This window comes from Chromobacterium sphagni (assembly GCF_001855575.1).
GTDB lineage: Bacteria > Pseudomonadota > Gammaproteobacteria > Burkholderiales > Chromobacteriaceae > Chromobacterium > Chromobacterium sphagni.
Map to the genome: position 1 here is coordinate 944,814 of NZ_MKCS01000001.1, position 55,890 is coordinate 1,000,703.

Annotated in this window: 54 protein-coding genes (1 of these 54 cut by a window edge); 41 read left to right on the forward strand and 13 right to left on the reverse strand. The window is 64.1% G+C overall.

Annotation, left to right across the window (positions count from 1 at the left end):
* The 4 genes from BI347_RS04490 to ffh form a co-directional block, all read right to left on the reverse strand.
* Window positions 1-352: the start of an efflux RND transporter permease subunit gene (locus tag BI347_RS04490; RefSeq protein WP_071115394.1), read on the reverse strand. The gene continues 2,840 nt to the left of window position 1, outside the view; only the first 352 of its 3,192 coding nucleotides appear in the window; its start codon is at window positions 350-352; its stop codon lies beyond the left edge, outside the window.
* Window positions 353-750: 398 nt separating this feature from the next.
* Entirely contained in the window at window positions 751-2,922 is a 2,172-nt protein-coding gene (locus tag BI347_RS04495; RefSeq protein ID WP_101686117.1) for a hypothetical protein, read from the reverse strand.
* Between the two features lie 286 nt (window positions 2,923-3,208).
* The gene (purB, locus tag BI347_RS04500) at window positions 3,209-4,579 is read right to left on the reverse strand and encodes an adenylosuccinate lyase (RefSeq protein ID WP_071113089.1); all 1,371 of its coding nucleotides are present in this window, start codon (window positions 4,577-4,579) and stop codon (window positions 3,209-3,211) included.
* A 188-nt stretch (window positions 4,580-4,767) separates the two neighbouring features.
* Window positions 4,768-6,123, reverse strand: coding sequence for a signal recognition particle protein (ffh, locus tag BI347_RS04505; protein WP_071115395.1), 1,356 nt, complete (start codon window positions 6,121-6,123; stop codon window positions 4,768-4,770).
* A 111-nt stretch (window positions 6,124-6,234) separates the two neighbouring features.
* Between ffh and BI347_RS04510 the strand changes: the two genes are divergently transcribed.
* The 9 genes from BI347_RS04510 (at window position 6,235) to yacG (ending at window position 14,777) form a co-directional block, all read left to right on the forward strand.
* Window positions 6,235-7,056, forward strand: coding sequence for a cytochrome C assembly family protein (locus BI347_RS04510; protein WP_071115396.1), 822 nt, complete (start codon window positions 6,235-6,237; stop codon window positions 7,054-7,056).
* A gap of 56 nt (window positions 7,057-7,112) precedes the next feature.
* Window positions 7,113-7,412 carry a ComEA family DNA-binding protein gene (locus tag BI347_RS04515; protein ID WP_071113087.1) on the forward strand — a complete coding sequence of 100 codons (300 nt, stop codon included), beginning with the start codon at window positions 7,113-7,115 and terminating at the stop codon, window positions 7,410-7,412.
* A 414-nt stretch (window positions 7,413-7,826) separates the two neighbouring features.
* A complete protein-coding gene (locus tag BI347_RS04520) occupies window positions 7,827-9,056 on the forward strand; it encodes a porin (RefSeq protein ID WP_071113086.1) in 1,230 nt (409 codons plus the stop codon).
* 208 nt (window positions 9,057-9,264) lie between these two features.
* Window positions 9,265-10,971 (forward strand): type IV-A pilus assembly ATPase PilB, encoded by a 1,707-nt coding sequence (gene pilB / locus BI347_RS04525; RefSeq protein ID WP_071113085.1) that lies wholly within the window; start codon window positions 9,265-9,267, stop codon window positions 10,969-10,971.
* Between the two features lie 70 nt (window positions 10,972-11,041).
* Window positions 11,042-12,265 carry a type II secretion system F family protein gene (locus BI347_RS04530; RefSeq protein ID WP_071113084.1) on the forward strand — a complete coding sequence of 408 codons (1,224 nt, stop codon included), beginning with the start codon at window positions 11,042-11,044 and terminating at the stop codon, window positions 12,263-12,265.
* Window positions 12,265-13,185 carry a prepilin peptidase gene (locus BI347_RS04535; protein WP_071115397.1) on the forward strand — a complete coding sequence of 307 codons (921 nt, stop codon included), beginning with the start codon at window positions 12,265-12,267 and terminating at the stop codon, window positions 13,183-13,185. Before BI347_RS04530 ends, BI347_RS04535 begins: the two co-directional genes overlap by 1 nt.
* A complete protein-coding gene (coaE, locus tag BI347_RS04540; RefSeq protein ID WP_071115398.1) occupies window positions 13,170-13,823 on the forward strand; it encodes a dephospho-CoA kinase in 654 nt (217 codons plus the stop codon). The genes BI347_RS04535 and coaE overlap by 16 nt, the downstream gene beginning before the upstream one ends.
* Complete coding sequence (gene zapD, locus BI347_RS04545) at window positions 13,820-14,578, forward strand: cell division protein ZapD (protein WP_071113081.1); 759 nt, start codon at window positions 13,820-13,822, stop codon at window positions 14,576-14,578. The genes coaE and zapD overlap by 4 nt, the downstream gene beginning before the upstream one ends.
* A gap of 4 nt (window positions 14,579-14,582) precedes the next feature.
* Entirely contained in the window at window positions 14,583-14,777 is a 195-nt protein-coding gene (yacG, locus tag BI347_RS04550) for a DNA gyrase inhibitor YacG (RefSeq protein WP_071113080.1), read from the forward strand.
* Window positions 14,778-14,844: 67 nt separating this feature from the next.
* On the opposite strand, the gene BI347_RS04555 is transcribed toward yacG, so the two are convergent.
* Window positions 14,845-16,086, reverse strand: a complete 1,242-nt coding sequence (locus tag BI347_RS04555) for an N-acetylmuramoyl-L-alanine amidase (RefSeq protein WP_071115399.1) — start codon at window positions 16,084-16,086, stop codon at window positions 14,845-14,847.
* On the reverse strand, window positions 16,044-16,532 hold the full coding sequence (gene tsaE / locus BI347_RS04560; RefSeq protein WP_420837173.1) for a tRNA (adenosine(37)-N6)-threonylcarbamoyltransferase complex ATPase subunit type 1 TsaE: 489 nt from the start codon (window positions 16,530-16,532) through the stop codon (window positions 16,044-16,046). The genes BI347_RS04555 and tsaE overlap by 43 nt, the downstream gene beginning before the upstream one ends.
* 43 nt (window positions 16,533-16,575) lie before the next feature.
* Between tsaE and queG the strand changes: the two genes are divergently transcribed.
* Window positions 16,576-17,613: a tRNA epoxyqueuosine(34) reductase QueG gene (gene queG / locus BI347_RS04565; protein WP_239690820.1), complete on the forward strand. Its 1,038-nt coding sequence runs from the start codon at window positions 16,576-16,578 to the stop codon at window positions 17,611-17,613.
* Window position 17,614: 1 nt separating this feature from the next.
* Here queG and BI347_RS04570 read toward each other — a convergent pair whose 3' ends face one another.
* Complete coding sequence (locus tag BI347_RS04570; protein ID WP_071113076.1) at window positions 17,615-18,031, reverse strand: MaoC family dehydratase; 417 nt, start codon at window positions 18,029-18,031, stop codon at window positions 17,615-17,617.
* A gap of 237 nt (window positions 18,032-18,268) precedes the next feature.
* On the opposite strand from BI347_RS04570, the gene BI347_RS04575 reads away from it, so the two are divergent.
* The 20 genes from BI347_RS04575 (at window position 18,269) to BI347_RS04670 (ending at window position 39,411) form a co-directional block, all read left to right on the forward strand.
* Window positions 18,269-19,018, forward strand: coding sequence for an electron transfer flavoprotein subunit beta/FixA family protein (locus BI347_RS04575; protein WP_071113075.1), 750 nt, complete (start codon window positions 18,269-18,271; stop codon window positions 19,016-19,018).
* Between the two features lie 3 nt (window positions 19,019-19,021).
* The gene (locus tag BI347_RS04580) at window positions 19,022-19,954 is read left to right on the forward strand and encodes an electron transfer flavoprotein subunit alpha/FixB family protein (protein ID WP_071113074.1); all 933 of its coding nucleotides are present in this window, start codon (window positions 19,022-19,024) and stop codon (window positions 19,952-19,954) included.
* 153 nt (window positions 19,955-20,107) lie between these two features.
* On the forward strand, window positions 20,108-21,889 hold the full coding sequence (locus tag BI347_RS04585) for an acyl-CoA dehydrogenase (RefSeq protein ID WP_071113073.1): 1,782 nt from the start codon (window positions 20,108-20,110) through the stop codon (window positions 21,887-21,889).
* Window positions 21,890-22,183: 294 nt separating this feature from the next.
* The gene (locus BI347_RS23455; RefSeq protein WP_071113072.1) at window positions 22,184-22,807 is read left to right on the forward strand and encodes a hypothetical protein; all 624 of its coding nucleotides are present in this window, start codon (window positions 22,184-22,186) and stop codon (window positions 22,805-22,807) included.
* A 9-nt stretch (window positions 22,808-22,816) separates the two neighbouring features.
* Window positions 22,817-24,952: a type II secretion system secretin GspD gene (gene gspD / locus BI347_RS04595; protein WP_071115401.1), complete on the forward strand. Its 2,136-nt coding sequence runs from the start codon at window positions 22,817-22,819 to the stop codon at window positions 24,950-24,952.
* A complete protein-coding gene (gene gspE / locus BI347_RS04600) occupies window positions 24,949-26,409 on the forward strand; it encodes a type II secretion system ATPase GspE (RefSeq protein WP_071113070.1) in 1,461 nt (486 codons plus the stop codon). The genes gspD and gspE overlap by 4 nt, the downstream gene beginning before the upstream one ends.
* A gap of 1 nt (window position 26,410) precedes the next feature.
* Window positions 26,411-27,622, forward strand: a complete 1,212-nt coding sequence (gene gspF / locus BI347_RS04605) for a type II secretion system inner membrane protein GspF (protein ID WP_071115402.1) — start codon at window positions 26,411-26,413, stop codon at window positions 27,620-27,622.
* 89 nt (window positions 27,623-27,711) lie between these two features.
* Window positions 27,712-28,155, forward strand: coding sequence for a type II secretion system major pseudopilin GspG (gene gspG, locus BI347_RS04610; RefSeq protein WP_071113068.1), 444 nt, complete (start codon window positions 27,712-27,714; stop codon window positions 28,153-28,155).
* Between the two features lie 24 nt (window positions 28,156-28,179).
* On the forward strand, window positions 28,180-28,653 hold the full coding sequence (locus tag BI347_RS04615) for a prepilin-type N-terminal cleavage/methylation domain-containing protein (protein WP_071113067.1): 474 nt from the start codon (window positions 28,180-28,182) through the stop codon (window positions 28,651-28,653).
* Window positions 28,650-29,030, forward strand: a complete 381-nt coding sequence (gspI, locus tag BI347_RS04620) for a type II secretion system minor pseudopilin GspI (RefSeq protein WP_071113066.1) — start codon at window positions 28,650-28,652, stop codon at window positions 29,028-29,030. Before BI347_RS04615 ends, gspI begins: the two co-directional genes overlap by 4 nt.
* Window positions 29,027-29,611, forward strand: a complete 585-nt coding sequence (locus BI347_RS04625; protein ID WP_071113065.1) for a type II secretion system protein GspJ — start codon at window positions 29,027-29,029, stop codon at window positions 29,609-29,611. The genes gspI and BI347_RS04625 overlap by 4 nt, the downstream gene beginning before the upstream one ends.
* Window positions 29,608-30,597, forward strand: a complete 990-nt coding sequence (gene gspK / locus BI347_RS04630; protein WP_158020734.1) for a type II secretion system minor pseudopilin GspK — start codon at window positions 29,608-29,610, stop codon at window positions 30,595-30,597. The genes BI347_RS04625 and gspK overlap by 4 nt, the downstream gene beginning before the upstream one ends.
* On the forward strand, window positions 30,554-31,744 hold the full coding sequence (gene gspL / locus BI347_RS04635; RefSeq protein WP_071113063.1) for a type II secretion system protein GspL: 1,191 nt from the start codon (window positions 30,554-30,556) through the stop codon (window positions 31,742-31,744). The genes gspK and gspL overlap by 44 nt, the downstream gene beginning before the upstream one ends.
* Window positions 31,744-32,253 (forward strand): type II secretion system protein GspM, encoded by a 510-nt coding sequence (gene gspM / locus BI347_RS04640; protein WP_071115404.1) that lies wholly within the window; start codon window positions 31,744-31,746, stop codon window positions 32,251-32,253. Before gspL ends, gspM begins: the two co-directional genes overlap by 1 nt.
* Window positions 32,250-32,999 (forward strand): type II secretion system protein N, encoded by a 750-nt coding sequence (locus BI347_RS04645; RefSeq protein ID WP_083338701.1) that lies wholly within the window; start codon window positions 32,250-32,252, stop codon window positions 32,997-32,999. Before gspM ends, BI347_RS04645 begins: the two co-directional genes overlap by 4 nt.
* A 205-nt stretch (window positions 33,000-33,204) precedes the next feature.
* Entirely contained in the window at window positions 33,205-34,332 is a 1,128-nt protein-coding gene (gene carA, locus BI347_RS04650) for a glutamine-hydrolyzing carbamoyl-phosphate synthase small subunit (protein ID WP_071113060.1), read from the forward strand.
* A 13-nt stretch (window positions 34,333-34,345) separates the two neighbouring features.
* On the forward strand, window positions 34,346-34,999 hold the full coding sequence (leuE, locus tag BI347_RS04655; RefSeq protein ID WP_071115406.1) for a leucine efflux protein LeuE: 654 nt from the start codon (window positions 34,346-34,348) through the stop codon (window positions 34,997-34,999).
* A gap of 72 nt (window positions 35,000-35,071) precedes the next feature.
* A complete protein-coding gene (gene carB, locus BI347_RS04660; RefSeq protein WP_071113058.1) occupies window positions 35,072-38,281 on the forward strand; it encodes a carbamoyl-phosphate synthase large subunit in 3,210 nt (1,069 codons plus the stop codon).
* A 144-nt stretch (window positions 38,282-38,425) separates the two neighbouring features.
* Complete coding sequence (gene greA / locus BI347_RS04665) at window positions 38,426-38,902, forward strand: transcription elongation factor GreA (RefSeq protein ID WP_071113057.1); 477 nt, start codon at window positions 38,426-38,428, stop codon at window positions 38,900-38,902.
* Window positions 38,903-38,979: 77 nt separating this feature from the next.
* On the forward strand, window positions 38,980-39,411 hold the full coding sequence (locus BI347_RS04670) for a DUF4149 domain-containing protein (RefSeq protein ID WP_071113056.1): 432 nt from the start codon (window positions 38,980-38,982) through the stop codon (window positions 39,409-39,411).
* Between the two features lie 76 nt (window positions 39,412-39,487).
* On the opposite strand, the gene yhbY is transcribed toward BI347_RS04670, so the two are convergent.
* On the reverse strand, window positions 39,488-39,808 hold the full coding sequence (gene yhbY / locus BI347_RS04675; RefSeq protein ID WP_071113055.1) for a ribosome assembly RNA-binding protein YhbY: 321 nt from the start codon (window positions 39,806-39,808) through the stop codon (window positions 39,488-39,490).
* A gap of 157 nt (window positions 39,809-39,965) precedes the next feature.
* On the opposite strand from yhbY, the gene BI347_RS04680 reads away from it, so the two are divergent.
* The 6 genes from BI347_RS04680 to BI347_RS04705 all read left to right on the forward strand — a co-directional run bounded on the left by BI347_RS04680 (window position 39,966) and on the right by BI347_RS04705 (window position 47,698).
* A complete protein-coding gene (locus tag BI347_RS04680; protein WP_071115407.1) occupies window positions 39,966-40,583 on the forward strand; it encodes an RlmE family RNA methyltransferase in 618 nt (205 codons plus the stop codon).
* An 81-nt stretch (window positions 40,584-40,664) separates the two neighbouring features.
* Complete coding sequence (gene ftsH, locus BI347_RS04685; RefSeq protein WP_071115408.1) at window positions 40,665-42,578, forward strand: ATP-dependent zinc metalloprotease FtsH; 1,914 nt, start codon at window positions 40,665-40,667, stop codon at window positions 42,576-42,578.
* Window positions 42,579-42,726: 148 nt separating this feature from the next.
* A complete protein-coding gene (gene folP, locus BI347_RS04690; protein WP_071113191.1) occupies window positions 42,727-43,563 on the forward strand; it encodes a dihydropteroate synthase in 837 nt (278 codons plus the stop codon).
* Window positions 43,564-43,664: 101 nt separating this feature from the next.
* Entirely contained in the window at window positions 43,665-44,999 is a 1,335-nt protein-coding gene (gene glmM, locus BI347_RS04695; protein ID WP_071113190.1) for a phosphoglucosamine mutase, read from the forward strand.
* A gap of 150 nt (window positions 45,000-45,149) precedes the next feature.
* Window positions 45,150-47,141 carry an ExeM/NucH family extracellular endonuclease gene (locus BI347_RS04700; RefSeq protein WP_139167177.1) on the forward strand — a complete coding sequence of 664 codons (1,992 nt, stop codon included), beginning with the start codon at window positions 45,150-45,152 and terminating at the stop codon, window positions 47,139-47,141.
* The gene (locus tag BI347_RS04705; protein ID WP_071113188.1) at window positions 47,138-47,698 is read left to right on the forward strand and encodes a rhomboid family intramembrane serine protease; all 561 of its coding nucleotides are present in this window, start codon (window positions 47,138-47,140) and stop codon (window positions 47,696-47,698) included. Before BI347_RS04700 ends, BI347_RS04705 begins: the two co-directional genes overlap by 4 nt.
* Here BI347_RS04705 and alr read toward each other — a convergent pair.
* Complete coding sequence (gene alr / locus BI347_RS04710; RefSeq protein WP_071115410.1) at window positions 47,640-48,713, reverse strand: alanine racemase; 1,074 nt, start codon at window positions 48,711-48,713, stop codon at window positions 47,640-47,642. The two genes, BI347_RS04705 and alr, sit on opposite strands and share 59 nt — an antisense overlap.
* Before the next feature lie 112 nt (window positions 48,714-48,825).
* Between alr and BI347_RS04715 the strand changes: the two genes are divergently transcribed.
* Complete coding sequence (locus BI347_RS04715) at window positions 48,826-49,443, forward strand: DedA family protein (protein ID WP_071113186.1); 618 nt, start codon at window positions 48,826-48,828, stop codon at window positions 49,441-49,443.
* Window positions 49,444-49,508: 65 nt separating this feature from the next.
* Here the strand turns inward: BI347_RS04715 and BI347_RS04720 are convergent, their stop codons facing one another.
* The gene (locus tag BI347_RS04720) at window positions 49,509-49,835 is read right to left on the reverse strand and encodes an FKBP-type peptidyl-prolyl cis-trans isomerase (RefSeq protein WP_071113185.1); all 327 of its coding nucleotides are present in this window, start codon (window positions 49,833-49,835) and stop codon (window positions 49,509-49,511) included.
* A gap of 140 nt (window positions 49,836-49,975) precedes the next feature.
* Here BI347_RS04720 and BI347_RS04725 point away from each other — a divergent pair, with 140 nt between their 5' ends.
* Together BI347_RS04725 and BI347_RS04730 are read left to right on the forward strand one after the other, a co-directional pair.
* Complete coding sequence (locus BI347_RS04725; RefSeq protein ID WP_071113184.1) at window positions 49,976-50,761, forward strand: DUF2189 domain-containing protein; 786 nt, start codon at window positions 49,976-49,978, stop codon at window positions 50,759-50,761.
* Between the two features lie 10 nt (window positions 50,762-50,771).
* Window positions 50,772-51,722, forward strand: coding sequence for a D-2-hydroxyacid dehydrogenase (locus BI347_RS04730; protein WP_071115411.1), 951 nt, complete (start codon window positions 50,772-50,774; stop codon window positions 51,720-51,722).
* A 244-nt stretch (window positions 51,723-51,966) separates the two neighbouring features.
* Here BI347_RS04730 and BI347_RS04735 read toward each other — a convergent pair whose 3' ends face one another.
* Entirely contained in the window at window positions 51,967-52,446 is a 480-nt protein-coding gene (locus BI347_RS04735; protein ID WP_204378003.1) for a DUF1841 family protein, read from the reverse strand.
* A 126-nt stretch (window positions 52,447-52,572) separates the two neighbouring features.
* Between BI347_RS04735 and BI347_RS04740 the strand changes: the two genes are divergently transcribed.
* Window positions 52,573-53,052 carry a glutathione peroxidase gene (locus BI347_RS04740; RefSeq protein WP_071113182.1) on the forward strand — a complete coding sequence of 160 codons (480 nt, stop codon included), beginning with the start codon at window positions 52,573-52,575 and terminating at the stop codon, window positions 53,050-53,052.
* 48 nt (window positions 53,053-53,100) lie between these two features.
* Here the strand turns inward: BI347_RS04740 and trmB are convergent, their stop codons facing one another.
* Both trmB and BI347_RS04750 read right to left on the reverse strand, forming a co-directional pair.
* Entirely contained in the window at window positions 53,101-53,781 is a 681-nt protein-coding gene (gene trmB, locus BI347_RS04745) for a tRNA (guanosine(46)-N7)-methyltransferase TrmB (RefSeq protein WP_071113181.1), read from the reverse strand.
* 37 nt (window positions 53,782-53,818) lie between these two features.
* A complete protein-coding gene (locus BI347_RS04750; protein WP_071116342.1) occupies window positions 53,819-54,736 on the reverse strand; it encodes an SDR family oxidoreductase in 918 nt (305 codons plus the stop codon).
* 39 nt (window positions 54,737-54,775) lie between these two features.
* Between BI347_RS04750 and BI347_RS04755 the strand changes: the two genes are divergently transcribed.
* Window positions 54,776-55,804, forward strand: coding sequence for a CDP-6-deoxy-delta-3,4-glucoseen reductase (locus tag BI347_RS04755; RefSeq protein ID WP_071113180.1), 1,029 nt, complete (start codon window positions 54,776-54,778; stop codon window positions 55,802-55,804).
* Window positions 55,805-55,890: the final 86 nt, after the last annotated feature.

Here is a 55,890-nt window from a genome sequence, read left to right on the forward strand (position 1 = left end):
TCACCACCGCCTGCGATACTGCCACCACCTGCGCGATCGCGGTCTGGATGTTGACGTTGGGCTGGAAGAAGATCTTGATGATGGAAATGCCGGACAGCGACTGCGACTCGATGTGTTCGATGTCGTTGACGGTGGTGGTCAGCACCCGCTCGTGGGTCTGGGTGATTCGGTCGGCCATCTGCTGCGGCGCGAGGCCGCCGTAGCCCCAAATCACGCTGATCACCGGAATGTCGATTTCCGGCAGCACGTCCACCGGCGTGCGCATGATCGCCAGCGGGGTGGCCAGCAGGATGATGATGGCCATCACGATGAAGGTATAAGGCCGTTTAAGGGCCGTTTCGACAATCCACATGTGGACGTGTTGCCTCTTGATTACGGTGCGCGAATGAGCGGAAGCGAGGTTGGGAAAGGCGCGGAGCCGACCGACCAGGCCGCCGCCGCATGAGCGGGCCAATGGTGTGCTTATTGCAATCCAGACACGGCCTTGTTGCAGCTTATGCCAGCTTTGGGGCGATTTGTGGCCGGATTGTGCTTGGGGACGCCGCGGTTTTTGTTAACGATTGATGCGTTTCACGGCATCAGCGCGCCGGCATATCTCCGGGTGTCCAAGCTGCATTAACTGGTCAAGAGACCATGTCGTTGACACTTTTGGCCGGCGCAGCAAAAAAATAATCTACTTTACTATTCTAGGCAGTAAAAACCCCGCGACGCGCAGGGCGAGGCGGGGCGCTTGACGCAAAGACTGCCGGGTCAGGCGTGCTTGCTGCGGGCGAAGGTGTTGAGTGACACCACCCGGGTCTTGCCGATGCGGTGGCGGTAGATTTCGCGCAGATAGCATACCGCCTTCTGCACATGCTCGCGGGTCAGGCGGATGTCGTTGATCGAGACGAACTTCTTCGAGTCGCGGATCAACTCGCGGTATTTCTTCTCGTACATCGGCTTGATGGCGAACCAGTTGGTGTCGAGGATCTTGGCTGGGTTCTCGTAATCGTTCAGCAGCCTCTCCAGCACCGTTTCGTCGAAATGCTCGGCGGTGATCAGCTCCAGTATCGTCTTGTCCAGACTGTCGTCGAAGCGGTGGTTGCCGTGGGCGAAGCAGCGCTTGATGAAGGCGACGATCAGCGTCAGGAAGTCGTCGCTCAGACAAGGGCTTTTCGCCACCAGCGTGGTCAGCGACAGGTTGGTGGAGGCGCCGATCACCAGCGCGTAGCGCTTCAGCGTGGTGCTGGGGAACAAGTCGTTGAGGTGGCGCTTCAGGCGGTTCAGATCCAGGTAAGACAGCTTGTAGCCCTTGGGCAGAGACAGGATGGCGACGACCGACGAGCAGTTCTGGAAAAAGAACAGCTGGTTCAGCTTTTCCGGCGCGTAGCCGGACTGCTTGTAGTCGGCCAGCGCGGCGCGGTAGCTGGCCGATTCTATCGGCAGCAGGCTGATGCCTTCTATCGCCTGGGTCTGCTGGTTGAAGTGCGGCAGGTCTATCGAGCGGAAGAACAGGTCGTCGATGTCCAGCTTGTTGACGAAGCCGTCCGAGCCCAGCGGGTCGGACACCACCGATTCGGCGTAGGCTACCGCCACCGGGCCTGCCAGGCTCATGAACAGGTCGTTGGCGTCCAGCCGTATCGTCTCGCCCATGTCGATCCCGGCGCGCAGGAAGTAGTTCTCGTCGTAGTCGCTGGTGACGGCCTGGGCGGTGAGGATGTTGAAGATCTGCTGCGAGATGTACTGGTTGGCGTGGCGCTCCATCGCGTTGACGTCCAGATTCTCGATGCTGCCGGCGTCGTTCTCCTCGGCGTAGCGCATGATGTCGTTGGAGATCAGCATCATCGCGTTCCACGGCCGGATGCGGCGCATCACGCTTTCGGCGCCGGCTTCTTCATTGTCGAAGTTGTAGGAGAAGTCCCATTCTTCCGACAGGTATTTGCACAAAAGGCGGCCGGCGTTGATGTGCAGCGCCTCCGAGCCCTCGGCGTGCTGGCCGGATATGTTGGGCAGGATGCAGATGCCGCTGGTGAAGATGGGCTCGAACACGAAGCTGTAGTCGTCGGCCTGCTCAGGCTTGCCTTCGCTGCGGGTTTCGAAGGTCTTGCTCATGTAGGCGTACTGCTGCGCCAGGCCGAACTCCGACGCCATGCCGGAGCCGGTGCCGCCGCCGGCGCTGAAGATGTAGAAATACAGCCGCGACTGGTTGGCCTTGATGCCGCAGGAGTCCACCAGGTAGGAGTGGATCAGCGTCCAGTCCGGGTCGGAGAAGCTCAGCGTGTCTTTGTTGAGGATGATCTTGGCCAGGTACTGGCCCAGGATGGGCGCGTTGCCGGCGCCGCCGGCGTGGATCTCGGCCAGATCCATGATCTTCATCTTGTTGTAGCTGTTGAGGAAATCGCCCTGCTCGCCGCGGCGCGAGAAACGGATGCGGCCCTTGATGTCCTTGTCCAGGTCGCCCAGCATCACCATCGGTTCGATCAGGAAGGCCGGCTTGGCCGTCTTGTGGGTCGACAGCAGGTTGCGGCGTATCCAGCGCCGCGGCCGCTGCTCTTGTTCCGGCGCGCTCTTGTCGTCCTGATTGAACTCGTTCAGGTAGAACTTGCGGGCGTTGTACACCAGGGTGGCCACATCCAGCGCGATATTGGAGCCGCAACGGCCCAGGCCGATCAGGCAGACCGAGGGGAAGGGACGCTCCAGCGGATTGTCCTGGTCATCCTCTGCATCGCGGGTGAAGGCCATGCCGCGCAGCGTGTTCAGATGCTGCAGGATGCGATTGGTGTCGTGTTCGATGAAGTATTGGTACAGCCCGGCGTTGCCGCGTTCGTTCAGGCTGAGCAGATGGCGGGTGGACACCGGCTGCGGGGAGGCGGCGGCGGTGGTGTCGCTGTCGTCGGCGGAGGGGGTGTTCGAGGATTGGTCGTACATTGATTGCATGATCATCCATTCTCTATTCAGGTTACCCGGGTAAGGGGTGGTCGTGCCGGCACTGGGCCTTGCGTCCTGTTTGCAGCGAAGCGTATATGATAATTTTTGGTGTTATTCACACTCCATTGTCAGGGGCAATTACCTTTTTGACTACAAAATTCTGTGTTGCGGGCCGGGAGAGGGAAACCGTCTGCGGCGAACATGCCGCAAGCCGGAGAAATGGGGCGATGGCGGATTGGCGGGGAAATGAAAAACGCCGCCTGGAAACCGGCGGCGTTTGGCGGAGCGGGGTGGTGTCGCGTCAGATGCGGCGCGCCAGCTCTTCTGCCTTGCCCAGGTAGTTGGCGGGAGTCAGCTCCAGCAGGCTGGCCTTGACGCTTTCCGGCAACTCCAGGCTCTTGATGAAGGCGTGCAGCGTCTCGCGGGTGATGCCGCCCTTGCCGCGGGTCAGCTCTTTCAGTTGCTCGTACGGATTGGCCACGCCGTAGCGGCGCATGACGGTCTGCACCGGCTCGGCCAGCAACTCCCAGGCGTTGTCCAGCTCGGCGGCGATCAGAGCCGGGTTGATCTCCAGCTTGTTCAGGCCCTTCAGGCAGGATTTCAGGCCCAGAATGGTGTAGCCGAAGCCGACGCCCATATTGCGCAGCACGGTGGAGTCGGTCAGGTCGCGCTGCCAGCGCGACAGCGGCAGCTTCTCCGCCAGGTGGCCCATGATGGCGTTGGCCATGCCCAGATTGCCTTCGGAGTTCTCGAAGTCGATTGGATTGACTTTGTGCGGCATGGTGGAGCTGCCGACTTCGTCCTTCTTCACCTTCTGCTTGAAGTAGCCCAGCGAGATGTAGCCCCAGATGTCGCGGTTGAGGTCGATCAGAATGGTGTTGACGCGGCTCATCACCTGATACAGCTCGGCCATGTAGTCGTGCGGCTCGATCTGGATGGTGTAAGGGTTGAAAGTGATGCCCAGACCGGTGACAAAGCGGCCGCACAGGCTTTCCCAGTCGATGTCCGGGTAGGCCACCAGGTGGGCGTTGTAGTTGCCCACCGCGCCGTTGATCTTGCCCAGGATTTCCTGGTGGACCAGTTGCTCGCGCTGGCGTTTCAGGCGGTGCACGGCGTTGGCCAGCTCCTTGCCCATGCTGGACGGGGTGGCGGGCTGGCCGTGGGTGCGGCACATCATCGGCACGTTGGCCAGCTCGTGAGCCAGCTTCTGCAGCTTGTGGATAACTTCGTCCAGCGCCGGCAGCACCACGGTGTTGCGCGCGGTCTTCAGCATCAGCGCGTGGCTGAGGTTGTTGATGTCTTCCGAAGTGCAGGCGAAGTGGATGAATTCGCCGGCGGCCATCACTTCCGGATTGCCGGACAAGCGTTCCTTCAACCAGTATTCGATCGCCTTGACGTCGTGGTTGGTGCGCACTTCGATCGCCTTCACCTCTTCGCCGTGCTCGACGCTGAAGTTGGCGATCACGTCGTCGATCTCGCGGATGGTGGCGTCGGAGAACGGCTTGACCTCTTCGATGCCGGGCTCGGCGGCCAGCATCTTCAGCCATTCCAGTTCCACCTTGACGCGGCATTTCATCAAACCGAACTCGGAGAACAGGTTGCGCAGGGCTTCGACCTGGCTGGCGTAGCGGCCATCCAGCGGGCTCAGGGCGGTCAACGTAGTCAGATTCATGCGGGGTATTTCCAAACGTGGTTTGCCAAACAGCGGCAGGTTGCAATACAAACGGCGTGAAACCGGGTGTCGGGCATGGCTTGCCATGCCGTCGCTGCGTTCTCTCAATAGTAGAAGGTCGGCGCGCGCTTGCCGCCGAGCTGTCTTCAGCTCAAAACAAACGGGCGACTGGCGCCCGTTGTTTCCGCTTACATGCCGGGCATCATGCCCTTCATGCCGCGCATCATCTTCATCATCCCGCCCTTGGATGAGAACTGCTTCATCATCTTCTGCATCTGCTCGAACTGGGCCAGCAGGCGGTTCACTTCCTGCACCGTCACGCCGGAGCCGGTGGCGATGCGGCGCTTGCGGCTGGCCTTGATCAGTTCCGGCTTGCGGCGCTCGTCCGGCGTCATCGAGTTGATGATGCCCTCGATGCGGCGCATCGACTTTTCCGCTTCCGCGCCCTGGATGCCCTTGGCCATCTGGCCGATCTGGCCCGGCATCTTTTCCAGCAGGTTGCTCATGCCGCCCATCTTCTTCATCTGCTGCATCTGGGCCTTGAAGTCTTCCAGGTCGAACCCCTTGCCGGACTTCAGCTTCTTGGCCATCGCCGCCGCTTCGTCCTGGTCTATGCCCTTCTGCACTTCCTCGATCAGCGACAGCACGTCGCCCATGCCCAGGATGCGGCTGGCGATGCGGTCGGGATGGAAAGGCTCGATGGCGGCGACCTTCTCGCCGACGCCGATGAACTTGATCGGCTTGCCGGTGACGTGGCGCACCGACAGCGCGGCGCCGCCGCGCGAATCGCCGTCCATCTTGGTGAGGATCACGCCGGTCAGCGGCAGCGCCTCGTTGAAGGCCTTGGCGGTGTTGACCGCGTCCTGGCCCTGCATCGCGTCCACCACGAACAGCGTTTCGATCGGGTTGACCGCGGCGTGCAGCGCCTTGATCTCCGCCATCATCGCTTCGTCGATGGCGAGGCGGCCGGCGGTGTCCACCAGCAGCACGTCGAAGAAGTGGCGGCGCGCGTGGTCGATCGCGGCGCGGGCGATATCCACCGGTTTTTGCGCGATGTCGGACGGGAACCACTCCACGCCCACCTGCGAGGCCAGCAGCTTCAACTGTTCGATGGCGGCGGGACGGTAGACGTCGGCCGATACCACCAGCACTTTCTTCTTCTGGGTCTCTTTAAGCCTTTTGGCCAGTTTGCCGACAGTGGTGGTCTTGCCGGCGCCCTGCAGGCCGGCCATCAGTACGATGGCGGGGGGCACGGCGGCCAGGTTAAGCTCGTCGTTCTTGTCGCCCATCAGCTTGACGAGCTCTTCGTTGACCACGCCGACCAGGGCCTGGCCCGGGGTCAGGCTGCCCATCACATCCTGGCCCAGCGCGCGCTCTTTCACCTGGGCGATAAAGGTCTTGACGACGGGCAGCGCCACGTCGGCCTCCAGCAGCGCCATGCGCACTTCGCGCATCGCGTCCTGAATGTTCGATTCGGTCAGCCGCGCGTTGCCGCGCAAGGTTTTCATCACGCCGGACAGGCGGTTGGTCAGGTTGTCTAGCATGGTGCTGTCCTTACTGTCTGCCAACGGACGGCAGGTTGGTGTAGACTTTCAAACTGTCGATTTTACCACGAGCCGCCGGGTCAGCGCCCGGATTTGATCACACACCATAATATGACCAGCCTCCTGCTCGTTTTGTCCCTGTTCCTGATCCTGTCCTACGGGGCGTTCACCTGGCATTACCTCGCCAACTGGAAAGGCACGGCCCGCTGGCCGCGCAATCCCAGGGTGGAGCATAGTCTGCTCGGCATCCTGCTATTGATCCAGGCGCTGGTGGTGGTGGCGCCCTTGAGCGTCAGCGGCGGCCTGTCGCTGGGCGTCGGCCACGCGCTGGGGGTGATGGTGTGGATCATGTTGCTGATCTATTGGACCTGCAGCTTCTTCTACCGGGTGGAGGGCTTGCAGTTGTTCATGATGCCGCTGGCGATGGCCGCGCTGGCCTTCGCCATCGCTTTTCCCGGCCGCCACATGGTGAATGACCTGTCCAATCCGGCTTTCGTGCTGCACATCCTGGTTTCGATGCTGGCCTATAGCCTGTTCGCCATCGGCGCGCTGATCGCGGTGCTGATGCTGCTGCTGGAGCGTTCGCTGCATCACAAGCGGGCCTCGCTGCTGGCCAAGCAATTGCCGCCGCTGCTCACGCTGGAAAAGATGATGTTCCAGGTGATTGCCGTTGGTTTTCTGTTGCTGACCGTGGCGTTGGTGACAGGAGTGGTCTTTTCCGAAGAGGTGTTCGGCAAGGCTGCGGCGTTGACGCACAAGACCGTGTTCAGCGTGCTTTCCTGGCTGTTGTTTGCCGCGTTGCTGTTGGGCCGGCGGCTGCAGGGCTGGCGCGGCAGGGTGGCGATACGCTGGACTTTGGCCGGCTTCCTGTCATTGATGCTGGCATACGTGGGTAGCAAGGTGGTTTTAGAATTGATCCTGCAGCGCGGATAGCCGCCTGTCGCGTCAATGAAAACCTCTGTCTTGCACCTTCAATAAGGAGTTCTGCCATGAAGAAGCTGTTTGCTGTTTTTGCCGGCCTGCTGCTGTTGTGCAATTTCGCGCTGGCCGCCGTTAATCTGAACACCGCCACCGCGCCGCAGCTGGAGGCCCTGCAGGGCATTGGTCCGGCCAAGGCCAAAGCGATTATCGACTACCGCAGCAAGAACGGCCCGTTCAAGACGGTGGATGATCTGAAAAAAGTCTCCGGCATCGGCGACAAGACGCTGGAAAAGCTGCGCAAGGACCTGACCGTGGGCGGGGCGGCTCCGGCCGCCAAGCCGGCGGCGAAACCGGTAGCCGCCAAATAGTTACAATGATCCGCGCCTGGCGATGCCGGCACGGCAAGATAAACCGCCAATCCGCGAACCGCGGGTTGGCGGTTTTTTCATGCCTTTGGTGTTTTCGTGGTTTTCGCAATGGTGGCGTAGCGCCGCTTTTTTGTTGCTAAATTGAAACATTTTGTGGGATTTGTTGCTTTTGCACCGCATGCAAAGCGGGAGTGGGTGGGCGCAAACTGTTTGTTAACAATGATGTAGCTTAATGCTGTTGTTTTTTTGGTAATTTTTACCGGCCTGCGCCGGGTGATCTTTGTTTTTTTGCAACGTCGGTCTTATATTGCTTTCAGCGATCGACGGAATATACCGTCGGCACATAAATGTCCGGGCTGCCGGCCAGGCCGGTAAGTCAACAGGACACAATCAACTGACTTGAAAGGATCTGCAATGAACAAGAAGCTCATCGCATTGGCACTGGCCGCCCTGCCTGCCGCCGCCATGGCGGACGTCACCATCTACGGCACTATCGCCGGCGGCGTGGAGTCGCTGAAAACCTACAACTCCAACACCACTGCGTTCAATGGCGATTTACAGGCGGGGCGGTTACAAACCCGCACTGAAATCAACGACTGGGTTTCCTATCTCGGTTTCAAAGGCAATGAGGACCTGGGCAACGGCTTGAAGGCGATCTGGCAGGTGGAAAGCCGTTTGAACATCGATGGCAGCTCGTCGACGACCACGGTTAACGGCGTCTCCCGAAACAACAACACCGGTACGCTGGCTACCCGCGATAGTTTCGTGGGTTTGGCTGGGGATGGCTGGGGCAAGGTGCGTATCGGTAGGTTGTCCGACTACGCCAACTCCGACATGGAACAGGTTGATCCGGGCCACTACAGCAACAACGGCGGTGTCGGCAACAGCTCTACCAGCGTAGGCGGCTTGGCCATGTTTACCCGTATCGACGGTCGCCACAATAACGCCGTCCGCTATGACAGCGACAATTGGGCTGGTTTTAGCTTGGCTGTGCTGTATGCCGCCGATGAGGCCCGAGCCAACGTGAACGGCGTCACGACCAACAACCAGTTCTCCAACATCGGCCTGAGCTACGAAAATTCCGGCTTCTTCGGCAAGTACAACTACGGCAGCTATGGCGATTCCAGTCTGGTTAGCGGTGGTAGTCTGAAGGATTGGCACCGTTTCGAAGGTGGCTACAATGCCAACAATATCTACGTGGCTTTGGGCTTCCAACAGGCGCGCGGCTATGTCGGCGTGACTACTGCCGGGGGCGCGGTGACTGGCTTCACCGATAATGGCGGTGCCTACTATAACATCAACGCCTTGGTGGCCAATCTGAGCGGCTTGAATGCGCAGAATCCGGGTGCAGGCTCTCTCACCAGTGGTTCTTTGTATCTGACCCGCACGCGTGAGATTGCCCTGACTGGCGGTTACACCTTCGGCGCCTTCACGCCCTATCTGAGCTACGCCAAGGGCTATAACGCCAACGTGTCCGGTTTTGGCGATCTGAGCAATACGGGTTACGACCAGTGGGTGGTGGCGCTGGATTACGCGTTGTCCAAGCGTACCGACATTTACACTTCCTATGGCCAAGTGAACTGGAAATTCCAGGGTTCGCAGAACGAAAGCTCTTTCGGACTGGGCATGGTTCACCGCTTCTGATCCGGCGCTTCGCCTGTCGTAAAAGGACTGCCTCGGCAGTCCTTTTTTCATGCGGTGTCGAATGATGCTGCTCCGAGACCGTGAAGTCATGCCGATACCGGCATCAAGGCAGGATTTGTGGCGGAGCGCTGACGGTATTTTGCATATACTATCGTCAAAGCCTGTCCCTGATCGTGACTACAACGTCAAAACTGGATCGATTTCGCTTATGGAAGCTTCGGCAGGGATTTCCGGCCTGGGTAGGGCCCTGGTTCAGCATAATATGCTGTTGCAGCAGGATGCGGATGCCATCCTGCGTCAGGCGTCGTCTTCGCATATCAGCTTTGTCGAGCAGTTGATACTCAGCAAGAAGATGAGCTCGCAAGAGATTGCCGTGTTCGCCTCGAAGATATTTGGCTATCCCTTGCTGGACATGGGCGCGCTGGATACCGAGCAGTTGCCCAAGGGCCTGGTCGACGACGAGCTGATCGCCAGCCGCCGCCTGCTGCCTTTGCTCAAGCGCGGCAACAAGCTTTACATCGGCACCTCCGATCCCACCCAGACCTCGGCCTATCATGCCATCACCTTCAAGACCGGCCTGACGGTGGAGATTGTCGTCGTCGAAGACGACAAGTTGACCAAGATGCTGGGACGCTATCAGGATAATTCCACCTCGGCGCTGAAGGAGCTGGAGAACGAGGATTTCGGCGATCTGGAGTTCGCCGATCCCGACGCGCAGGCCGACAGCTCGCCGCAGGTGGAGGTGGACGACGCGCCGGTGGTGAAGTTCATCCACAAAATGCTGCTGGATGCGATCGCAGGCGGCGCGTCGGACATTCATTTCGAACCTTATGAAAAATATTACCGAATCCGCTATCGGGTGGATGGGATATTGAAGGAGGTGGCGCAGCCGCCGCTGATCCTGAAGGAAAAGATCGCCTCGCGCATCAAGGTGATTTCCAAGCTCGACATCTCGGAGAAGCGGCTGCCGCAGGATGGCCGCCTCAAACTGGTGATTTCCAAGAGCCGCGCCATCGATTTTCGCGTCAGCACGCTGCCTACGCTGTATGGCGAAAAGATCGTGATGCGGATACTGGACTCCTCGGCCGCCTCGCTGGACGTCGAGCAGCTGGGCTTCGAGCCGGAGCAGAAGCAGCTACTGCTGACTGCGATCGCCCGGCCTTACGGCATGGTGCTGGTGACCGGGCCTACCGGCAGCGGCAAGACGGTATCGCTGTATACCTTTCTGAATATCCTGAACAAGTCGGACACCAATATCGCCACGGCGGAGGACCCGGTGGAGATCAACCTGCCCGGCATCAACCAGGTCAACGTCAACGAGCGGGCCGGACTGACTTTCGCCTCGGCGCTGAAGGCTTTCCTGCGGCAGGATCCGGATGTGATCATGGTCGGCGAGATCCGCGATTTTGAAACCGCCGACATCGCGATCAAGGCGGCGCAGACCGGGCACATGGTATTTTCAACCTTGCACACCAATAATGCGCCGGCGACACTGACGCGGATGCTGAATATGGGCGTGGCGCCGTTCAACATCGCCAGCTCGGTGCTGCTGATCATGGCGCAGCGCCTGGCGCGCCGCCTGTGCAGCCATTGCAAGAAGCCGCTGGAGATTCCGGAAGAGGCGCTGCTGCGGGCGGGCTTCCGCAAGGACGAGCTGGATGGCAGCTGGCAGCCCTATGGCCCGGTGGGCTGCGAGGAATGCCGCAACACCGGTTACCGCGGGCGTACCGGGATTTACGAGGTGATGCCCATCAGCGACGCGATGACGCGCCTGATCATGAAAAACGGCACCGCGGTGGATATCTCCGATCTGGCCTTGCAGGAGGGCATGGTCGATCTGCGCCACGCCGGGTTGCTCAAGGTGAAGCGAGGGGTGACGTCTTTGGCGGAAATCGAGGCGGTGACCAACGACTGAGCATGGGCGATCCTCAGGCCATGGCGCCGCTTTGGGCCGCCGGCCAGTTCAGACAGGGAAGGCTTGAGCTATGGCTACGACAGCGGGGAAAAAGACGAATCCCGGCTACATCTGGGAGTGGGAAGGCAAGGACCGGTCCGGCAAGGGGATACGCGGCGAATTACGCGCCGAGTCGGAGAACGTCGCCAAGACGCAGTTGCGGCGCCAAGGCATCAATGTGGTGAAAATCCGCAAGCGGCGCACCGGTTTCGGCAAGCGTATCACCGAAAAGGACATCGCGCTGTTCACGCGTCAGCTGTCCACCATGATGCGTGCCGGGGTGCCGCTGCTGCAGGCTTTCGACATCGCGGCCAAGGGCCACAGCAATCCGGCGGTGACGCGGATGCTGCTGGAGGTGCGCGCCGACGTGGAGACCGGCCTGTCGCTGGCCGAGTCCTTCCGCAAGCGGCCGCTGTATTTCGACAAGCTGTTCTGCAACATCATCGCCGCCGGGGAAACCGGCGGCGTGCTGGACACCTTGCTGGACAAGCTGGCGACCTACAAGGAAAAGGTGATGGCGATCAAGGCCAAGATCAAGTCGGCGATGATCTATCCGTCGGCCATTGTCGGCACCGCCTTCATCATCACCGCGGTGATCATGATCTACGTGATCCCGGCGTTCAAGGACCTGTTTTCCAGCTTCGGGGCCAACCTGCCGGCGCCGACGCTGTTCGTGATCTGGCTGTCGGACCAGTTCGTGCATTTCTGGTGGCTGATCTTCGGCACCCTGTTCGGCGGGCTGTTCGCCTTCTTCTACGCTTTCAAGCGCACGCCCAAGCTGCAGGAACAGATGGACCGCATCCTGTTGCGGCTGCCGGTGATCGGCGACATCATCCGCAAGGCCACTATTGCGCGCTGGGCGCGCACGCTGTCCACGCTGTTCGCCGCCGGGGTGCCGCTGGTGGAGGCGTTGGACTCGGTGAGCGGCGCGGCCGGCAACCAGGTATACGCCGAGGCGACGCGCCGGATCCAGGCGGATGTCAGCACCGGCTCCAGCCTCAATTACTCGATGCAGCGCACCGATCTGTTTCCCAATATGGTGCTGCAGATGACCTCCATCGGCGAGGAGTCGGGTTCGCTGGACCAGATGCTGGACAAGGTGGCCGACTTTTACGAGGAAGAGGTGGATAATGCGGTGGCCGCGCTCTCCAGCCTGCTGGAGCCGGCGATCATGGTGATATTGGGGGTATTGATCGGCGGTCTGGTGATCGCCATGTATATGCCTATCTTCAAAATGGGTCAGGTGGTGGGTTGATGCTGCAGGATATTTCGTGGCTGTTGGCCACGCATCCGGTTTATCTGACAGGCGTGGTCCTGGTGCTGGGGCTGCTGGTGGGCAGTTTTCTCAATGTGGTGATCCATCGTTTGCCAGCGATGCTGGAGGCTGAATTCCTGGCGGACAGCGTCGGCTATCTGGCGGAGAACCGCCGTTTTCCCGAACTGCAGTTGGCCGCGCAAGGCGCGGCGGCCGCGCTGGGGGGCGAGGCAAGCTGCAATTTGTGGCGTCCGGGCTCGCATTGTCCGGCGTGCCAGGCGCCGGTGCGGCCCTGGCAGAATATCCCGCTGCTGAGCTTTGTGCTGCTGCGCGGCCGCTGCCGTGCCTGCAGCGTTGCCATCAGCCCGCGTTATCCGCTGGTGGAGCTGCTGTGCAGCGCCTTGTTCGGCTTCCTCGCCTGGCAACTCGGTTGGGGCTGGCCGCTCGCCGGCGCCCTGCTGTTGACGGCGGCGCTGTTGGCGCTGACCTTTATCGACATCGATATTCAATTGCTGCCGGACTGCGTGACGCTGCCGCTGTTGTGGGCCGGCCTGCTGTTCAATTGGCACACCGGCTTGGTGTCGTTGTCATCCGCATTGCTGGGCGCGGTGTTTGGCTACCTGTCGCTGTGGCTGGTATTTCATGTGTTCAAGCTGCTGACCGGGCGCAACGGCTTCGGCTATGGCGATTTCAAGCTGCTGGCGGCGCTGGGCGCCTGGCTGGGCTGGGGCATGCTGCCGCTGATCATCCTGCTGTCGTCGCTGGCGGGCGCAGTGGCCGGAATGACGCTGCTGGCGCTGTCCAAGGTGAAGAGGGGGCAGGAGATTCCGTTTGGCCCCTATCTGGCGGTGGCTGGTTGGGTGGCGCTGGTGTGGGGGCCGCAAATCGTGGGCGGGTATCTGACATGGCTATCCCGGTAGTTGGCCTGACCGGCGGCATCGGCTCGGGCAAGAGCGCCGCGGCGGACCGGTTTGCCGAGCTGGGGGTGCCGGTGGTGGATACCGACCGCATCGCGCATCAATTGACTGGCCCCGACGGCGCCGCGATGGCGGCGATTGCGCGCGAGTTCGGCCCGGCGGTGGTGACCGAGGCCGGCGCGCTCGACCGCGCGGCGATGCGCGAGCTGGCGTTCGCCGATCCGGCCTGCCGGCACCGGCTGGAGGCTATCTTGCATCCGGCCATCCACGCCGAGAGCCTGCGCCAGCTGGAGGCCGCGCGCGGCGACTATGCGTTGCTGGTGGTGCCGCTGCTGTTTGAAAGCGACCGTTACGCTCCCTTGCTGGCGCGCAGCCTGGCGGTGGATTGCCGCGAGGATATCCAGCTGGAAAGGGTGATGCGGCGCAATGGCCTGAGCGAAAGCGCGGTGCGCGCCATCATGGCGACGCAGCTGCCGCGGGAGAGAAGATGCCTTTTGGCCGACGATATCATCGACAACAACGGCAGCTTGGCCGAATTGAGGCTTCAAGTTGATGCCAAACACAGTTATTATCTGGCAAATCTTGTCAATGCATTGTATAAGGCTTCCCGCAAGCCATGGAGAAGGGCAGATCTGCCGTGATCAGTTTTGAATTTCCTGTCACCGAGCGCACCCGTATTCTGCTTCGCCTGGAATACCTGTATGGGCGGCTGGCCTACTTCGTCGGCAAGGATGACCCTTACGATCACCACGCCGCGTTGCAAGTGCTGTTCGAGCTGATGGAGACGGCGTCGCGCGCCGATCTGAAGGCGGATCTGTTGCAGGAGCTGGAGCGGCAGAAGCAGGTGCTGGAGGCGCTGCGCGAAAACCCGAATGTGGCCGAGGAAACGCTGGAGGGCGTGCTGGAGGAGATCGAGCGCGCGTCGGGCAAGCTGCTGGCGCTGACCGGCAAATTCGGCCAGAACCTGCGCGAGAACGAATGGCTGATGGCGATCAAGCAGCGCGCCGGCATTCCCGGCGGCACCTGCCAGTTCGACTTGCCTTCCTACCACCTGTGGCAGCAACGCTCGGCCGAGACGCGCCGCCAGGACCTGCAGCGCTGGGCCGCCCCGCTGATGCCCACCGCCGACGCCTCTGACATCCTGTTGCGCCTGTTGCGCGACAGCGGCAAGACCCACCATTACGTGGCGCGCAAGGGCGCATTCCAGCAGATGTCCGGCGGCAAGGTGGTGCAGCTGATCCGCGTCGCCTACGACGACAATCTGGAACTGCTGCCTGAGCTGTCGGCCAACAAGTATGCGCTTAATATCCGTTTCATCAGCGCGGTCACCGGCGAAGCCCGGCCGCGCCAGATCGAACAGGATGTCGAGTTCTACCTCACCAATTGCAAATTCTGAGTCCATGTCCGAAACCGTCCGCATTGTCGCCTGTCCCACCTGCCGCGCCGAAGTGCGTTGGGAGCCGCAAAGCCGCTACCGCCCCTTCTGCAGCGAGCGCTGCCGTTTGATAGACCTGGGGCAGTGGGCCAGCGAATCCTACAAGGTGCCGGCTCAGGAGGAGTCGCCGCCAGGCGAAACCCTGCCGCCGACTCACTGAGCCATCCGCGTCAGCCATGAAAAAAACCGCCAGCGTCAGCCGGCGGTTTTGTTTTTGCCGGGGCGCTTCAGGCGCGTGCGGCCAGCGCGGCGCCCGAGGCGAAGTAGTGCTTGACGCCGCTGAAGATGGCATTGGCCATCTGCTGCTGGAAGTCGGCGGTCAGCAGCCGCTGCTCTTCGTCCGGATTGGAGATGAAGGCGGTTTCCACCAGGATGGACGGGATGTCCGGCGCTTTCAGCACCGCGAAACCGGCCTGCTCCACCGCGTTCTTGTGCAGTTTGTTAAGGCCGCCCAACTGGCCCAGCACCGTTTTTCCCAGTTTCAGGCTGTCGTTGATGGTGGCGGTTTGGGTCAGGTCCAGCAGCGTGTGCGCCAGATACTTGTCCTTGCTGCCGATCTTGACGCCGCCTATCAGGTCGGAATCGTTCTGCGTCTGCGCCAGCGCCTTGGCGAAGGCGCTGGTGGCGCCTTTTTCCGACAGCGCGAACACCGACGAACCGCGCGCGGCGCGGTTGGGCGCCGCGTCGGCGTGGATGGAGACGAACAGGTCGGCGTTCAGCTTGCGCGCCTTGGCCACCCGCACGCCCAAGGGAATGAATACGTCGTCGCTGCGCGTCATGTAGGCGCGCATATTGGGTTCCGCGTCTATCAGCTGCTTGAGCTGGTGGCCTATCTTCAGCACCACGTCCTTCTCGCGGGTGCCGACCATGCCGATGGCGCCGGGGTCTTCGCCGCCATGGCCGGGGTCCAGCATCACCACGATGGGGCGGCCGTTGTTCTTGGCTTTGGGCTTGATCTGCGCCGGCGGCTGCTCCAGCTTGCCCTTGTTGTAATCCTGCAGCAGCGCCAGCAGCGGGTCGTCCTGCTGGCCGCTGGCCGGATACAGGTCCACCACCAGCCTATGCTGGTATTCCGCCACCGGGGTTAGCGTGAAAGCCTGCGGCTTGACGTCGGTTTTTAGTTCCAGCACCAGCCGGACGGTGTCCGGGTCGAACTGGCCGGCGCGGGCGGTGGCGATGTAGGGATCGGCGGCGGCGATCTGGCCGCTGATGTCCTTGAGCACGCCGTTCAGCTGCACGCCTTGCAGATCGATCACCAGCCGGCTGGGATTGGACAGCGTGAACTGCTTGAACTGGATGGCGGAGCTGGACTCCAGCGTGATGCGGGTGTAGGTGGACGAGGGCCAGATGCGCAGGGCGACGATCTGGCTGCCGGCGGCAAAACCATTGCGGCTGACGGCAAGCAAAAAGGTGGCGGCGGCTACGCCTAGCAGCGCGCGGCGTTTCGGGTCGAAAGTCGAAGGAGGCATGACTGTCCGGTTTGAGTCTGAGCTTGAAATTGATAAGTGCGACCCTCGCCGGCTACGGCAAGTTCCAGCACGATGTCGGCCGGGGGGAGCAGGCTGTCGGCCTTTTCCGGCCATTCCACCAGGCACAGACTGTGCTGGCCGAAATATTCGTTGAAGCCGGCGTCGTTCCATTCTTCCGGGTCGGCGAAACGGTACAGATCGAAATGGTGGACACTATATTCGCTAAGGGCGTAGCTTTCTACCAGGGTGTAGGTGGGACTTTTCACCTTGCCGGCGTGGCCCAGCGCGCGCAGCAGGCCGCGGGTGAAGGTGGTCTTGCCGGCGCCCAGGTCGCCCAGCAGATGCACGGTCAGGCCGGGCGCCGCGGCGGCGGCGAAGGCCGCGCCCAGCGCCAGGGTCGAGCTTTCGTCCGGCAGGCTGCCGCTATGAACGCTGGTATCATCCATCGCCATGACTGAGAATTCTCCTCAAAAACCGGATTATCCCGAATTGTCGCGCCAAATCAAGGCCTGGGCCGTCGAGGCCGGCTTTGCCGCGGCGCGCATCACCCGCGCCAGCTTGCCGGACGAAGCCGAACAGCGGCTGCAGGCATGGCTGGCGGCGGGTTTCCACGGCGAGATGGATTATATGGCGCGCCATGGCTCGCTGCGCCTGCGGCCCGCCGAGCTGGTGCCCGGCACGCTCTCCGTCATCTCGCTGCGGATGAACTATTGGCCGGCGGCGCGGGCCGCCGAGCAGGTGCTGGCCGACCCGTCGCGAGCCTACCTGTCGCGCTACGCGCTGGGGCGCGACTATCACAAGGTGCTGCGCAACCGCCTGCAAAAGCTGGCCGAGCGCATCCAGCAGCACATCGGGTCTTTCGGTTTCCGGGTGTTCACCGACAGCGCGCCGCTGGCCGAGGTGGCGCTGGCCTCGCAGGCCGGACTCGGCTGGCGCGGCAAGCACACGCTGTTGCTGACCAAGAACCAGGGCTCGCTGTTCTTCCTGGGGGAAATCCTCACCGATCTGCCGCTGCCGGCCGACGACGCCGAGGACGGCCATTGCGGCCGCTGCCGCAAGTGCCTGGATGTCTGTCCCACCGGCGCCATCGTCGAGCCGTACAGCGTGGATGCCCGCCGCTGCATTTCCTACCTGACTATAGAACTGAAGGGCGTCATCCCCCAGGCGCTGAGGCCCTTGATCGGTAACCGTGTGTACGGCTGCGACGACTGCCAGCTGTTCTGCCCGTGGAACCGTTTCGCGGTGGAAACGGCGGAAACCGACTTTGCGGTGCGTCATGGTCTGGACGACGCCAGTCTGGTAGAACTGTTCGATTGGAGCGCCGACGATTTTCGCGAGCGCATGGCCGGCAGCCCGATCTACCGCATCGGCTACCACAAATGGCTGTCGAATCTGGCGGTGGGCTTGGGCAATGCGCCGACATCGCCCGAGGTGATCGCCGCCTTGCGGCGGCGGCTGGATTTTCCCGACGAGCTGGTGGCCGAGCCGGTGCGCTGGGCGCTGTCCCGGCATGGCGAGTCCTGTTGATTCAGCCGCGCGAGGGCGCGATCACCAGCGATTCTCCCTCCAGCACCACTTTGTCGCCCACCAGGCACTGGGTGGCGAGTTTGACCCGTTTCTTTTCCGGAAACAGCTCCACCACGCTGACGCGGGTGGTGACGGTTTCTCCCAGCCGGACCGGCGATTTGAAGCGGGTGGTTTGCGACAGATAGATGGTGCCGTAGCCGGGCAGCTGGGTGCCGATCACGCCGGAGATCAGGCTGGCGGTCAGCATGCCGTGCACGATGCGGGTTTCAAACTTGGTCGCTGCGGCGTAGACCTGGTTCAGATGCACCGGGTTGTTGTCGCCGCTGACGGCTGAGAACAGCAGCACGTCGGCCTCGGTGATGGTCTTGCCGGCTTCGGCGTTGTCGCCGACTGCGATGTCTTCGAAATAGACGGTCATGACGACTCCCGCTGGTTATGACAGGGAAATGCTGCGGTGCATTGTGACAGCTTCCGCCTGAAATGCAAACCACCGGCAAATGTCGTACTATCGACGCCGAGTTGCATTTTCACCACGCGTCATGCGCTGGCGTACAAACCAAACGCTCGTTTGAAATTTGCTTGGGGCATAATCAGGCTCAGCTGGCCGTCGTTGCCTTCCGCGTTCGATTAACCCACAGATGTTTGCTGGAGGAATATGAAAGTTCTAGTCGCAGTGAAGCGCGTTGTCGATTACAACGTGAAAGTCCGCGTCAAAGCCGACGGCAGTGACGTTGATATCGCCAACGTCAAGATGTCGATGAACCCCTTTGACGAAATCGCCGTGGAAGAGGCGGTGCGTTTGAAGGAGGCCGGCAAGGTCAGCGAGATCGTGGTGGTCTCGATGGGCGTCAAGCAGTGCGAGGAAACCCTGCGCACCGCGCTGGCGATGGGCGCCGACCGCGCCATCCTGGTGGAAACCGACACCGAGCTGCAGCCCCTGGCGGTGGCCAAGCTGCTGAAGGCGGTAGCCGACAAGGAACAGCCACAGCTGGTGATCCTGGGCAAGCAGGCGATCGACGACGACGCCAACCAGACAGGCCAGATGACCGCCGCGCTGCTGGGCTGGTCGCAAGGCACTTTCGCCTCCAAGGTAGACCTGGCGGCCGAGACCGTGGATGTGATCCGCGAGATCGACGGCGGCCTGGAAACCGTCAAGCTGCGCCTGCCGGCGGTGGTCACCGCCGACCTGCGCCTGAACGAGCCGCGCTTCATCAAGCTGCCCAACATCATGGCCGCCAAGAAAAAGCCGCTGGACAAGACCAGCCCGACGGATCTGGGCGTCGACGCCGCGCCGCGTCTGAAAACCCTGAAAGTGGCCGAGCCCGCCAAGCGTTCCGCCGGCATCAAGGTGGCAAACGCCGCCGAACTGGTGGCCAAACTCAAGAACGAAGCAAAGGTGCTGTAAGACATGGCTATCCTCGTTATCGCTGAACACGACAACCAGAGCCTGAAAGCAGGCACGCTCAATACCGTCACCGCCGCCGCCAAACTGGGCGAGGTGCATGTGCTGGTGGCCGGCCACAACGCCGCCGCCGCCGCCGACGCCGCGAAGAACCTGGCCGGCGTGGCCAAGGTGCTGCTGGCCGACGCCGCCCATTACGCGCACGGCCTGGCGGAAAGCCTGTCCGCGCTGGTGGTGGACCTGGCCAAGGGCTACAGCCATGTGCTGGCTCCGGCCACCTCCTTCGGCAAGAACCTGCTGCCGCGCGTGGCCGCCTTGCTGGACGTGGCGCAGATCTCCGAGATCGTCGCCATCGAGTCGGCCGACACCTTCGTGCGTCCGATCTACGCCGGCAACGTCCTGGCCACCGTGCAGTCGGCCGACGCCGTCAAGGTCATCACCGTGCGCACCACCGCGTTCGATTCCGCCGGCCAGGGCGGCAGCGCCGCCGTGGAGAGCATCGCCGCCGCTGCTGACGGCCAGCTGTCCGCTTTCGTCGGCCAGGAACTGACCAAGTCCGACCGCCCGGAACTGGGTTCGGCCAAGGTCATCGTGTCCGGCGGCCGCGCGCTGGGTTCGGAAGAGCAGTTCAAGGCGGTGATCGAGCCCTTGGCCGACAAGCTGTCCGCCGCCGTCGGCGCCTCGCGCGCCGCGGTGGACGCCGGCTACGCGCCCAACGACTACCAGGTGGGCCAGACCGGCAAGGTGGTGGCGCCGCAGCTCTATTTCGCCGTCGGCATTTCCGGCGCGATCCAGCACTTGGCTGGGATGAAGGACTCCAAGGTGATTGTCGCGATCAACAAGGACGAGGAAGCCCCGATCTTCCAGGTGGCCGATTACGGCATCGTCGGCGACCTGTTCACCGTGGTGCCGGAACTGATCGCCGAGCTGTCGAAGTAAGCGACAGCCGGGGGAGGGAAGGCTTCTCCCCCGACCGAGCAGGCAATATAGCCGCCGGAACACACAACAGCAGCCGGCGCCCAATTGATGAGCGCCGGCTTTTTCACGGCCCGGCCTTGCTGGGCCAACGCGAGAGAAACAGAGGAGAGGGCGATGATTTATCAAGCACCCGTCAAGGACATGCGTTTTGTATTGAACGAGCTGGCCGACCTGCCGGCAATCTGCGGGTTGCCCGGTTACGGCGAATGCTCGGTGGAGCTGGTGGACGCCGTGCTGGAAGAGGGCGCCAAGTTCGCCGAGGGCGTGCTGGCGCCGATCAACAAGGACGGCGACCAGGGCGCCAAGTGGCGCGATGGCGAGGTGACCGCCGCGCCGGGCTTCAAGGACGCTTGGCAGCAATATGTGGAGTCGGGCTGGGTGGGCCTGCGCGCGCCGGAAGCGTTCGGCGGGCAGGGCATGCCGGCGCTGGTGGCGGCGGCGGTGGAAGAAATGTGGTGCGCTTCCAACCTGGCCTTCTCGCTGGCGCCGCTGCTGACGCTGGGCGCGGTGGAAGCCATCCACCACCACGCTTCCGATGAGCTGAAAGCCATTTACCTGCCGCAGATGGCCAGCGGTCAGTGGACCGGCACCATGAACCTGACCGAGCCGCAAGCCGGTTCCGACCTAGCCCAGGTACGCTCGCGCGCGGTGCCGGCGGCGGACGGCAGCTACCGCGTCAGCGGCCAGAAGATCTTCATCACCTGGGGCGAGCACGATATGGCGGACAATATCGTCCACTTGGTGTTGGCCCGCCTGCCGGATGCGCCTGCCGGGGTGAAGGGCATTTCGCTGTTCATCGTGCCCAAGTTCCTGGTGAACGCCGACGGGTCGCTCGGCGCGCGCAACGACGTGCGCTGCGTGTCGCTGGAGCACAAGCTGGGCATCCATGGCAGCCCCACCGCGGTGATGAGCTTCGGCGACAACGATGGCGCGGTGGGCTATCTGGTGGGCGAACCCAACAAGGGCCTCAACTACATGTTCACCATGATGAACCATGCCCGCCTGGGCGTGGGCATCGAAGGCATGGCGGTATCCGAACGCGCCTACCAGAAGGCGGTGGAGTACGCGCGCGAACGGGTGCAGAGCCGCGCAGTGGGGTCGCCCGATCCGGCCGGCGTGCCCATCATCCAGCACCCGGACGTGCGCCGCATGCTGATGACCATGCGCGCCCAGATCGAGGCGCAGCGCGCGCTTACCTTCTACACCGCCGCGGCGCTGGACCGCGCCGGCCGCCACCCGGCGCCGGCCGAAGCGGCGCGCAACCAGGCGCTGCTCAACTTTCTGATTCCCATCGTCAAGGGCTGGAACACCGAGCAGGCCAACGAGATCACCAGCCTGGCGCTGCAGGTGCACGGCGGCATGGGCTTCATCGAGGAGACCGGCGTCGCCCAGTACTACCGCGACGCCCGCATCACCGCCATCTATGAAGGTACCACCGGCATTCAGGCGCTGGACCTGATCGGCCGCAAAACCGCGATGGACCACGGTGTCACCGCCCGCGCTCTGCTGGCCGAGGCCCAGTCCAGCGCGGACAAGCTGGCGGCGGCCGGCTTCGACAGCATCGCCCGCAATCTGGCGGCAGCCATCGGCGACGCGGAGCGCTGCGTGGCCTTCATCCTGGAAACCTTCGGCCAACAGCCGCAACTGGCCGCGGCCGGCTCGGTGCCCTTCCTCAAGCTGATGGGCATCGTGCTGGGCGGCTGGCAATTGGGCCGCGCCGCGCTGATCGCCCGGGAGCGGCTACAGGAGGCCGACGCCGACCAGGACTTCCTCAACGCCAAGCAGGTGACCGCGCGCTTCTACGCCGAGCATCTGCTGCCGCAGACGGCCGGCCTTGCCGCCGCCATCCTGCATGGCGCGGATAGCGCGCTGGCGCTGGCCGACAGCCAGTTCTGAGCGAAGAAAAAACCGTTTACGACGCCGCGGCCTTGCCGCGGCGTTTTTTTATGCGAAAATGCCAAAAGTTTGCTTTTACATGGTGGCGAATCCATTGCCAATGGGCGTAAAACCAAGAGTAGGGTTGTTTGTCTGTAAATATTAACAATGGCTAAATTTCTACCTGTCATCAAATCTACGGGCAAGCTATTGCAAAATGGCGCTCTTGCTGCTTAATCTAACGAGCCTGCAGCCGCAGTTGTTCTGCATAATTTTTATAACGGGAAGCCGATGGGTTCTGGGGATAAGACAAGATTGAGCCGCAAACCGGATTTCAGCCGCTGGAAGTTGCCGGGCCGGCAATGGCACAAGGGGTTGCCCGCCCTGGCCATGGGACTGGCCGCTTTCTGGCTGGGACAGCAACTGACGGCGCTGCTGGCGCCGTCAGCGCAGGCCTATCGCACTCTTGCCCCGGCCCAGCCGCAGACGGCCGCCGCCGGCACGGCCCAGGCCCACTGGTTTGGCGAGCCGCCGCAGCAGCCGGTGGCCGCGCCGCCGCCGGTGCGCCTGCTGGGCGTGTACGCGCCCACGCTGCCGGGCGTGGAAGGTTTCGCCATCATCGACAGCAACGGCCATGCCCAGGCGCTATTGCAGGGCAAGCAGACCATCGACGGCTGGGAACTGGTGAAGATCGTTCCCAACGGCGTCACCATGCGCTCCGGCGGCAATGAACAGTTTGTGCCGCTGCAGCCGCGCAACGGCGGCGGCGTCGCTGTCGGAGACGGCGATGCCGGCCAGGCCATGCAGCCTCCGCTGCAGCCAGGCCAGATGCAGCCCGCCGGCCCCGGCGCGATTCCGGTGCCCGTTCCAGGCCAGAATTCCGTACCCGAAGCCCCGCCACAACCAGCGGTAGATCCTGCCGCGATGATTCGCCAATAAGAGAGTGCAATGCGAATTTCCAAACTCGTCGCCACCCTGGCCCTGGCATACAGCTGCCAACTGCTGGCAGCCCCGCAAAACGACACGGTCATGCTCAACTTCGTCAACGCCGACATCGAGACCGTGGTCAAGGCGATAGGCGAAATCAGCGGCAAGAATTTCATCATCGATCCGCGCGTCAAGGGCACGGTCAACATCGTGTCCAGCCGGCCGGTGTCGCGGGCGATGTCCTATCAGGTGCTGCTGTCTTCCTTGCGCCTGCAGGGCTTCGCCGCAGTGGAGGGCAACGGCGTGGTCAAAATCGTGCCGGAGGCCGACGCCAAGCTGCACGCCAAGGCCAGCAAGGGTATTCCGCGCGGCGACGGCGACCGGCTGATCACCAAGGTGTTCGCGCTGAAGAACAGTAACGCCAACCAGCTGGTGCCGGTGATCCGTCCCATCGTGTCGCCCAACAACACCGTGGCGGCCTATCCGCAGTCCAACGCGCTGATCGTTACCGACTACGCGGACAATATCCAGCGCATCGAGTCCATCATCGAGTCGGTGGAGTCCGCCGCCGCCGGCGATACCGTGGTGCTGCCGGTGCTGTTCGGTTCGGCGGTGGAGCTGGCCAATACCTTGAACAAGCTGATGCAGGAAGGCGGCGCCGATAGCGGCAAGACCACCATCCTGGCCGATCCGCGCGCCAACGTGCTGATGGTGCGCGCCGACACGCCGGGCAAGATCGGCAAGATCAAGAGCCTGCTGAAGATGCTGGACCAGCCCAGCCAGGCTGGCTCCAACGTGCGGGTGGTGTATCTGAAGAACGCCGAGGCCGGCAAGGTGGCGCAGACGTTGCGCGCGCTGATGACCGGCGACCCCGGTCCGCTGCAGGGCCGTACCGCGGTCACCACCAATGGCGGCAACGCAGCGGGCGGCAGCGCCTTGAGCGGCAATACCTCCAGTTCCAGTCTGGGAAGCGGCAATAGCGCGCCCGGCTCCACCGCTAGCGGTAACGGCAATGCGCCGGCGACCTCCAGTCCCCTGGTCAACGACAGCCCCGGCAGCGGCGGGGGCGGGGCGGGTGGCGGCGGCTCGATGATCCAGGCCGATCCCACCAATAACGCGCTGATCCTCAACGTCCCCGACAGCATGTATCAGAACCTGCGCAATGTGATCGACATGCTGGACAAGCGCCGCGCCCAGGTTTTGGTGGAGGCCCTGGTGGTCGAGGTGTCGGCTACGCGGGCGATGGAGCTGGGCGTCCAGTGGCAGGCTGCCGGCGGTTCCATCGTCGGCGGCACCAACTTTGCCGGCGCGACCACCAGCGGGACGAGCGGCCCTTCCATCATCGGCACCGCCGCCGGGATAGCCGCAGGCGGCGTGACCGGAGGGCTCGCCAGCAATCTGATCAGCTCCGGCGGGGTCAATCTCGGCTGGATCCGCAACGGCAATATCGCGGCGTTGGCCAAGGCGCTGGAAAGCGAAAACGGCAGCAATGTGGTGGCCAGTCCCTCGCTGCTGGCGACCGACAACGAGAAGGCGCGCATCCTGATCGGCCAGGAAGTGCCGATCCCCATCGGCAACCAGAGCACTCCCAGCAGCAGCACTACCGGCCAGCCTGTGGTCACCACTAGTTATGATCGCAAGACTATCGGCTTTAATCTGGAAATCACCCCGCAGATTTCCGAGGGCGGCAGCATCCGGCTGAAGATTCTGCAGGAAACCGCCAGCCTGGTGGCTTCGAGCCCCAATCTGAACGCAGGCGCCAATGCCGGCCCCACCACCAACCGCCGCATGCTGGAAACCATCGCCAACGTCGACGACGGCAGCATCCTGGCGATTGGCGGCTTGCTGCAGGACCAGGTTGACGATACCGAACAGAAAGTGCCGTTGCTGGGCGATATCCCATGGCTGGGCGGGCTGTTCCGCTACAGCGCCAAGAGCCACAACAAGACCAATCTGATGATTTTCCTCAAGCCCACCATTTTGCGCGGCGAACAGGATGGCCGCATCATCGCGCAGGACCGTTACCAATACATTCTGGGCGATCTCAACCGCGATGCGAAAAAGCTGCCTTTGGATCTTCAGTCGGCGATTCAGTCGCTGCCGCCGGGCGGCATCAAGTCCAGCCTGGAGCGGGATCTGAAAGACTTGCCTAAATGAACAAGCCGACGCTGATGCCGTTGCTGGCTTTCCCCTTCGCCCGCGCCAACGGCGTGATTCTGCTGGATGGCGAAAGCGGCCGCCAGTTGCTGCTGCGCGAAGACGCGCGGCCGGCGGCCTGGGCGGAGGCCTTGCGCCTGCACGGCGGGATGCTGGCAGGAGTGGAAACCCTCAGCGCCAGCCAGTTTGACAAGCGCCTGTCCGAGCACTACGCCAGCCGCGACGGCGCGGCGGCGGAGATGGTGGACGACATCGGCCAGGACATGGACCTCAACCAGATGGTGGAGTCCCTGCCGACGGTGGAGGATCTGCTGGAGAGCGAGGGCGACGCGCCCATCATCCGCATGATCAACGCGCTGTTGACGCAGGCCTTGCGCGACGGCGCATCCGACATCCACATCGAAGCGTTCGAAGACCGTTCTGTGGTGCGCTTCCGCCTGGACGGCACGCTGCGCGACGTGGTCAGCCCGCACCGCGCGCTGCACGCGGCGATGGTGTCGCGGATCAAGATCATGTCCGGCATGGACATCGCCGAAAAACGCATCCCGCAGGACGGCCGCATCTCCCTGCGGCTGGGCGGCCGGCCGGTGGACGTGCGGGTGTCCACGCTGCCCACCAGCCACGGCGAACGGGTGGTGCTGCGTCTGCTGGACAAGGAAAACGCGCGGCTGGATCTGGCGACGCTGGGCATGGCTGCCGACACGCTGGCCTCGGTCGACAAGCTGATCAATCAGCCGCACGGCATCCTGCTGGTCACCGGCCCCACCGGCTCGGGCAAGACCACCACGCTGTACGCGGCGCTGTCGCGGCTGGACGCCAGCCACACCAACATCATGACGGTGGAGGACCCGGTGGAGTACCACCTGGACGGCGTCGGCCAGACCCAGGTCAACCCCAAGATCGACATGAGCTTCGCCAAGGCGCTGCGCGCCATCCTGCGCCAGGATCCGGACGTGGTGATGATAGGCGAGATCCGCGATCTGGAAACCGCGCAGATCGCGGTGCAGGCGTCCTTGACCGGCCACCTGGTGCTGGCCACCTTGCACACCAACGATGCCGCCAGCGCGGTGACCCGGCTCACCGACATGGGGGTGGAGCCCTTCCTGCTGGCGTCAAGCTTGCTGGGGGTGATGGCGCAACGCCTGGTGCGCCGCGTCTGCCCGCAATGCAAGGCGCCGCACCCGGTGCCGCTGGAGGACGAGCCGGACATCGTGCATTACCGCCCGGTGGGCTGCCCGGCCTGCAGCCAGTCCGGCTACAAGGGGCGCTATGGCGTGTACGAACTGATGCTGGTGGACGACACCATGCAGAGGCTGATCCACGACCGTGCCTCCGAGCAGCGGCTGCGCGACCACGCCGCCCGCCACGGCATGCGTAGCCTGCGCGACGACGGTCTGCGCTGGGTCAAGGCCGGCGAGACCAGTCTGGAAGAAATTCTGCGGGTGACGAGAAGCTGATATGGCCGCCTTCCGCTACACCGCCTACGACGCGGCGGGAAAAGAGCAAAGCGGCTTGCTGGACGCCGATTCCGCCCGCGCCGCCCGCGCGCAGCTGCGCGAGCGCGGCCTGCTGCCGGTGGCAGTGGACAGCGTCAACGCCAAAACCGGCAACGCCGGCAGCAATGTGCTGCGCCGCGGCCTGCCGCGCGCCGAACTGGTGATGATCACCGAGCAGCTGTCCACCTTGCTCAACGCCGGCCTGACGCTGGAGAAGGCGCTGACGGCGGTGACCGAGCAGGCGGAGAGTCCCAAGACCCGCACCGTGCTGGCGGCGCTGCGCAGCGACATCATGGAGGGCAAGAGCTTCGCCCAGGCGCTGTCCGCCGCGCCCGGCGTATTCTCGCCCTTGTACCGCTCGCTGGTGCAGGCCGGCGAGCAGTCCGGCCACCTCGACATGGTGATGGCGAGGCTGGCGGAATATCTGGACAAGCGCCAGAACACCCAACAGAAAGTGACGCTGGCGCTGGCCTATCCGGCGGTGGTGACCTTCGTCGCAATCCTGGTGGTATCCGGCCTGATGACCTATGTGGTGCCGCAAGTGGTCAGCGTGTTCGCCCAGACCAAGCAGTCGCTGCCTTTTCTCACCCGCGCGCTGGTGGCTTGCAGCGATTTTCTGCGCCAGTGGGGCCTGCTGCTGCTGATCGCCGTCATCGCCGCGGCGGCGCTGACTGCGCGCGCGCTGCGCGCGCCGTTGCTCAAGCGCCGCTTCCACGCCTGGGTGCTCAAGCTGCCGGTGTTCGGCCGACTGTTCCGCGCGCTCAACACCGCGCGCATGGCCAGTACCATGTCCATCCTGGTGGGTTCCGGCGTGCCCTTGCTCACCGCGCTGGAGACCGCGCGCGGCTTGATGACCATGCTGCCGATGCAGGACGCGGTGGCTGACGCGATGAACAAGGTGAGGGAAGGCGTGTCGCTGTCGCGCGCGCTGCACGCCAGCCGGCAGTTCCCGCCGGTGCTGATCCACCTGATCTCCAGCGGCGAGGCCAGCGGCACGCTGTCGCAGATGTTGGACCGCGCCGCGCAGCAGCAGGAGCAGGAGGTGGAGCGCAAGCTGGCCACTTTCACCACGCTGATGGAGCCGCTGCTGATCCTGGTGATGGGCGGCATGGTGCTGCTGATCGTACTGGCGATCATGATGCCGATCATAGATATGAACCAGATGGTGCATTGAGCGGTCTGTCCGGCAGGGCGCCGCTCATGGCGACGAATTGAAGCAACCCGGCATGGCTGAGGCCCGCCGGATCAAATGACGGAGATGCAATGAAACAGTTGAAACGCACCGCCCAGCGCGGGTTCACCCTGATCGAGATCATGGTGGTGATCGTCATCCTCGGCGTGCTGGCCGCGCTGGTGGTGCCCAAGGTGATGAGCCGTCCGGACGAGGCGCGCGTCGTCGCCGCCAAGCAGGATCTGGGCGCGATCAGCCAGGCGCTCAAGCTGTACCGCCTGGACAACGGCCGCTACCCCAGCACCGACCAGGGCCTGCAGGCGCTGGTGCAGAAGCCAGCCGCCGCGCCGGAACCCAAGAACTGGAAGCCCGGCGGCTACCTGGAGCGCCTGCCTAAAGACCCGTGGGGCAACGCCTACCAGTACGCCAATCCCGGCACCCACGGCGAGATCGACATCTGGAGCTTCGGCGCCGACGGCGAGCCGGGCGGCGAGGGCAACGACGCCGACATCGGCAACTGGGATAGCGGCAAATAAGCGCGCCGCTGCGTGGATCCCGGCATGACTAGCCTGCGCCAGCGCGGCTTCACGCTGATCGAGGTGATGGTGGTGATGCTGATTGTCGGCGTCCTCGCCACCACCGTTACGCTCAGCCTGCGGCCCGACACCCATCGCCTGCTGAACGACGAGGCCTACCGCTTCGCGCGGGTGCTGGAGCAGGCCGGCGACGCCGCCGAGATGGGAGACACGCTGGCCTTGAGCTATGGCGCCAAGGGCTATGTCTTCAGCCGGCTGGACGACGACGGCAACTGGGTAGCGGTGAGCGACGACTTGCTGGCCGACCACCCATGGCCGGACGGCATCCAGGGCGAGGGCGTGCTGCTGGATGGCAAGCCCTGGCCGGCCGGCAAGCCCCTGCTGCTGTGGCAGGACGGGCGGGCGGCGACGCTGGCTGTCCGCTTGGGCGGCGCCGGCAGGCTGCTGACGATATTGCAGTCGCCGCTGGGGCGGGTGACGGTGGCGGACGGCTCATGAAACGGCAAGAGGGCTTTACCCTGTTCGAAGTGCTGGTGGCGTTGGCCATCATCGCGGTGGCGCTGGGCGCGCTGCTGCGCGCCACCGGGCTCGCCGCCGACAACGCCGAGGGCATGGAGCGGCGGATGCAGGCCAATTGGGAAGCGCAGAACCAGATCGCGGTGCTGCAGGCGCTGCGCCAGTTCCCGGAGCCCGGACAGCAGGCGGGCGAGAGCAAGAGCGATGGCATGGAATGGCGCTGGGAACGCGACATCACCGCCACGCCCAATCCCAATTTCCGCAAGGTGGCGGTGCGCATCCTGGCGCCAGGCGCCGGGCATTACGTGCTGGCGGAGATGACCGGCTATTTGCGGCAGGCCCCGGGAGGCGGCGGTTGAGCGCGCAGCGGCAGGGCGGCATGACGCTGCTGGAAATCCTGGTGGCGATGAGCCTGTTGGCCATCCTGTCGGTGATGGGCTACAAGGCTTTCGGCTCGCTGCTGATCGCCCGCGAGCGGCTGATGCAGACCGGCGAGCAGTGGGTGGATGTGGCGCGGGCCTTCCGCCGGCTGGAGAGCGACCTCACTGGCCAGCAGCCGCAGCCGACGGCGGCGGATCAGCAGCAGGGCCTGACGCTCGGCGCTAGCAGCCTGACGCTGATGCAGGATGGTAAGGGGCAGTCGCTGGTGCTGGAGGCGGTTTCCACCCGTTATCCGGGCGGAGTGGAGCGCGTCTCCTACCATGCCGGCAATGGCGGATTAAGCTGGTCGGCCGGCGATGCCGGCGGCGGCGCGGCGATCAGCTACGCGTTGCTCGGGGCCGGCATGCAGGTGAGCTGGCGGGTGATGTTGAACGACGGAAGCTGGCAGGATGCCTGGCCGATAAGCGACGCCGCCCAGGGTCGGGTGGCGCGGGCGTTGGAGATGAGGGTGCTGATGCCGGGCAAGCAGCAGGCCCATCGCGTATGGGTGCTGCCATGAAACGGCGGCAATCGGGCATGGCGGTGATCATGGCGCTGCTGATCGTGGCGCTGGCCACCACCGCGGCCAGCCTGGTGCTGTGGCAGCAGGGCCTGTGGTGGCATCAGCTGGAAAACGACCGCAGCCGCGCGCAGCTGCGGCTGGTGGCCGATGCCGGCCTGGGCTGGGCGATGGAGATCCTGCGTTTCAACAACGGCGCCGCCGGCAACGGCGTGGTGGCCTTGTCGCAGCTGTGGGCGCAGCCGCTGCCGCAGACCGAGGCGCAGGGCGTGAAGGTGAGCGGGGGGCTCGGCGATCTGCAAGGCCGCTTCAATCTGAACTCGCTGGTGGTGAACGGCCAGACCAATACCCGCCAGGTGGTGTTCTACAAGCGGCTGCTGGTCAATCTGGGCTTGCCGAGCAAGCTATCCGAGCCGCTGCTCAAGTCGCTGCGCGGCGGCCGCGACGAGGGTGACAAGCCAGCCGGCGACAACGGCGCGCCGGCGGCGCCGCAGCCCAATCACCCGCTGGTGCGGGTGGAGATGCTGCGCTGGCTGCCGGGCTACACGCCAGAGGTCATGGACAAGCTGGCGCCGCATGTGGCGGCGCTGCCGCCCGGAGTCAGCCAGATCAATGTCAACACCGCGACCGACATGGTGATGAAGACGCTGCTGCCGGGTGTCGGCGACGGCAATCTGCTGGTGCTGATGAACCAGCGCAAGAGCAATTATTTCAAGGACGCGGCCGATTTCAAGGCGCGGCTGCCGGGGCCGGGCATCATCGCCGATACCGACTACGCCGCGGCGTCCAATTACTTTCAACTGGAGAGCCGCGCCAGCTTCGGCAAGGCGCGGCTGCAGATCCGGGCGATGATTTACAGTAGCCAGAACGTCGTCAAGCTGTTGTGGCGGCAGGACGGCAATGATGGCCGCAGCCAGTTGGCGCGGCCGGGTGGGGAGAAACATGACGACGCTGCGACTCTATCTGCGGACGGGCTGGCCCGATAGCGAGCCCGGCTTGCCGTGGGCCCTGCTGGGCGCCCGTGGCGAGCTGAGCGCCCAGGGCGACAGCGCGCCGAGCGGCTGGCCCAGGGCCGACCACTGCGAGCTGGTGCTGCCGGCCGGCCGCACGCTGTTTGCCGAGGTGCGGCTGCCGGAAGCGGTGAAGCAGCCGACGCCGGCGGTGATGGGCTTCGCGCTGGAAGAGCGCCTGGCCAACGATCCGGCCGCCAATCTGTACGCGCTGGGCGCGACGCTGGCGGACGGCCGCCGCGCGGTGGCGGTGACCGAGGCGATGCCGCTGCGCCGCGCGGTGGCGATGCTGAAAAGCCTGGGCCGGCTGTGCGACCGCATTGTGCCGGAGGAGTGCCTGCTGGCGCCGCCGCCGGCCGATGGCTGGAGCGTGACGCGGCTGACCGACCGTTGGCTGGTGCGCGCCGCCTCGCCCTATGCCTCCAGCCTGCCGCGCGGCGGCAGCCAGGTGGAGCAGGCCTTGTTCGCCTCGCTGCTGGCGTTGGCGCCGCCTGCTCGCCTGCGTTTGAGCGGAGTGGACAGCGCCGATGAATTGCTGAGCCGCTTGCCGGGCTGGCAGGGCGAAAGCGTGCGCGGCGAAGCCTATGATTGGCGCCAGGGACGGCGCGAGGGCGGATTCGATTTCGCCCAGGGCGAACTGGCGGCCAACCGCCGCTGGCGCGATTGGGCGCCGTCGCTGCAGCGTTGCGGCTGGCTATTGGGCGGCCTGCTGGCGGCCCAGCTATTGCTGACGCTTGGCCAGGCGGGCTGGTACGCCTGGCAAAAGCACAGCCTGTCGCAGCAGATCCGCAGCGCGGCGACGCCGTGGATCGGCGGCCAGGCATTGCCGGGCAGCAGCGCGCTGGCGATGATGCGCTCGGTGGACAAGCTGCGGCTTTCCCATGGCCAGCCGGCGCGCGACGACATGCTGGAACTGATGGGGGCGCTGGCGGCTGTGAGCGGACGCGATCTGCAGGTGCGCACGCTGGAGTACGAGGCCGGCAGGCTGAAGCTGCAGGTGGCCGAGGTGCCGGCGGAAAGCCTGGCGCGCTGGCGCAAGCTGCTGACGGCGCGGCAGATCATGCTGGACGCGTCCAGCAGCCAACCCGGCAGCAAACAACTGGTGGTGGCGCGGGAGCCGTGATGAAAGCCTACACGCAACAATTTCTCGATTACTGGCGGCAGCGCAGCGTGCGCGAGCAGCGCCTGCTGGCGGCGATGGGGCTGGTGCTGGGCGTGGCCTTGCTCTATTTGGCGGTATGGGAGCCGGCCAGCAGCTCGCTGCAGCGCAACCGGACGTCGGTTGCCAGGCTGCAGGCGGAGCTGGGCGCGGTGCAAAGCCTGGCCGCCGAGGCCAACAAGCTCAAGCGCCAGCCGACGCAGACCCCGCTGCCGGCCAAGGAACTGATTCCCTTGTTGCAGCAGACGGCCAAGAGCCAGGGCCTGACGGTGGCGGCCTTGCAGTTCAGCCCGGACGGCGAGTCCGGCGTGGACATGGAGGGCGTAGTGGGCTTCGACGCCTGGGTGCGTTTCGCCGGGGTGCTGGCGGCGCAACAGCAGGTGCGGGTGGTCAGTGTCCGGATGGACGCGCAGCCGGTGCCGGGCCAGGTCAAGATCAAGGCGTTGCTGGCGCATGCGGGAGCGGCGACATGAGGCAGCGCATGGTGAAATGGCTGTTTCTGGCGGCGCTGCTGCTGGCCGGGGTGGTGTCGGCATTGCCGGCCAGCCTGCTGGGCTTGCCGGTGGCGCGTTTGAGCGATGGCCGCTGGGGCGTCGGCGACGCCAGGGGCACGGTCTGGAACGGCGGCGCCCAGCTGGTGTACCTGGGGCCGGCCGGCGAAGTGCAGGGCATGAGCCCGCTAGCCTGGCAATGGCAGCCTAAGGCCTTGCTGTCAGGCCTGCTGGTCTGGCATCTGGACAGCGCCGGCCAGCCGGGTTTGCTGCAGCTTGGGCTGGGCAAGCAGGAAGTGCGCGGCCTGGCCTTGTCGCTGCCGGTGGCGGCGCTGGCCAATCTGTCCAAGACCTGGCAGGCGGCGCGGCTGGGCGGCGAGCTGCAGCTCTTGGTGCCGCAGCTTTCGCGCCAGGGCAAGGATCTGAGTGGCAGCGTGCAGCTGGCCTGGCGCGGCGCAGCTTCGCCGTTGACCACGGTGCTGCCTTTCGGCAGCTACCAGCTGGACGCCACGGGCACGCCGCAGGGGCTCAGTTTCAATCTGTCCACGCTGGAGGGGCCGCTGATGCTCAATGGCCAAGGCGGCTGGCCGGCGGGCGGCGCCTTCAGCATGACCGGCACGGCGGACAGCCCGCCGGACAAGTACGACGCGCTCAAGCCTTTGCTGCTGATGTTGGGCCAGCCGGCCGGACCGACCAGCGTCAACTGGCAGGTGAAGCCGGGGATGTGACGATTTTTTTGCAAAATAGGCGACTGCCGTATTGTGCAAGCGCAATATGCGCGATATTATAGAAAGGTTTATCCAAACGGGACTGGCGCGAGGCGCCTAGTCCCGTTATTCACATAAGAAATTCGAAAATCCCCAGGGTGGGAAACGGAACCGGCGCAGCCGGTTTTTGTATAAGCGCCCGGGCAAATGCAACAGGAGCCAGCCAGTGTCAACCATCCCCGCAATCCTTGTCTTGGCTGACGGCACGCTTTTCAAAGGTAGTGCTATCGGTGCCACCGGCCATACGGTGGGCGAGGTGGTGTTCAATACCGCCATCACCGGCTATCAGGAGATTCTGACCGATCCCTCCTATACCAGGCAGATCGTCACCCTGACTTATCCCCATATTGGAAACGTCGGCGCGAATTCGGAAGACACCGAATCCAGCGCCGTTTTTGCATCCGGCCTGATCATCCGCGATCTGCCGCTGTTGCACAGCAACTTCCGCGCCGAAGATTCGCTGTCCGATTATTTGAAGAAGCACAAGGTCGTCGCCATCGCCGACATCGACACCCGCCGCCTGACGCGCATTTTGCGCGAGCGGGGCGCCCAGGCCGGCTGCGTCATGGCCGGCGACATCGACGAGGCGCGCGGGCTTGAGCTGGCGCGCGGCTTCGGCAGCATGGCCGGCCAGGATCTGGCCAAAGTGGTGAGCTGCAAGAAACCCTATGCCTGGACCGAACGCCAGTGGAAGCTGGGCGCCGGCTACCAGGTGCAGTCGTCCACCCGTTTCCACGTGGTGGCCTACGACTTCGGCGTCAAGCACAACATCCTGCGCATGCTGGCCGAGCGCGGCTGCCAGTTGACCATCGTGCCGGCCCAGACGCCGGCCAAGGACGTGCTGGCGATGAATCCGCACGGCGTGTTCCTCTCCAACGGCCCCGGCGATCCGGAACCATGCGACTACGCGATCGAGGCGATCCAGCAGATTCTGGACAGCCGGCTGCCGGTGTTCGGCATCTGCCTCGGCCATCAGCTGTTGGGCCTGGCCGCCGGCGCTAAAACCTCGAAGATGAAGTTCGGCCATCACGGCGCCAACCACCCGGTGCAGGACTTGGACTCCGGCCGGGTGATGATCACCAGCCAGAACCACGGCTTCCAGGTGGACGAGACCAGCCTGCCGGCCAATGTCCGCGTCACCCACCGTTCGCTGTTCGACGGCACGGTGCAGGGCATCGCGCTGACCGACCGTCCGGCATTCTCGTTCCAGGGCCACCCGGAAGCGAGCCCAGGGCCGGAGGACGTGGCCTACCTGTTCGACCGCTTCATCGGCGCGATGGCCGAGCGCAAGTGATCCGGAGCACAGCATGTTAGGCATTACCGACCTCACCACCTATCTGATCGGCGCGCTGATCATCGTCCTCTTGCCCGGCCCGAACATGATGTTCGTGTTGTCGGTGGCGGCGCAGCGCGGCATCCGCGCCGGCTTCGCCGCCGCCGGCGGCGTGATGAGCGGCGACCTGACCCTGATGACGCTGGCCGCGTTCGGCGCCGCCGGCCTGCTGCAGGCCAATCCGGCGCTGTTCGCGGTGGTCAAGTACCTGGGCGGCGGCTATCTCGCCTGGTTGGGCTTCAATATGGTGAAAGGCGCCATCGTCGCCTGGCGGCGGATGCGGCGCGGCGAGGAGGCCTCGGCGACGCCGTCGGTGCTGGCCAGCGGCCACCCCTACCGCAAGGCGCTGCTGATCAGCCTGATGAATCCCAAGGCCATCCTGTTCTTCGTGTCCTTCTTCGTCCAGTTCGTCGATCCGGGCTACCCGTATCCGGCGCTGACCTTTGCCGGCCTGGGGCTGATCGTGCAGTTCTTCAGCCTGAGCTACATGACGCTGCTGATCCTGGCCGGCAACCGGCTGGCCGCGGCCTTCCGCCGCCGACGCAAGCTGTCGGCGGCGCTGGGCGGCTCGGTGGGCGCGCTGTTCGTCGGCTTCGGCGCCAAGCTGGCGGCGGCGGGCCTGGGTTGAGAGTGAGTGCGCCGCGCGCGCAGCAGCGCCGCGCGGCCAGACCGAATTGATTATTGAAATAGAGTTAAGACCATGCCAAAGCGTACCGACATAAAAAGCATCCTGATCATTGGCGCCGGCCCCATCGTCATCGGCCAGGCCTGCGAATTCGACTACTCCGGCGCCCAGGCGTGCAAGGCCCTGCGCGAGGAGGGCTACAAGGTCATCCTGGTGAACTCTAATCCGGCCACCATCATGACCGATCCGGACATGGCCGACGTCACCTACATCGAGCCCATCACCTGGAAGGTGGTGGAGAAGATCATCGCCAAGGAGCGTCCGGACGCCATCCTGCCGACCATGGGCGGCCAGACCGCGCTGAACTGCGCGCTGGACCTGGCCAAGCACGGCGTGCTGGAAAAGTACAAGGTCGAGCTGATCGGCGCCAGCGAGGACGCCATCGACAAGGCGGAAGACCGCGGCCGCTTCAAGGAGGCCATGGCCAAGATTGGCCTGTCCTGCCCGCTGTCCTTCGTCTGCCACAGCATGGAGGAGTCGCTGGAGGCGCAGACCAAGGTGGGCTTCCCGACGCTGATCCGCCCGTCGTTCACCATGGGCGGCTCCGGCGGCGGCATCGCCTACAACAAGGAAGAGTTCCTCACCATCTGCGAGCGCGGCTTCGAAGCCTCTCCCACCCATGAGCTGCTGATCGAGCAGTCGGTATTGGGCTGGAAAGAGTACGAGATGGAAGTGGTGCGCGACAGGAACGATAACTGCATCATCATCTGTTCCATCGAGAACTTCGACCCGATGGGCGTGCACACCGGCGACTCCATCACCGTGGCCCCGGCGCAGACGCTGACCGACAAGGAATACCAGATCATGCGCAACGCCAGTCTGGCGGTGCTGCGCGAGATCGGCGTGGATACCGGCGGCTCCAACGTGCAGTTCGCCACCAATCCGGCCACCGGCGAGATGATCGTCATCGAGATGAACCCGCGCGTGTCGCGTTCGTCGGCGCTGGCGTCCAAGGCCACCGGCTTCCCGATCGCCAAGATCGCCGCCAAGCTGGCGGTGGGCTTCACGCTGGACGAGTTGAAGAACGATATCACCGGCGGCGCCACCCCGGCCTCGTTCGAGCCGTCCATCGACTACGTAGTCACCAAGATTCCGCGTTTCGCCTTTGAAAAATTCCCGCAGGCCGACGACCGCCTGACCACCCAGATGAAGTCGGTGGGCGAGGTGATGGCGATGGGCCGCACGCTGCAGGAATCGATGCAGAAGGCGCTGCGCGGCCTGGAGACCGGCCTGTCCGGCTTCGATCCGGTCACCCGCGACGAATCCGCCATCCGCCACGAACTGGGCACCCCCGGACCGGAGCGCATCCTGTACGTGGCCGATGCCTTCCGCATCGGCATGAGCCGCGACGACATCCACGCCGTCAGCAAGATCGATCCGTGGTTCCTGGCGCAGATCGAGGATCTGATCGGCGAGGAAAAGGCCCTGTCCGGCCGCAGGGTAGAAGAGCTGGATTACGCCGAGCTGCGCCGCCTGAAGCGCAAGGGCTTCTCCGACCGCCGCCTGGGCGAGCTGTTGGGCACCGATCAGGCTGCGGTGCGCGCCAAGCGCTGGGCGCTGCGGCTGCACCCGGTGTACAAGCGGGTGGACACCTGCGCGGCGGAGTTCGCCACCAATACCGCCTATATGTACTCCACCTATGAGGAGGAGTGCGAATCGCAGCCCACCGACCGCAAGAAGGTGATGGTGCTGGGCGGCGGACCCAACCGCATCGGCCAGGGCATCGAGTTCGACTACTGCTGCGTGCACGCCGCGCTCAGCCTGCGCGAGTCCGGTTTCGAGACCATCATGGTCAACTGCAACCCGGAAACGGTATCGACGGACTACGACACTTCCGACCGCCTGTACTTCGAGCCGCTGACTCTGGAAGATGTGCTGGAGATCTGCCGCATCGAGAAGCCGTTCGGCGTTATCGTGCAGTACGGCGGCCAAACTCCGCTGAAGCTGGCGCGGGCGCTGGAGGCCAACGGCGTGCCCATCATCGGCACCACTCCGGACATGATAGATGCCGCCGAAGACCGCGAGCGCTTCCAGAAGCTGCTGCAGGAACTGGGCCTGAAGCAGCCGCCGAACCGCACCGCCCGCGCCCCGGCCGAGGCGATGAAGCTGGCCGAGGAAATCGGCTATCCGCTGGTGGTGCGCCCGTCTTATGTATTGGGCGGCCGCGCGATGGAAATCGTCCACGAGCCGGCCGACCTGGAACGCTATATGCGCGAGGCGGTGAAGGTGTCCAACGACAGCCCGGTGCTGCTGGACCGCTTCCTCAACGACGCCATCGAGGTAGACGTGGACTGCGTGTCGGATGGCAAGGACGTGGTGATCGGCGGCATCATGCAGCACGTCGAACAGGCCGGCGTCCATTCCGGCGATTCGGCCTGCTCGCTGCCGCCGTACAGCCTGTTCCCGGCGCAGCAGGACGAAATCCGCCGCCAGACCGTGGCGATGGCCCGCGCGCTGAACGTGGTGGGTCTGATGAACGTGCAGTTTGCCATCCAGGGCGAAACCATCTACGTGCTGGAAGTGAATCCGCGCGCCAGCCGCACCGTGCCCTTCGTCTCCAAGGTGACCTCCGCGCCGCTGGCCAAGATCGCCGCCCGCGCGATGGCCGGCATCGGCCTGGCCGAGCAGGGCTTCACAAGTGAGGTGATCCCGCCGTTCTACGCGGTGAAGGAAGCGGTGTTCCCCTTCATCAAGTTCCCCGGCGTCGATACCATCCTGGGGCCGGAAATGAAGTCCACCGGCGAAGTGATGGGCGTCGGCAAGACCTTCGCCGAGGCCTACGTCAAGGCGCAACTGGGCGCCGGCGACCGCTTGCCCAAGACCGGCAAGGTGTTCCTGTCGGTGCGCGATTCCGACAAGAACGGCGCGGTGGATGTGGCGCGCGAGCTGCAGCGGCTGGGCTTCGGCATTTGCGCCACGCGCGGCACCGCCAAGCATCTGAGCGAGGCCGGCCTGATCGTGCAGGTGGTCAACAAGGTGAACGAAGGCCGTCCGCACATCGTCGACATGATCAAGAACGGCGAAGTGGATCTGGTGGTCAATACTGTGGATGAAAAGCGCCTGGCGATCCAGGACAGCCATTCCATCCGCCGCTCTGCCTTGCAGGCGCGCGTGCCGCAGTACACCACGCTGTCCGCTGCCAAGGCGGTGTGCGTGGGCATGAGCCATGCCGAGGCCTTCGATGTCTACAGCGTGCAGGAGCTGCATGCGCAGATCGGCGGCTGAAGAAAGGGTGATTGACCGGTAGGCTTTGATGCGGAGGCGATTTGCCGTTACAATTCCGCTCAAACCCGCTTGTGCAAGCCGCCGTCCCGTACGGCGGCTTGTGCTTTTGATGAAGGCGGATAACCGCCTGTGGAGAATACTGTAATGATCAAAGTCCCGTTGACTGTACGTGGCGCCGAGCTTCTGAAGGAAGAACTGCAACGCCTGAAGAGCATCGAGCGTCCGGCGGTGATCGAGGCCATTGCCGAGGCGCGTTCGCATGGCGACCTGTCGGAGAACGCCGAGTACGACGCCGCCAAGGAGCGCCAGGCTTTCGTGGAGGGCCGCATCGCCGACCTGGAAGGCAAGCTGTCCAATGCAGTGATCATCAATCCGATGGAACTGGACGCCGACGGCCGCGTGGTGTTCGGCGCCACCGTCGAACTGATGGACCTGGAAACCGAAGAGAGCGTCACCTACCAGATCGTCGGCGACGACGAAGCCGACATCAAGGTCAGCAAGGTGTCGGTTAATTCGCCGATCTCGCGCGCGCTGATCGGCAAGGAAGCCGGTGACGTGGCGGAAGTGGTGGCGCCCGGCGGCATCCGCGAATACGAAGTTCTGGACGTCAAATACATCTGAGTCCGACCTGAACAACGCGCGGCGCCTGGCATCGCGCGTTTTTTCCGGTTGCGGCCATTGCTGAGTTTGGGGGAACGATGGACGGCTTGCGTGCTCTCGCCAAAACCTTCTGGATTGGCGGCTTGTGGGTGATCGGCATCATAGTGGCGCCGGTCTTGTTCAAATCGTTGGATGCGGCCACGGCCGGGATGGTGGCGGGCAGGCTGTTCGCCGTCATCGCCTGGGTGGGGCTGGTGTGCGGTGTGATCCTGCTGGTGGACCAGATCTGGCGCAACGGCGTCGGCGGCGTCAAGCACGGCGGCTTCTGGCTGGTGGTGGGGATGCTGGTGTGCACGCTGATCAACCAGTTCGGCGTGGCGCCCATCATCGTCACCCTCAAGCAGCAGATGAATCATGCTGCGGAAGGGCTGTTCGGCGGCGGCTTCGCCACTTGGCACGCGATTTCCAGCCTGATCTACCTGGCGCAGAGCCTGCTGGGCCTCGCCTATGTCTGGCAGGACCGGGCTTAGCCGCTGGTCGCAAGCGGGCAAAGAGAAAGCGGTGGCCTAGGCCACCGCTTTCTCACATCCGGCACACAGGCTGGACTCAGCCCTTGAGCGCCTGCTTGTTCTTCGGCAGCGCGATGCGCTGCTTGTCGCTGGGGCGCCACAGCACCAGCAGCTTGCCAATGTGCTGCACCGGAGCAGCGTCCAGTTGCTCGCAGATCTGCTCGAACATGGCGACGCGGGCTTCGCGATCGTCGCCCTGCACGCGGACTTTGATCAGTTCATGGGCGTCCAGGCTGATGGCGATTTCGCGCACAACGGCCTCGGTCAGGCCGTTGTTGCCTACCATCACCACCGGGTCGATGCCGTGCGCCAGACCTTGCAAGTATTTGCGCTGGAACGGCTTGAGTTCAATTTTCATGGAAACAGGGAATTCAAAGCAAAAGCCGATTCTACTAGAATTTGGCCCCATACCCAAAGTCCGGGCCTGAAATAACCGAAAAACAACAGGATAGCGCCATGCGAGCCGCGTAATTCGGCTATCCTGACGATTGAACCGATAGAAAGCATTCGCCACGATGGCAAGAAGCAAGAGCAGCAACAGCTGGTTGCATGAACACGTCAACGATCAATATGTGCAGATGGCGCAAAAGGACGGCTACCGCGCCCGCGCCGCCTACAAGCTGCTGGAAATCAACGACAAGGACAAACTGATAGCGCCCGGCACCGTGCTGGCCGACCTGGGCTCCACCCCGGGCAGTTGGTCGCAGGTGGCCGCGCGCATCGTCGGCGACGCCGGCAAGGTGTTCGCGCTCGACATTCTGCCGATGGACCCGGTGCCGGGCGTCAGCTTCATCCAGGGAGACTTCCGCGAAGAGGAAGTGCTCGGACAGTTCGAGGCTTTGCTGGATGGCAGGTCGCTTGACCTTGTAATTTCCGACATGGCGCCCAATATGTCAGGAATGAGCGCCATCGACCAGGCCAGGAGCTTCCTGCTTTGCGAACTGGCTCTGGATTTTGCGCGCGATCATTTGAAACCCGGCGGACACTTTCTCGTCAAAGTATTCCAGGGCAGCGATTTTCAGTCCTACCTCAAGGCCATGCGCGAGCTGTTCGACGAGGTGGTCACCCGCAAACCCAAGGCATCGCGCGACCGTTCCAGCGAAATCTACCTGCTGGGCAAGGGTCGCCGCTGACACAAGTTGCCGCGGGGCGTACAATCGTAGCAATTTACTACAAGCAACCAAAAAGTCAGGGCACAGAGGAGTCCGCTACTCGTGAACAATATCGGCAAAAACATCGCCATCTGGGTGATCATCGGTCTGGTACTGATGACAGTGTTCAACCAGTTCAACAAGCGCCAGGACACCCAGAACCAGCTCGAGTATTCGCAGTTCGTCAGCGATGTCGAGTCGGGCAAGGTGCAATCCCTGACCATCGAGGGGCATCCGCTGCGCGGCCAATGGCTGAAGGGCAAACTGACCGACGGCACGGCCTTCTCCACCTATGCGCCTTATGATCCGCAGCTGGTGGACGACCTGATCAAGAACAACGTGCGCTTCTCAGCCAAGCCGGAGGAGGAGCCTTCGATGCTGATGAGCATCTTCATCAGCTGGTTCCCGATGCTGCTGCTGATCGGCGTGTGGGTGTTCTTCATGCGCCAGATGCAAGGCGGCGGCAAGGGCGGCGCGTTCTCGTTCGGCAAGAGCAAGGCGCGCATGCTCGACCAGGACGCGAACACCGTGATGTTCACTGACGTGGCCGGCTGCGACGAGGCCAAGGAAGAGGTGAAGGAAATCGTCGATTATCTGCGCGATCCTTCCCGCTACCAGAGCCTGGGCGGCCGCATTCCGCGCGGCATCCTGCTGGCCGGTTCGCCGGGCACGGGTAAAACCTTGCTGGCCAAGGCCATCGCCGGCGAGGCCAAGGTGCCGTTCTTCAGCATCTCCGGCTCTGACTTCGTCGAAATGTTCGTCGGCGTTGGCGCGGCGCGCGTGCGCGACATGTTCGAGCAGGCGAAGAAGAACTCGCCGTGCATCATCTTCATCGACGAAATCGATGCGGTCGGCCGCCAGCGCGGCGCCGGTCTCGGCGGCGGCAACGACGAGCGCGAGCAGACGCTGAACCAGCTGCTGGTGGAAATGGACGGCTTCGACACCAATTCCACGGTGATCGTCATCGCCGCCACCAACCGTCCGGACGTGCTGGACCCGGCGCTGCAACGCCCGGGCCGTTTCGACCGCCAGGTGGTGGTGCCGCTGCCGGACATCCGCGGCCGCGAGCAGATCCTGAACGTGCACATGCGCAAGGTGCCGATCGCCGCCGACGTCAACGCCGAGGTGATCGCGCGCGGCACGCCGGGCTTCTCCGGCGCCGACCTGGCCAACCTGATCAACGAGGCCGCGCTGTTCGCCGCCCGCCGCAACAAGCGTCTGGTGGACATGGAGGACCTAGAGTCGGCCAAGGACAAGATCATGATGGGCGCCGAGCGCCGCAGCATGGTGATGACCGAGGAAGAAAAGCGCAACACCGCTTACCACGAGTCCGGCCATGCCGTCGTCGCCAAGCTGCTGCCGAAGTCCGACCCGGTGCACAAGGTCACCATCATCCCGCGCGGCCGCGCGCTGGGCGTGACCATGCAGCTGCCGGAGCAGGACCGCTTCGCCTACGACCGCGGCTATCTGATGGACCGTCTGGCCATCCTGTTCGGCGGCCGCATCGCCGAAGAGCTGTTCATGAACCAGATGACCACCGGCGCCTCCAACGACTTCGAGCGCGCCACGCAAATGGCGCGCGACATGGTCACCCGCTACGGCATGTCGGACAAGCTGGGTCCGATGGTATACGGCGAGAACGAGGGCGAAGTGTTCCTCGGCCGCTCCATCACCACCCACAAGAACCTGTCCGAAGCCACGCTGCAGCAGGTGGATCAGGAAATCCGCCGCATCATCGACGAGCAGTACGCGCTGGCGCGCCGCCTGCTGGAAGAGAACCGCGACAAGGTGGAGGCGATGACCGCCGCGCTGCTGGAGCTGGAAACCATAGACGCCGATCAGATCAACGACATTATGGAAGGCAAGCCGCCGCGTCCGCCCAAACCGGGCAGCAGCTTCGCCGCCAAACCGGATGAAAAACCGGCCGAGCCGACGGCTCCGGTCGAGGCGACTTCCGATCCGGCCCAGGAAGTCTGACACCGAGCAGCATCCAAACCGGGCAAGCCTTCGCGGGCTTGTCCGGTTTTTGCATCTGTGGATGGCTTGGCCTGAGGGGCGCCGCAGTGGCCGGCGCGATGTTTAACCCGAAGCCGATGGTTGTCGGTCGAATCTAAAGAGTTGTTGCATGAAGACTTTGCTGTGCGGGCGTTTCACGCTCGATCTGTCCCGTCCGCTGGTGATGGGCATCCTCAACGTCACGCCGGACTCCTTCTCCGACGGCGGCCGCTTCAACCGCGTCGACGACGCCTTGCTGCGCGCCGAGGCGATGCTGGCGGAAGGGGCGGACATCCTCGACATCGGCGGCGAGTCCACCCGCCCCGGCGCGGCTTTCGTCAGCCCGGAAGAGGAGCTGCAGCGGGTGCTGCCGGTGCTGGACAAGCTGCGCGACATCGGTGCGCCGATCTCGCTGGATACCCGCCGCAGCAGCGTGATGCGCGAGGCGCTTCGGCTTGGCGCGGTGGATCTGGTCAACGACGTGTCGGCGCTGGAGGACGAAGGTGCGCTGCCGCTGGTTGCCGGCAGCCGGGCGGCGATCTGCCTGATGCACAAGCAGGGCAATCCGGACACCATGCAGGATAGGCCGGTCTACCAGGACGTGGTGGCGGAGGTGGCGGACTATCTGCAGCGCCGGGTTCGGCTGTGCCTGGACGCCGGCATCGCCCGCCAGCGGCTGTTGGTGGACCCGGGCTTCGGCTTCGGCAAGACGCTGGCGCACAATCTGGCCTTGCTCAAGCGGCTGGACGAGATAGAGCGCGTGGTCGGCGTGCCGCAACTGGTGGGCCTGTCGCGAAAATCGATGCTGGGAGCGGTCACCGGCGAGGAGATTCCCGCGGAGCGACTGGGCGCCAGCGTGGCTGCCGCGCTGGAATCGGCCAGGCGCGGCGCGGCGGTCATCCGGGTGCACGACGTCAAGGCCACGCGTCAGGCGCTGCAGCTGTGGCAGGCGTTGCGGGAATCTTGATCTGAAACTGGTTTTAGCCACTGAGCTGATGGCAGAATAGCGGCTGTCTTGACCGGCGCTGCCATCGCAATCCGGCATTTAATCGACGATAGAGAATACTGATGAGTCGTAAATACTTTGGCACCGACGGGGTGCGTGGCGAGGTCGGCAAGTTTCCGATCACGCCGGAATTCGTGATGAAGCTGGGCTATGCCGCCGGCCGCGTGCTGGTCAACCACGACCAGGACAGTCGTCCCACCGTGCTGATCGGCAAGGATACCCGCATTTCCGGCTATATGCTGGAGGCGGCGCTGCAGGCCGGTTTCACCGCCGCCGGCGTCAACGTGCTGCTGACCGGCCCGTTGCCGACGCCCGGCATCGCCTACCTGACCCGCGCGTTGCGACTGGAGGCCGGGGTGGTGATTTCCGCCTCGCACAATCCTTTCCAGGATAACGGCATCAAGTTCTTCGCCGAAGGCGGCAACAAGTTGGACGACGCGCTGGAGCTGGAGATCGAGGCGATGCTGGAGCAGCCGATGGCAACCAACGTTTCGCTGGAGCTGGGCCGCGCCCGCCGCATCGACGGCGCCGCCGAGCGCTACATCGAGTTCTGCAAGAGCACCTTTCCCAACGAGCTGAGCCTGAAGGGCCTGAAGCTGGTGGTGGATTGCGCCAACGGCGCCACCTATCACATCGCGCCCAAGGTATTCCATGAACTGGGCGCCGAACTGGTGGAGATAGGTTGCGAGCCCAGTGGCTACAACATCAACGACAAGGTGGGCGCCACCTATCCCAAGACCCTGCAAGCGGCAGTGGTGGAGCACCATGCCGACTTCGGCATCGCGTTGGACGGCGACGGCGACCGCCTGATCATGGTGGATGCCGCCGGCAGCGTCTACGACGGCGACCAGCTGATCTACATCATCGCCAAGGCCCGCGCCGCGCGCGGCGAACTGAAGGGCGGCGTGGTCGGCACGGTGATGACCAATCTGGCGATGGAGCTGGCGCTGGGCAAGCAGGGTGTACCGTTTGGCCGCGCCAAGGTCGGCGACCGCTATGTGCTGGAAATGCTGCACGCCGACGGCTGGCAGGTGGGCGGCGAGGCTTCCGGCCACATCCTGTGCCTGGACAAGCACAGCACCGGCGACGGCATCATCTCCAGCCTGCAGGTGCTGGCCAGTTTGAAACAACTGGGCATGACGATGGCGGAAGCCTGCGGCGATTGGCAGCCTTTCCCGCAGACGCTGATCAATGTGCGCCACAACGGTTGCGACTGGAAACGCGCCGCCGCCGAGCCGTTGGCGCAAGCCGAGACGGCTCTGCAGGGTCGCGGCCGCGTGGTGTTGCGGCCATCCGGCACCGAGCCGGTGGTGCGGGTGATGGTGGAGGCCGACGACAAGTCGCTGGCGGATACCTGGGCGCGGACCATCGCGCAGGCGATCGAACAGGTCGCCTGATCCGATTGCACCGCAAGCCAGCAACAAGATGCCAACCTGTCCGGGTTGGCATTTTTTTTGTAAAAACCTTCATTTTTGGTTAGGTTAAATCCCAATGTCATTGGGCGGCAGCTAGAATTGCCGCTCCTTCACTCAGGATGACAAATAAAAATGAAGACAATGCTCACAATCATGCCGATCCGGCTTGGTCTGGCGGCGCTGTCGGCGATGGCTAGCCTGCCGGCAGGCGCCTCCTGCTCCATCGGCGCGACGCAGCGCATCCATCAGATTCAGGGCCGCGCGGCGGCCAGCCCCTTGCAGGGTCAGATGGTTGCCGCGCAGGGCGTGGTCAGCAGCCTGCTCTACGGCAAGGACGGTCCGGTCGGCTTTTTCATGCAGGAGCCGCCAGAGACCCAGGATGCGGACCCGGCTACCTCGGAAGGCATTTACGTCTATACCGGCAAGCTGGCATTGCCGGCGCTGAAGAGCGGCGATCTGGTCAGCGTGCGCGGCAAGGTGTTGGAGTTTTCCCGCAAGGGCGATGCCTATAGCGAAACCCAGCTGCAGCCGACCAGCGCCGCCGATGTGCAGTCCTGCGGCGCGCAGGGCGAACTCCGCCTTGCGGCCTTGAGCATGCCGCTGAGCGGCGACCCGGCCCAGCTGGAGGCGCTGGCCGGCATGGCTGTGGCGTTCGAGCAGCCGCTGTACGTGGCCGACAGCTACCACTATGGCCGCTATGGCGAGCTTGCCCTCTCCAGCCAGCCGCGGCAGTGGACCGCCACCCAGCTGTACCGGCCCGGCAGCGCGGAAGCGAAGGCGCTGCAAGCGGCGAACCGCCGCGATCGGCTGATCCTGGATGACGGCCAGACCCAGCAGAACATGGATGCCTGGCTGCCCGGCCCTGGCGGCCTGTCGGCTAGCCGCACTTTACGGGCGGGCGACAAGCTGCGGGGTTTGCGCGCGGTGGTGTCGTTCGGCAATGGCAGCTACCGCTTGCAGCCCTTGGGCGCGCCGCAGGTGGAGGGGGCCAATCCACGGCCGGCGGCGCCGGCGCGCCAGGCCGGCCAGTTGCGGGTGGCCAGCTTCAACGTGCTCAACTTCTTCAACGGCGACGGCCTGGGCGGCGGTTTTCCCACCGAGCGCGGGGCGAAGACCCGCGCCGATTTCCTGCGGCAGAAGGCCAAGATCGTCAGCGCCATCCGCCAGCTGGACGCCGATGCGCTGGGATTGATGGAGATCGAGAATGACGGCTTCGGCCCGCAGTCGGCGATCCAGGAACTGGCGGGCGCCCTGAACGATGGCCTGCCGGCGGAAAAACAGTACCGTTTCGTCGATCCGGGAGTGGCGAAGATAGGCAACGACGCCATCAGCACCGGCATGTTGTACCGTCCGGCGCGGCTGAGCCCGCAGGGCGCGGCGCAAGTGGTGGCGGTAGGCAACCCGGCGCGCAACCGACCGATGCTGGCGCAGACCTTCGCGCTCGGCGACGGCCGGCGGCTGACGCTGGCGGTCAACCATCTGAAATCCAAGGGCAGCAGTTGTGCGGACACGCAGGTGGACGGGGTGGTCGATGCCGATCTGGGCGATGGCCAGGGCAACTGCAACCTCACCCGGGTGCAGGCGGCGCGCGATCTGCTCAAATGGGCGCAGGCGCGCGGGCAGAATCCACAGTCCGGCCTGCTGGTCATGGGCGATATGAACGCCTACGCCAAGGAGGATCCGATCCGCACCCTAGAGGAGGGCGGCCTGGCTAATCAGCTGGCGCGCTTCCAGTCCGACGCCTACTCCTATGTCTATGGCGGCGAGTCCGGCAATCTGGACCACGCGCTGGCCGACGCCGCGTTGGGCCAGTGGGTGAGCCAGGCGGGCGAGTGGCACATCAATGCCGACGAGCCGACGGCGCTGGAATACGGCAGCGAGTTCAAATCGCTGGCGCAGCAGCAGAACTACTATGCCGCCGACGCCTACCGCTCGTCTGACCACGATCCGCTGTTTGTCGACTTGAAGGCGGCGACGGATGCGTCGCGGCAGCAGGATCAACCGGCGCCGTCTTCGCCGTCCAGTCCTGCGCCCTCGTCCGGCAGCATCGCGGCGGGGGACCCGCAGGTTCTGAGCCTGCTCGGGCTGGCCGGTCTGCTGGCCTGGCGCCGCCGCAGGCAATGAGGCTCCAGCCCAGCCTGCTGCCGGCGCTGCTGCCCTTGTGTCTGCCGGTGGGGGAGGCGGCGCGGCGCTGGCGCTTCGATCCGGCGCTGGCCGCTGATGAATGGTGGCGCTGCTGGAGCGGCAGCTGGGTGCACGCGGACTGGCGCCACGCGCTGTTCAACAGCGCCGGCCTGTTGCTATTGGCCTGGCTGGGCGGCCCCGGCCATGCGCGGCTGTTGTGCTGGCTGGCCTTGTTGTTGCCATGTCCGATCGCGCTGGTCCAGCTGGCCTTGCCGCACGCCGGACCGTTTCTGGGCGCATCCGGCGTGCTGTACGGCTGGTGGGCGGCTTTGGCCTGGCAGTGGCGGCGCGACGGTTCGGGATGGCTGCTGGCGTTGCTGTTGTTGTCGCGGCTGGGCTGGCAGTGGGTCTGGCCGCAGACGTGGGCTGGCGGCCAGGCGGTGTTGTGGTCGGCCCATGCCAGCGGGGCGCTGGCGGGGCTGCTGCTGGCGGCGTGCTTCAGCCGCGCAGCACGCGCGGCACCCGCGTCGCCACCGCGCACATCAGTTCATAGCTGATGGTGCCGGCGGCTGCGGCAACCTGTTCTATCGGTACCTGGGCTCCCCACAGTTCCACCCGGCTGCCGACGCCGGCCTGCGGCAGATGGCTCAGATCCACCGCCAGCATATCCATCGAAATCCGTCCCACCGTGCCGCTGGCTTGGCCGTCCACTGCGACCGGGGTGCCGTTGGCGGCGATGCGCGGATAGCCGTCGGCGTAGCCGCAGGCGACGATGCCGATGCGCATCGCCTGCCCGGCGATGAAGCGGCGGCCGTAGCCGACCGCGTCGCCGCTTTGCAGCGTTTGGACGGCGATGATGTCGGCGGACAGCGTCATCGCTGGCCGCAGGCCCAGTTCCGTTCCGGTGGCGGAGTCAAACGGCGAGGCGCCGTACAGGATGATGCCGGGACGTCCGATGTCGCCATGGGTATGCGGATGGCGCAGCAGCGCCGCGGAGTTGGCGGCGCTGGTCTCCAATCCGCTGGCTTGCGCCAGCGGCGCGAAGCGGCGCCACTGTTCGTCCACGCCATAGTCGTCGTCGGCGCTGGAGAAGTGGGTCATGATGGTGGAGAGCCGCAGCTGCGGCATTGTCCGCAGCCGGGCCTGGATCTCGTTCAGCCGCGCCGGCGGGAAACCCAGCCTGTTCATGCCGCTGTTGACCTTGAGCCAGACCTCGACGGCGCCCCTGGCGGAACCTTTGGCCAGCCAGTCCATCTGTTCTAGTGAGTGGACGGCGCCGCTCAGCCGGTATTCGGCCATCGCGGCGGCTTCGGCCGCGTCGAACGGGCCCTCCAGCAGGGCGATGGGGTGCTGGATGCCGGCTTCGCGCAGCGCGACGGCGTCTTCGATATTGAGCAGGGCAAAACCGTCGGCCAGATCGGCCAACGCCTTTGCAGTGTCCAATACCCCGTGGCCGTAGGCGTTGGCCTTGATCACGGCGAATAGGCGGCGGGCTTGCGCGTGCTGGCGGGTAAACTGGAAATTATGGCGGATGGCGGAGAGATCGATCTCCAGCCGGATAGGGCGTGTCATGTCAAGAAAGTGTGAACAAGAGGTGTGCTATTATACACCCCCGTTCTTGGACTTTTGCCGAACTGCCGTCCGCCTTGTCGCTATGACTTGATTGCCGGCAGACGGAACAATAATGGATACACTGCAGATACTTCTCGATTTTTTCACCGGCTATGGCTACCTGGCTGTATTTGCGGTGTTGCTGGTTTGCGGTTTCGGCGTGCCGATTCCCGAGGACATTACTCTGGTGGCGGGCGGCGTGATCTCCGGCCTGGGCTACACCAATGTGCACTACATGTTCCTGGTGGGCATGGCCGGCGTGCTGGTGGGCGACGGCATCATGTTCATGGCCGGCCGCACTTTCGGCAACAAGGTGCTGACATTCCGCCCGATCGCCCGCATCCTCACCCAAGAACGTTTCGAGGCGGTGCAGGAGAAGTTCGCCAAGTACGGCAACTGGGTGCTGTTCGTCGCCCGCTTCCTGCCGGGGCTGCGCTCCCCGATCTTCATCACCGCCGGGATGACCCGGCGCGTGCCCTACTGGCGCTTCTTGCTGATGGACGGCTTCGCCGCGCTGATCTCGGTGCCGGTGTGGGTGTATCTCGGCTATTACGGCGCGGCCAACCGCGAATGGCTGATGACCATGGTGCACCGCGGCCAAGCCGGCATTCTCGCCGTGGTGGCCTTGCTGCTGCTGGCGGTCGGCCTGGTTTGGCTCAGGCGCCGCCGCATGGCCTGCGCCAAGAAATAAGCGCGCCGGACAATGGAAAAAGGCCATCGTGAGATGGCCTTTTTTTACGGGCGCTGCGGATGGGATCAGCCTACCTGCAGCAGCTCCACTTCGAACACCAGAGTGGCGTTGGGGGGAATCACGCCGCCGGCGCCGCGCGCGCCGTAGCCCAGTTCGGCCGGGATGGTCAGCTTGCGCTTGCCGCCGACTTTCATGCCCTGCACGCCCTGGTCCCAGCCCTTGATCACATGGCCGGCGGCCAGCGGGAAGCTGAACGGCTGCATGCGGTCCTTGCTGGAATCGAACTTGGTGCCGTTGGTCAGCCAGCCGGTGTAGTGCACGGTGACTTCCTGGCCGGCCACCGCCTCGGCGCCTTCGCCGACAACCAGTTCTTCAATGATCAGTTCGCTCATGGCGTTTCCTTTCGCTTGCTTGGGGTTTGACCGCGCGATTGTAGCAGCCCGGCGGCCGCTTTGTGTTTTCCCCGGTGTGGCATATAACGAAATTCAGAGCGCCAGGTCTCTGCCTTTCCACGCGATGCAAGGGGTGTGCCATGGATGTCACTCAACATGAAGTCCCGCCAGTCCGCCCGGTCGCGCGCCGGGTGGCGTTCCAGCAGCCGTTTGTGTGGTTGAAGAGGGGGTTCCGCGACTTCCAGAAGGCGCCCGCCGACTGCCTGTTCTATGGCGCGGTCTTCGTGCTGATGGGCTATCTGCTGGGGGTTTACGCCGAACAGGCGCCGGAGCTGGTGATCACCTTCGCTACCATCTTCCTGCTGGCCGGCCCCTTCCTCGCCATCGGCATCTACGACATCGCCAAGCAGATGGAGGCCTTCGACGGCCACGGCCGGGTGAAACTGCTGCACAGCATGGCGGCCTGGCGCGTCAACATGCCGGGCTTCAGCTTGTACGCGGTGCTGCTGGCGGTGCTGGTGTTCGGTTGGTTCCGCGTGTCCTTGCTGATGTTCGCGCTGTTCTACGATACCGCGGCGCTGCCCAATCTGAACGAGATCGTCGTCGACGCCTTCACGCCGGACAATCTGCTGTTCCTGGTCGCCTATTTCGCCGTCGGCTTCCTATTCGCCCAACTGGTGTTCTCGATCAGCGTGGTATCCATTCCGCTGCTGCTGGACAAGGAGGTGGACACCATCACTGCGATGATAGCCAGCGTGCAGGCGGTGTACCGCAATGTGCTGACGATGGGGTTGTGGGCCGTTATCATTGTGGCGATGACGGTGGTGGGCTTCGCCACCTATTACCTGGGCCTGATCATCATCATGCCGGTGCTGGCGTTGTCCAGCTGGCATGCCTATCGGGATTTGATCACCTTCGAGCGATGACCTCCAAGCAATGACTCATAGCGTCGTATTCCTCGACCGGGACAGCCTGTCTGTCCCGGTTCCCGTTTTCAGCTTTCCCGTCCGCTACCGCGAATATCCGGCCACCGCCATCGAACAGATACCGGAGCATGCCGCCGGCGCCGAGGTGCTGATCAGCAACAAGGTGCCGCTGGACCGCGCCGCGCTGGCGCGGTTGCCAGACCTGAGGCTGGTGGCCATCGCCGCCACCGGCTACAACCATGTCGACCTGGACGCCTGCCGCGAGCAGGGGGTGGCGGTGTGCAATGTCCGCCACTATGGTGACCACACGGTGGCGGAGCACGCGCTGACGCTGATGCTGGCGCTGATGAAAAACCTGCCGGCCTACCAGCGCGACGTGGCGGCCGGCGTGTGGAGCCAGGCCAAGCGGTTCTGCCACTTCGGCGCGCCCATCCGCGAGATGCGCGGCGCGGTGCTGGGCATTGTCGGCGGCGGCGGCATCGGTCAGCAGCTGGCGCAGATGGCCACGGCGTTCGGCATGGAGGTGGTGTTTGCCGGGCGCAAGGGCGAGGCGACGGCGCGGGCGGGCTATCTGCCGTTCGATCAGGTGTTGGCGCGCGCCGATGTGCTGTCGCTGCATTGCCCGCTGACCGATTCCACCCGAGGCCTGATCGCCCAGGCGGAGCTGATGGCGATGAAGCCCGGCGCCATCCTGATCAATACCGCGCGCGGCGGCCTGGTGGACGAGGCCGATCTGGTGGCGGCGCTGAAGTACGGCCAGCTGGGCGGAGCCGGTTTCGATGTGCTCAGCAGCGAGCCGCCTGCGCCCGACAATCCGCTGCTCAAGGCCAGGCTGCCCAATCTGATCGTCACGCCGCATGTGGGCTGGGCCAGCGCTGAAGCGATGCGCAGGCTGGCGGCGCAACTGGTGGAGAATATCGAAGCCTTTGTCCGGGATGAGGCGCTGAATCGGTTGGTATAAATGGTTTGCTAAAAGCAGAAGTCGCTTTTATTGATAAAAGCCGGCTGTTTCCTACGGGATAGCCGGCTTTTTCCGTTCATGACGCTGTCTATTTTATTTGATTTATTTAATAAGAATTTGAAATTTGTTTAGTATCTGGCTATGTTGGAAAGGCTCGGTCGGCCATCGCCGGCTTGAGCTGCCCCGCTTGTTGCGCCGTTGCCGGTTTCCCGCCACGGTTTTTTTTGCCTGTCGGCGGCAGGGTTCAGTCCGGAATATCGTTGGGATTGATCCGCGGCTGCTCTTCCTCGCCCAGGCCCAGCTTGCCGCGCACACAGGAAATGTAGCGGTTGACGTCGGGGCCGCCGCCGTAGCGTTGGGCATGCCAGATCATTTCGCCCAGGCATTCCATGATCTCGTGCTGGGCGCGGTGCTCGTCGCCGTGGCGCAAGGCCAGTTGCGCGTACAGCGCGCGGATGCCGAAGGGCTGGTCTATCGAGCGCTGCTCGGCGATGGCGACATGCAGGCCCAGGTGCAGGAAGGGATTGCTCTCCCCCATGTCCGGCGTCCATTCCTGTCCCAGGAAAGTTTCCGGATTTTCCAGGATGGGATGATACTCCGGGTGGTCTATAAGAATGGTTAGGACCACCTGTTCCAGGTCGGACAAGGGCTGACTGGATTTGGACTTGCTCCAGGTGTCGAAAAAGAATCGGCGCGCGTCCTGGCGGCTGGGGTTGAACAGCATGGATATGAACCTCCGGCGGTGACAGTCTGGGCTCGGCGGCGACGCCGCATGCGCAGGCGTTGGATTTCAGAGAGTCGCAGGCGGTTGCCACTCCGGGCTGCGGCATTATACGGGACGGAGGTTGCGATGACCACGCTCTACGATTTTACCGTGCGCACCGCCGGCGGCGCGGCGCGGTCCTTGTCCGATTTTGCCGGCCAGGTGCTGTTGGTGGTCAACACCGCCAGCGAGTGCGGCTATACCAAGCAGTATGCAGGCTTGCAGGAGCTGCAGGACTTTTTCGCCGGCCAGGGTTTTTCCGTGCTGGGTTTTCCCTGCAATCAGTTTGGCGGCCAGGAGCCGGGCAGCGCCGACGAGATTCTGGCGTTCTGCCAGGGTCGCTTCGGCGTCAGCTTTCCCGTGATGGCCAAGCTGGAAGTCAACGGCGACGGCGCCGATCCGCTGTGGCGCTGGCTGACCCAGGCGGGGTCGGAGCATCCACATCCGGTGAAGTGGAATTTCACCAAGTTCCTGATCGACGCGCGCGGCCGGGTGGTGAAGCGCTACGAGCCGGCGGTGGAGCCTTACGAGCTGGTGGACGATGTCCGTGCGCTGCTGGCGCGCTGAGGCGTAAATGAGACAGCCCGCTTAGGGCGGGCTGTAGGCGGCGCAAGCTTATTTGCGGCGGAAGATCAGGTCCCACACGCCGTGGCCCAGCTTGATGCCGCGGGCCTCGAACTTGGTCAGCGGGCGGTAGTCCGGGCGCGGCGCGTAGCCGTCGGCGCTGTTGGCCAGGCCGGCGTTGCCGCTGAACACTTCCATGATTTGCAGCGCGTAGTCCTCCCAGTCGGTGGCGGCGTGGATATAGCCGCCCGGCTTCAGCTTCTGCACCAGCTTGGCCACCAGCGGCGCCTGGATCAGGCGGCGCTTGTTGTGGCGTTTCTTGTGCCAGGGATCGGGGAAGAAGATATGCACGCCGTCCAGGCTGCCGTCCGCCAGCATATTGTCCAATACTTCCACCGCGTCGTGGCGGATCAGGCGCAGGTTGGAGAGCTCTTTTTCCGCGATCAGCTTGCACAGGTTGCCGACGCCGGGGGCGTGCACCTCGATGCCCAGGTAGTCCTGTTCCGGATTGGCGGCGGCGATTTCGGCGGTGGCGCCGCCCATGCCGAAGCCAATCTCCAGGATCTTGGGCGCGCTGCGGCCAAAGGCTTGCTCCAGGTCTAGCTGTTCGGGGCGGTATTCGATGCCCCAGCGCGGCATGCCTTCGTCCATGGCACGCTGTTGACCGGGCGACAGGTGGCCCTGACGCAGTACGAAGCTTCTGATCGCGCGTTGAAAAGCCGGATTTTCCATTTTGCTGGCCTGCTGAAAACTCAAAAAAAACGCGATGTTACCGAATCTTGGCGCGGCTTGCGAGTATTGCCGCCTTGCGCGGCTCATCCCGAGACAGCTCCGCCAGATAGTCCAGCACGGTGGGCCAGCGCAGCGGCGTGCCCAGTTCGCGCTTGATCCGGCTGTTGTCCAGCCGGCGCGACTCGGCCAGGAACGACCATTGCTGCGGCGAAACCCTGGCCTGGACTTCGCTGCGCGGCAGTTGCGGCGGGCAGGCAAGGCCCAGCGCCGCGCCCAGTTGCCGGTACCATTTGCTGACCGGCAGCGGCAGATCGTCGCAGGCGTTGTAGACGCGGATGCCCTGGCGGCGGCGCAGCGCGGCCACGCACAGGCGGGCCAGATCGTCGGCGTGGATATGGTTGCTGTAGCTGTCCTCGTCATCAACTATCAGCGGCGAGCCGTTGGCGAAGCGCGCCAGCGGCAGCCTTTCGTCGGCGTAGATGCCGGGCGCGCGCAGTATCGTCAGCGCGCCGCGATGGCGGCGGACAAAGCGGCGCAACTGGCTTTCCGCGTCGGCGCGGCGGCAGGCCCGTTCGCTTTGTGGCCGCAGCGCCGCAGTTTCATCCAGCGCAATGCCGTTTGCATTGCCGTAGACGCCACTGGTGCTGATATAGACAAACTGCTGTGGTATGCTGTCGCCTTTTGCCAGCGCGTACAACAACTTGCGCATCCTTGGGTCTTTCGCGCCGGACAGCGGCGGCGGCGCGCACAGCAGCAGCGCATCGGCGATGCCGGCCAGCCGCGTCAGGCTGTCGCGATGGTCGAGATCGCCGGGAATGGGCTGGACGCCGAGGCCTCTCCATGCTTCGGCCGCCGCCGCGCTGCGGCATAGGGCCAGGACTCGCCAGCGGCCCAGCAAGGCGGGCAGGGCGCGGCGGGCGACATCGCCGGCGCCGATTATCAGTAAAGTACGCATGGTGTGCATTTTAGCCAGAATTCGGGATTGAGATACGACATGACTTGCCAGGTGAAGGTGCTCCCCAGCGGGCATACATTCGGTGTGGAAGCGCACGAAACCATTCTTGAGGCCGCTCTGCGCCAGGGCGTGGGCCTGCCTTATGGCTGCCGCGACGGCGCTTGCGGCGCCTGCAAAGGCAAGGTAGTGGAGGGAGAGGTCAGCCAGGACGGCTTCCAGGAGAAGGCGTTGTCGGCCAGCGAACAGGCGCAGGGCCTGGCCTTGTTCTGTTGCGCCAGGCCGCAGGGCGACATCAGCATCGAGGTGCGCGAACTCACCGGCATGGGCGACATCCAGATCAAGACGCTGCCGTGCCGCGTGGAAAAGATGGAAAAGATTCATGACGTAGCGGTGCTGAAGCTCAAGCTGCCGGTGTCCGAGCGCCTGCAGTTCCGCGCCGGCCAGTATATCGACATCCTGATGAAGGATGGCAAGAAGCGTAGCTTCTCCATCGCCAATGCGCCGCACGACGACGCCTTCCTCGAATTGCACATCCGCCACCAGCCGGGCGGCTCGTTCTCCGACTATGTGTTCAGCCAGATGAAGGAGCGCGAGATCATGCGCTTCAAGGGCCCGCTGGGTTCCTTCTTCCTGCGCGAGGATTCGGACAAGCCCATCGTCCTCATCGCCAGCGGCACCGGCTTCGCGCCGGTCAAGGGCATCATCGAGCATGCGATCCACCACGGCATCCAGCGCCAGATGGTGTTCTACTGGGGCGCGCGCAGCAAGGCCGACCTTTACATGGCCGACCTGGCCGAGAGCTGGCAGGCCGCTCACCCGCATATCACCTTCATTCCGGTACTGTCCGAGGCGCTGCCGGAAGACAACTGGAACGGCCGCGCGGGCTTCGTGCATCAGGCGGTGCTGGAGGATTTCGCCGACCTGTCCGGCTATCAGGTATACGCCTGCGGCGCGCCGGTGATGGTGGAGGCGGCGCATGGCAGCTTCACCCGCGAGCGCGCTTTGCCGGAAGACGAGTTCTTTTCCGATGCCTTTTTCCTGTCCAAGGACATGAAGAGTGGAAAGTAGACAGATAAATTGCTGATTTGCATACAGAAAGCCCCCGGCTCGTGCCGGGGGCTTTTTATTTGTTCTGCATCAATTCGCGTCGGGCG

Excerpts from the sequence above, each read along its gene's own strand:
- BI347_RS04495 (WP_101686117.1), bottom strand. The coding sequence starts at position 2,922 with ATGATCATGCAATCAATGTACGACCAATCCTCGAACACCCCCTCCGCC.
- purB (WP_071113089.1), bottom strand. The coding sequence starts at position 4,579 with ATGAATCTGACTACGTTGACCGCCCTGAGCCCGCTGGATGGCCGCTAC.
- ffh (WP_071115395.1), bottom strand. The coding sequence starts at position 6,123 with ATGCTAGACAACCTGACCAACCGCCTGTCCGGCGTGATGAAAACCTTG.
- BI347_RS04510 (WP_071115396.1), top strand. The coding sequence starts at position 6,235 with ATGACCAGCCTCCTGCTCGTTTTGTCCCTGTTCCTGATCCTGTCCTAC.
- BI347_RS04515 (WP_071113087.1), top strand. The coding sequence starts at position 7,113 with ATGAAGAAGCTGTTTGCTGTTTTTGCCGGCCTGCTGCTGTTGTGCAAT.
- BI347_RS04520 (WP_071113086.1), top strand. The coding sequence starts at position 7,827 with ATGAACAAGAAGCTCATCGCATTGGCACTGGCCGCCCTGCCTGCCGCC.
- pilB (WP_071113085.1), top strand. The coding sequence starts at position 9,265 with ATGGAAGCTTCGGCAGGGATTTCCGGCCTGGGTAGGGCCCTGGTTCAG.
- BI347_RS04530 (WP_071113084.1), top strand. The coding sequence starts at position 11,042 with ATGGCTACGACAGCGGGGAAAAAGACGAATCCCGGCTACATCTGGGAG.
- BI347_RS04535 (WP_071115397.1), top strand. The coding sequence starts at position 12,265 with ATGCTGCAGGATATTTCGTGGCTGTTGGCCACGCATCCGGTTTATCTG.
- coaE (WP_071115398.1), top strand. The coding sequence starts at position 13,170 with ATGGCTATCCCGGTAGTTGGCCTGACCGGCGGCATCGGCTCGGGCAAG.
- yacG (WP_071113080.1), top strand. The coding sequence starts at position 14,583 with ATGTCCGAAACCGTCCGCATTGTCGCCTGTCCCACCTGCCGCGCCGAA.
- BI347_RS04555 (WP_071115399.1), bottom strand. The coding sequence starts at position 16,086 with ATGCCTCCTTCGACTTTCGACCCGAAACGCCGCGCGCTGCTAGGCGTA.
- tsaE (WP_420837173.1), bottom strand. The coding sequence starts at position 16,532 with ATGGATGATACCAGCGTTCATAGCGGCAGCCTGCCGGACGAAAGCTCG.
- BI347_RS04570 (WP_071113076.1), bottom strand. The coding sequence starts at position 18,031 with ATGACCGTCTATTTCGAAGACATCGCAGTCGGCGACAACGCCGAAGCC.
- BI347_RS04575 (WP_071113075.1), top strand. The coding sequence starts at position 18,269 with ATGAAAGTTCTAGTCGCAGTGAAGCGCGTTGTCGATTACAACGTGAAA.
- BI347_RS04580 (WP_071113074.1), top strand. The coding sequence starts at position 19,022 with ATGGCTATCCTCGTTATCGCTGAACACGACAACCAGAGCCTGAAAGCA.
- BI347_RS04585 (WP_071113073.1), top strand. The coding sequence starts at position 20,108 with ATGATTTATCAAGCACCCGTCAAGGACATGCGTTTTGTATTGAACGAG.
- gspD (WP_071115401.1), top strand. The coding sequence starts at position 22,817 with ATGCGAATTTCCAAACTCGTCGCCACCCTGGCCCTGGCATACAGCTGC.
- gspE (WP_071113070.1), top strand. The coding sequence starts at position 24,949 with ATGAACAAGCCGACGCTGATGCCGTTGCTGGCTTTCCCCTTCGCCCGC.
- gspF (WP_071115402.1), top strand. The coding sequence starts at position 26,411 with ATGGCCGCCTTCCGCTACACCGCCTACGACGCGGCGGGAAAAGAGCAA.
- gspG (WP_071113068.1), top strand. The coding sequence starts at position 27,712 with ATGAAACAGTTGAAACGCACCGCCCAGCGCGGGTTCACCCTGATCGAG.
- BI347_RS04615 (WP_071113067.1), top strand. The coding sequence starts at position 28,180 with ATGACTAGCCTGCGCCAGCGCGGCTTCACGCTGATCGAGGTGATGGTG.
- gspI (WP_071113066.1), top strand. The coding sequence starts at position 28,650 with ATGAAACGGCAAGAGGGCTTTACCCTGTTCGAAGTGCTGGTGGCGTTG.
- gspK (WP_158020734.1), top strand. The coding sequence starts at position 29,608 with ATGAAACGGCGGCAATCGGGCATGGCGGTGATCATGGCGCTGCTGATC.
- gspL (WP_071113063.1), top strand. The coding sequence starts at position 30,554 with ATGACGACGCTGCGACTCTATCTGCGGACGGGCTGGCCCGATAGCGAG.
- gspM (WP_071115404.1), top strand. The coding sequence starts at position 31,744 with ATGAAAGCCTACACGCAACAATTTCTCGATTACTGGCGGCAGCGCAGC.
- BI347_RS04645 (WP_083338701.1), top strand. The coding sequence starts at position 32,250 with ATGAGGCAGCGCATGGTGAAATGGCTGTTTCTGGCGGCGCTGCTGCTG.
- leuE (WP_071115406.1), top strand. The coding sequence starts at position 34,346 with ATGTTAGGCATTACCGACCTCACCACCTATCTGATCGGCGCGCTGATC.
- carB (WP_071113058.1), top strand. The coding sequence starts at position 35,072 with ATGCCAAAGCGTACCGACATAAAAAGCATCCTGATCATTGGCGCCGGC.
- greA (WP_071113057.1), top strand. The coding sequence starts at position 38,426 with ATGATCAAAGTCCCGTTGACTGTACGTGGCGCCGAGCTTCTGAAGGAA.
- BI347_RS04670 (WP_071113056.1), top strand. The coding sequence starts at position 38,980 with ATGGACGGCTTGCGTGCTCTCGCCAAAACCTTCTGGATTGGCGGCTTG.
- yhbY (WP_071113055.1), bottom strand. The coding sequence starts at position 39,808 with ATGAAAATTGAACTCAAGCCGTTCCAGCGCAAATACTTGCAAGGTCTG.
- BI347_RS04680 (WP_071115407.1), top strand. The coding sequence starts at position 39,966 with ATGGCAAGAAGCAAGAGCAGCAACAGCTGGTTGCATGAACACGTCAAC.
- folP (WP_071113191.1), top strand. The coding sequence starts at position 42,727 with ATGAAGACTTTGCTGTGCGGGCGTTTCACGCTCGATCTGTCCCGTCCG.
- glmM (WP_071113190.1), top strand. The coding sequence starts at position 43,665 with ATGAGTCGTAAATACTTTGGCACCGACGGGGTGCGTGGCGAGGTCGGC.
- BI347_RS04700 (WP_139167177.1), top strand. The coding sequence starts at position 45,150 with ATGAAGACAATGCTCACAATCATGCCGATCCGGCTTGGTCTGGCGGCG.
- BI347_RS04705 (WP_071113188.1), top strand. The coding sequence starts at position 47,138 with ATGAGGCTCCAGCCCAGCCTGCTGCCGGCGCTGCTGCCCTTGTGTCTG.
- alr (WP_071115410.1), bottom strand. The coding sequence starts at position 48,713 with ATGACACGCCCTATCCGGCTGGAGATCGATCTCTCCGCCATCCGCCAT.
- BI347_RS04715 (WP_071113186.1), top strand. The coding sequence starts at position 48,826 with ATGGATACACTGCAGATACTTCTCGATTTTTTCACCGGCTATGGCTAC.
- BI347_RS04720 (WP_071113185.1), bottom strand. The coding sequence starts at position 49,835 with ATGAGCGAACTGATCATTGAAGAACTGGTTGTCGGCGAAGGCGCCGAG.
- BI347_RS04725 (WP_071113184.1), top strand. The coding sequence starts at position 49,976 with ATGGATGTCACTCAACATGAAGTCCCGCCAGTCCGCCCGGTCGCGCGC.
- BI347_RS04730 (WP_071115411.1), top strand. The coding sequence starts at position 50,772 with ATGACTCATAGCGTCGTATTCCTCGACCGGGACAGCCTGTCTGTCCCG.
- BI347_RS04735 (WP_204378003.1), bottom strand. The coding sequence starts at position 52,446 with ATGCTGTTCAACCCCAGCCGCCAGGACGCGCGCCGATTCTTTTTCGAC.
- BI347_RS04740 (WP_071113182.1), top strand. The coding sequence starts at position 52,573 with ATGACCACGCTCTACGATTTTACCGTGCGCACCGCCGGCGGCGCGGCG.
- trmB (WP_071113181.1), bottom strand. The coding sequence starts at position 53,781 with ATGGAAAATCCGGCTTTTCAACGCGCGATCAGAAGCTTCGTACTGCGT.
- BI347_RS04750 (WP_071116342.1), bottom strand. The coding sequence starts at position 54,736 with ATGCGTACTTTACTGATAATCGGCGCCGGCGATGTCGCCCGCCGCGCC.
- BI347_RS04755 (WP_071113180.1), top strand. The coding sequence starts at position 54,776 with ATGACTTGCCAGGTGAAGGTGCTCCCCAGCGGGCATACATTCGGTGTG.